Source organism: Hymenobacter sp. UYP22 (genome assembly GCF_040547285.1).
GTDB lineage: Bacteria > Bacteroidota > Bacteroidia > Cytophagales > Hymenobacteraceae > Hymenobacter.
This window is the reverse complement of the sequence record NZ_JBEPPK010000009.1, coordinates 115,344-173,014: the sequence shown is the minus strand read 5'-3', so window position 1 is coordinate 173,014 and position 57,671 is coordinate 115,344. Positions and strand designations below refer to the sequence as shown.

Below are 57,671 nucleotides of genomic sequence, written 5' to 3'. Positions count from 1 at the left end.
ACTAGGCGCAACCCGAGAGCAGTTTACGCGGCCCCTGCCCGCCGCCTACACCCGCGCCTTTCGCGCCATTGCCGATGATGCCCAGCAGGAGCTAACCGTGGTGGAGCGAGCAGGCGAGCTAGTCGCCACGTTCCAGTTGAGCTTTCTGCAGTACTTAACGCACCTGGGCGGGTTGCGCGCCCAGATAGAAGGCGTGCGCGTGAAGGCCGCGTACCGGGGCCAGGGAATCGGACACCAGGTGTTTCAGTATGCCATCCAGCGCGCTGCCACGAAGGGGGCCTACGTCCTGCAGTTGACCACCGATAAACAACGACCCGGAGCCAAGCGTTTTTACGAAAGCCTGGGCTTCGTGCATTCACATGACGGCCTAAAGCTGCCGCTACAGAAATAGCCTGCTCCTGATTGCCCGCTGGGCGGCGAGTGCCATTTACCACCCCTGTTACGTTACGGTGTTCAGCCTTATGCGCCTACCCAACCTGCCTACCTTTGCCCCCGCCTAGGCCTGGGCGTCTGGGAGAAGCTGACTGGCGGCAAAAAGCAACCGTGCACCAGGAAATACCCTACCCCACTTCGAATGCTTATAGGGGTACCCTGCTCGTCCAGGGCCCGGATGTTGTGGTACACCGTGCGAACACTGATGCCAAACTGCGCGGCAACGCGCTCAGCTGGTACGTAGCGCTGGGCTTGCAGCAGGGTAACCAGGCCAAAAAGGCGGTCGATGCGGTTCATGCCTAGGCGGGTAAAGGCTAGTAAAACGCTAAAATTAGTCAGCCATTCTCCCCACATCTATTCCCTCTTATCTAGGGTTGACTTTGGTACCAACCGTTTGACGCAGGACGCCCTATGCCCTGCTCTGCCGCAACTGTGCCACCGACCCGGTGTTCACCTCCTACGTGTCCAGCGTCCGCAGCCGTAGTGGCCTGAGCGACACTATCTACTGCTTCAGCGACACGGTCCGCAAACCAACTGGTGACATTACCCTCACGGCCTACGATGCCTGGCGCCAGTTGGTGCACGGCCCGTACCGCGTGCAGGTTTCCGAACGGGACGAGCCCGGCAAAACGCCTTCCGTCACTAGGCCCCAATGCACCATCATTCCGAGGAGTATCTTTACCAAGGGCAAAGTGCTGCCTCCCTGGAGCAAGGCTATTCCTGAATCATGAGAAAAAGGTTACTGAGCCTGATTGCGCTGCTGGCCTTGTGCCAATCTGCCTGGGCACAGCGCGAGTACCACGCCTGGTATTTTGGCAGCAACGCCGCATTGCGCTTTCCTGCTAGTGGGGCCCCGGCGCCCGTGACCACCAGCGCCATGCAGGTAGGCGAGGGATGCGTCAGCCTCAGCGACAGTACGGGCCAGCTGCAGTTCTATAGCAACGGGGAGCGGGTCTGGAACCGCGCGAACCAGGTGATGGTCAACGGATCCGGGCTGGGGGGCAACCGCTCTTCCACCCAGGGCGTGGCCGCGGTGCCCGACCCGGCCAACCCGCAACGCGCTTATCTGTTCACGGCCGACGCGGTCGAGAACCAGCTGGCAAACGGCTTGCAGTACAACATCGTGGACATGAGCCGACAAGGCGGGCTGGGGGAAGTCACCGCCAAAAACGTGCGGCTCTCCGCCGGGCCCGTCACGGAGCGCATCGCCTTGGTGCCCCACGCTAACGGCACCGATACGTGGGTGCTCGTGCACGGGTGGGGCACCAATGCCTTCTACGCCTATTTACTGACCCGCACCGGCCTGCAGCCGCCGGTGCTCACCCGCATCGGGGCAGTACAAGCCGATGTTCCGGCGGCTAAACCCTACCTCCACGCCGTCGGGTACCTGCGTGCTTCGGCCACGGGCACCCGGCTAGCCATGAGCCGGCGGGGGGCCGACACGGAACTATTCGACTTCGACCCGGCGACCGGACGCTTGACCAACGACATCTCTCTGCCCGCCACTGACGACAGTTACGGGGTAGAGTTTTCACCCGATAGCCGCCTGCTCTACCTTACCCGCCTGAACCCGACGGCTCTGGTGCAGTCCACGCTCTACCAGTACGACCTGTTGGCCGGTTCAGGCGCGGCCATTGCCACTTCCGGGGTGCCACTGGCCGTGACGCCGCGCTTCGGCGGGGCTATCCAGGCGGGACCTGACGGGCGACTCTACCTCAGCATTGACGCGAGTAACTACCTAGGCGTCATCAGCAGCCCTAACGTACGAGGAGTTGGCTGCGGCTACCAGAATAACGGGGCTTACCTGGGGGGCAAGCAGGCGGTGGCGGGGCTGCCCAACCAGCCCGCGCGGCGGGTTCAGCCACCGGTAGCCTTTACGGCCGTCGCGGCGTGCGCGGGCACACCGGTTGCTTTCACGGCTACCAGCAGTCTGGCGCTAAGCGGGGCTGCATTCAGCTGGGACTTTGGTGACCCTGCTACAGGGGCGGCCAATGCGGGCACCGGAGCAGCGCCTGCCCATACCTATTCTCAGGCCGGCACCTACCGCGTTACGCTCCGCGCCACGCATCCGTCGCTGGCCGCGCCGCTTACCGTCATCCAACTGGTCACGGTCTACCCGCTGCCAGCCCCGCGCTTGCCGGCCGATACCCTGGCCTGCCCGCCGGTGCTGTTGCGGCCGCGCGGCAACTGGCCGACGGGCAGCACCTTTCGCTGGTCAGACGGCAGTACCGGCCCTACTTACCTGGCCACCACAGCCGGTAGCTACACCGTCACGGTAACCAGCCCTCAAGGCTGCGTGGGGCAAGCCACCAGTCGGGTGCAACTGCCTGCGCCCCTCACCCTGCTGCTAGGGGCTGATACGACCGTCTGCGCCTCCGCCCGGTGGGTCGTTCGGGTGGGTCCCCAGTCGCCCGGCACCACCTACCAGTGGTTTGATGGGTCAACGGCCGCCACCTACGTTGCCCACGGCCCCGGCACCTACTCCGTGGAGGTGCGCAGCCCTACGGGCTGCACGGCTACCGCCTCCCGCACCGCGCTCGACCAGGGTTGCCGCGTTTTCATCCCCAACATTATCACCCCGAATGGGGACTTGCTCAACGATGCGTTTGTGCTGCAGGGGGTGGAAGTAACCGACTGGCACCTGACTGTTTTCAACCGCTGGGGACGCCAGGTGCACGACCAGCTCAGTTATGATAATCGGTGGCAGGCCCCCGGCCTGCCCGCGGGCATCTATTATTACCGGCTGCGCAACACCTACTCCGGGCAGCAGTACCGGGGGTGGCTGGAAGTGCTACGTCCGGAGTAGGGCAGCGGATGGGTGTACCGTCGCCCTCGTTGAGATACTGCTGGATACACTGGTTGAGAGTGCGGGGCTTGGTGGCTCTGCCGCAGGCGCGCAGGTAATCAGGCTTTCGGGGGCAGCAGGGAAGCAGAGAAAATTTCCCCTTTATCTTGAAATAGTTGCTTAAGGTGATATAAGTTATAAAACCGCTCTGGGAATCGTGGTGATTTTTGGCCTTACGAAGAACGCGTGAAATAGCATTTTGCCGTTCTTTGCCTTCATGAACTGGCAAAAAGACGGGGTTAATTTCGCTCGTAGATGGCTACTACTTTTACTTTACCTACTGGCACTGAGTAACACCTCCCCTGCTTGGGCGCAACTCGGACAAGCAGAGGTGGAGGTGCGCGCACCGCACTGTCCCCAAATGGTAGTGGGCAGCGACGGGCTTGCTCACCTTGCCTATGAACTGCACATCACAAACTTTTACCAAAGCACGGGCACGCTGGTTCTGAAACAACTAGCCGTGTTGGCCAACGACAGTGCTGAACCTCTCGCCGCTTTCACCACCGCGCAGCTCCCCGCTCTGCTGGCTCATCCGCTGCAAGGCCGCGATACCGCCACGAGCGGCGTACCAATTGAGGCTGGCCGGCGGGCTGTCCTGTTCGTGTGGCTCACGCTGCCCGCCCAGCACGCGGCCGTTCAGCACCTGCGCCACCAATTAGTTTTCGAAACCAGCCAAGGCAAACGCCAGGTGGTCGACGGTGTGCGCACCCCGCTAACAACTACTGCTCCGCTGGTACTAGGGCCACCACTCGGGAAGGGCGTGTGGCTGGTGCACGAAGGACCGGGCAATCCGCACACACACCACTGGGGTAGCGTGGTGGTAGCCAACGGGCAGACAACCATCCCACAACGCTACGCCATCGACTTCTTTGGCCTGGACGCAACCCGGCACGCCGTAAAGACCGAGCGCAGTAAACTCGCAGAGTCCGCCGTAGCTGACTGGAACGGCTACGGAGCTCCGGTACTGGCCGTGGCCGACGGCGTGGTGCGGGACCTGCGCGACGGCGAGCCCAATCAGGTGCCCCTCGCCCCACTGCCTCCGCCCACAGCCCTAACCGTGCGCGGGCTGATGGGCAATTTCGTAGTGCTGGAAATCGCCCCGCACGTCTTCGTGCAGTATGCCCACCTACTCTCTGGCAGCCTCTCCGTTAAGGTAGGGGACAGGGTACGGCGCGGCACCGTGCTGGGCCGACTAGGCCAATCGGGCAACGCCAACGCCCCGCACCTGCATTTTCAGGTTGCGACCGCCGCCACGTTTGAGGAGTCGGAAGGTTTACCCTTTGTCTTCCAAAGCTTCAAGCATTTGGGCACAGCAACTATCGGGGAGGTTCTAGACCGTTCGGTGCCGGTATCGCTGGGCACTGCCCCACCCCAACCGAAGCAGCACCAGCTCCCCCTAGATGGAAACGTCATTGAGTTCAAGTAGAGGCTAGTAAACAGGTTAGACAATAGTATTCGGGGCCATTTACATGTTGTACACGGTCGTTTGTAAAACGTTGTACCCCCTATCTTGCGGGCCGTTTTTTCCCACTGCCCCCTATATGAGGAAGTATATTCCCCATTATCGGGTCTGCACCCTCAAGCAGGGCCAGGCCGGCCTGGCCCTGGACGCCCAGCGCGCGGCCGTGCACAGCTTCGCCGCCAGTGAGGGGCAGTTGGGAGCCGAATTCGTGGAAGTGGAGAGCGGCAAGAAGAACGAACCACCGGCCCCAGCTGGCGGCCGCCATGGCCGAGGCCCGAAGGGTCGGGGGACGCTGCTCATCGCCAGGCTGGACCGACTCTCCCGTAACGCCGGCTTCATCTTCGCCCTGCGCGACTCGGGCCTGGATTTCGTTTGCTGCGACATGCCTGATGGCAATACGCTCACCGTCGGGTTGTTTGCCATCATGGCCCAGCACGAGCGCGAGACCATCAGCAAGCGGACCACCGATGCCTTGCAGGCCAAGAAAGCCCGCGGGGCCCGACTCGGTACGCCGGCCAACCTGACGGCCGAAGCAGTGGCCAAGGGCCGGGAGGTGCGCCAGCAGAATGTCCGCACCCACCAGGCCAACCGCCAAGCCGCCCGGCTGGCCTCGTTGCTGCAAGCGCGGGGCCACACGCTGCAGCAGATTGCCCAGGGGCTCAACGAGTCCGGCTACCGATACCCGTCGCGGGAAGCAATTCTTTCCCATGTCCGTGCAGCAACTGCTTCAACGCGTGGCCAGCTGAGTACCTTTGCTGCATGGGACACTATACCGACGCCCCCGAGGATAATTTGCTTGGGCTAACTGACAAAGAAGTCCTTAACGAGCAAGAGGCGTTAGGCGTGGCTACCGTGGAACGGTACCTCCTGGAGGAGTTGGATTACCCGGTTGACCTCTCGGTTGCCTTGCTGCAGGATCTGCACCGGCGCGCCTTCGGGCGTATCTACGACTGGGCCGGACAGTGGCGCACGCAGGTGCCCAATGTCGGGGCCTACCTGCCGCCCGCCGCCAATCGAGTTTCGCAACTCCTGTACGAGTTCATCGACGAGCTGCGCCACCGCCAAACCTTGCTGGGCCCGGAGCCCACGCAGGACGAGGTAGCCGGCCTGCTGGCCTATGCCCACCATCGTCTGGTGGCTATCCATCCGTTCACCAACGGCAACGGCCGCACAGCCCGACTCTTTACCAACCTACTGTCCTATTCCTACGGCTACCAAGAGGTAGTGCTATATCAACGGGAGCAGGGAGACGCCCGCACGCGGTACCTGCAGGCAATTCGACAAGCGGATGGATACGACCTGCTTCCGCTGCAGCAGCTTATCAGCGACCAGCTGCGGACCCTGTAGTCGTAGGCTGGGTCTGCTCGTAAAGGGCTTCCAAGCGTTCAACCGATACGGTCTGCTCTTCCAGGGCCATAGAGGCATACACCGACCGTACCACCATAGCTTTTACCACGGCGGGATCCTGCAGTTGACGGTAGCGCTCACGTAGTTTCATGTCCGAAAATAAAGGTATACTTTATTTTCTACCAGCAGAAGCCCTGGAAAGTTCCTAGGTTTGCCGTGCTGCTCCGGGTTGACAGGTGTGTGTTCTGGAGTAGTAGAGCAAAAGCCTATTGTAACAACAGCCCCCACTCAGACGCGGGTGGGGGCTGTTTTCGCTTGCGAAGGCGCCATCAGCCTGGAGCTGGAACACCACACAACAGAAGCGTTGTGGCATGTATATTTTCATAGCGTATCCTGTTAAGCCTCCACTCTCTCTGTGTATAGCCGGATGCGGCTCCCGGTATCCCGGTAACAGGATCTATCTGAAGCTAGGTGTAGTGACTCGTCTGCTCCAGACGGCGCGTCATGGCATCGCCCGCCTAGTAGCTAGCGAGAGGAGTTGGCCTGTACGGCCGTACCGATACTCGTCTTCTCGCCCTGTGCGTTCACCCGGTACTCGGCTCCGTGCTCGATGAGCAGGCCCGGCGTCCGGGAGCTCTCCTTCTCCCGGCCGTGCTTGGCGTCAATTTTCAGCACCTTTCCGTCGTAATCAGCCGTCACCTGGTCCACGCCCGAATGGCCGACCACCACCCGGGAAGCTTGATAAAACTGTAGCACCTGCTCCAACTCCGCCTGCGTTGTGGCATGGTACGAGGCATTGAATGGGTCGTTGAAGAAAAAAGCAGCTTTATATGGCAATTAGCGACAGGCTCCGGTTCCAGTAGGGGCCGTCGAGGTGCCTGAGCACGGTGCCCTCCCGGGTCCCCCGCAGGCGGATGGCCGCTCGGCTGCCATAAAACTTCCGGGCAAGCGGCGGGCCGGCGGCCAGCAATAGCCTCAGCAAAACGGCTACCCAACTTGGGTAGCCGTTTTGCTAAAATCTGGTTGAACGCCCGCTTACCGGGTCAGCACCAGGCGCGTGTGCAGCGGCGCGGCCCCGGGTCCGGTCAACCGCAGCAGGTAGGTACCCGCCGGCAGGGTGGCCGGCAGCTGCACGGGCAGCGACGCGTGGTCCGTCTCCGGCCGCAGGGGCTGGGCGTACAGCTGGCGGCCGGCGTTGTCGAGCAGCTGCAGCGTGAGCGCCTGCCCGGCGCGAGCGGTTACGGTCAGCGTGAGCGGCTGCGTGGGGCCCGCCGGGTTCGGGGCCACGGTCAGCGCAGCCGGGAGCACAGTTGCGCCCAGCTGGCCAACGGCTACCACGCTGCTGTAGTGCAGCGTGCCATCCTGGTCCTGCTGCTGCAGGCGGTAGTAAAGCTGGGTGGCGGGAGCCGTGGCATCCAGGGCCTGGTACTGGCGGGCCTGGGTGCTGGTGCCGGCGGCGGCCTGGGTGGCCACCGTCTGGAAGCGGCGGCCGTCCGCGCTGCGCTGCACCTGGAAGCGGCGGGCCCCCATTTCCTGGGCCGTGGCCCAGGTGAGCTGCACCGCTCCGGTGGCCTGGCGCTGGGCCCCGAAGTGGGTCAGGGTCACGGGCAGCGGGGCAGTTGGCGAAACAAAGGCCCGGGCGGCGCTGTAGCTGTTGGCCACGCGCAGCCCGTCCAGCAGCAGGGGCGACGTGTTGGAGCCCTGGCGCAGGGCGATAGCGCCAATACTGGCCGGAGCTGAGGTGGCGGATTCGGTGCTGGTGACGTTGGCCGTGGCGGGCTCGGTCTGCCCGGGATTCACGTACAGGCGGGTTTCCGTGCCGGAGGGGCCGAACAGGTAACGCATGGTCAGCAGGTAAGTCGTGTTCAGTTCATAGGGCGTGGGGTCCCACTGGATGGTCGTACTGCTACCGCTGCCCGAGACGCCGAACTGCAGTTTGCCGCCCGTGGCTGAGCGCACGAACAGGCGGGCCCGGAAGGTGCTGGCCACTGGATCGGTACTGAAGTGCAGGAAGTAATCGGCCGAGGAGGCGCTGCTCACGCTCACCAGCACGGAGGCATAGACGGCCGTGCCAGCCGCCTGCCCGGGGAAGGTGCGGCTTACGTCCTCGCCCGACGCGCTCAGGGCCGCGGCCGCGTTACCGGCGGCCGCCCGATTAAAGCCGGCCGCGTCGTAGCCGCTGTAGCTCAGGCCGGCGCCTTCCAGCAAGATGGGGCTGGTGCCGGGCGCGCTGTGGGCCGTCCAGCCGTGGTCGGTGAGGCGCTCCCCGGCCGGGTAATCGAAGTTTTCGGCCAGCAGCAGCCCGGCCGGCAGCGGGGGCGTGGACAGGGTCAGCTCGCCGTGGGGCGTGAGCAGGTAGTTCTCCGCCCCGCTGGTGTTGTCGTCGTTGTAGTCAAAGACGGCGAAGGTGTACTCCGTATCGGCCGCGAGCCCGGTTACCGTGAGCGTAGAAGCCGGGCCGGCCACTACCACGAAGGTGCCGGCGGCGGGCTGATCCCCCTGCCCGAAGGCGGGGCTGGCCGCGTAGGTGGTCCCGTCCTGGGGCTGGAAGGCCAGGGCCGGGCCTGGCGTTGCCACCAGCAGCTGCTTGGCCCCGTTGCCCGCGCTAATGGCCAGCGTCACGCTGGTGGGCGAGACGGTGGTGGCCGTGAGCGTGCTGCCCTGGGTGGGCTCCGTGGCCAGGGACACGCCCGGGGTGGTCACGCTCACCTGCTCCCCGTAGCTGGTGCCCTGGGCATTGGTGGCGTAGGCGCGCAGGTAGTAGGTCGTGTTGGGCAGCAGGCCGGTCAGCTCGCTGGTGAACGCTCCGCCCCCGCTGCCGTCGGTGGTAAAGTCGTCCTGGGTGGTGGGCGCCTCGGTGGTGGCGTAGGCCACGCCCCGGGCCGTGACGGGGCTGCCCCCGTCCTCCAGCACGTCTCCCCCACTGGTGGTGGTCGTGGCGGTGCTGGCCGTGGGCACTAGCGTGCGCACGCTGGGCGGATACGCCGGGGCCGTGCCGGTGCCTGACACCGCAATGCCCGTTAGGCTAGCCGCCCCGTTCGTCGTCAGGGTGATCGTACCGGTGTACGGCTGGACCAGGGCGGGCACGAAGCGCACCTCCACCGAGGCGGAGAGGCTGCCGCCGGGAGCAGGCAGCACCAGGGCGGCGCAGCTGAAGGCGCTCGTACCGGTGCGCAGCTGGAAGCCCGCGGGCGGGGTCAGCGTCAGCGGGCCGGAGAGGTTGCTAGCCGTCACCGTCACGGGTTGCGGGGTGGAGGCCGCGCCAACCACCAAGGAACCAAAATCCGGCACCGGGTTGGGCGTGGCCGTCACCACGGGCTGCGGCACCGTGACAGTGATCGTCACCGGGGAGCTGGTGCCCTCTACGCGGCCGCAGGTGCTGGTGGCGCGCGCCACCAGGTAATAGGTGCCGGCCGCCCCGTCGAAATCAGCTCCTTTGGGGGTGTAGCTGGCGGCCGTAGCCCCGGTGATGGCCGTCGTGAACGGGCCGGTGCTGCTGGTACCGTACAACCAGGCCACAGTTGAGGAGGCCTCCGCCGTGGCAGTAATGGCCGTGCCGCTGCCCGTAGCGGTGATGCTCTGCGCGTCCGTAGAACTCAGGCTCACGTTGTTGCGGGTGGGCGGAGTAGTCAGGGTCAGGTTCTCAGGGTTGGGCTCGCCGACGGTGCCGGAGAGCACGTGCACCACCCGGATGCGGTAGCCCGCGCCGGCGGGCGTGCCGGCCGGCAGCGTGGCGGCCAGGGGGGAGCTGGTGCCCGAGCCGATCTGGTTCTGGGTCAGGTCCAGGGAAAAGGCCCCGGCCGCATCCGAGAGCTGGGCGACGAAGGAGCCCGACAGGCTGCCGGTGCTCGTGAACGGCACGACAACGGCGGCCCCGGCCGCCCCCACGCAGAAGGGGCTACCCGTCACTGATCCGGTGGTGATGGTGGGGCTTACCGGTGCGCTGCCCAGGGTGGGCGTCAGTGTAAGGTTGTCCAGGCCCAGCCCCTGGGCGTTGGTGCTGCCCCCATTGCCGATATACTGCCACCACAGATAAATCGTGGTGCCGGCCTCCAAACGGCCGAGTTCGACGGTTTTGCGGCTGGAGGTCGGGGTAGCCAGCACGCCCGTTGTCGCGTCAGCCGGGTAGCTCTGGGACCCCTCTGCAACGAAGCCGGACCAGGTATTGGCTTCCCCCGTGCGGCTCAGCCGCAGCTGCCAGTCAAAGGCGCGGGTACCGGTGCGGTACTTCTCAATATCATATTCCAGCAGCAGCCGGGTCATGGGTTGGTCCGTGGCGTTGCGCACGGCCAGCAGGATGTTACGCGGGGAGCTGTAGCCGCTGGAGGACAGGTAGCCCAGGGCCCGGTCCGTGCTGCTGGCTGTGGCGCCGGTGGCGAAGTTGTAGGCCCCGCCGGTGGAGGTGCTGTTCAGCGCCCCCGTGCCGGTGGTGCCCCCGGCCTGGGTGGTCACGGTCGTGTTGCTGCTCGCCCCGTAGGCCGGGGAGGTCCCCCCGGATAGCTGAAAGCCGGTGGGCACGGCGGCGGTGGCGCCAGAGCCCATGCCATCAAAGGTCTGCGTAACGGGGGTGGAGCTGGTCAGCTGGAGCTGGGCCTGGCTGCGAAAACTCAGCAGCACCAGCAGGGCCGTGAGCACGCGCGTCAGGGAGGAAAAAGCCTGCATATCGAAAGCGAAAAAGATCAGGAAGGGAAGGGATACCGGGGGGGCTAGTTGGTGGGGCCGTTATCGACCTGGGCCTCCACCACCTGCTGCACGCTGGTGGGCAGGGCCGAGAGCAAGTCTAGGCCGGTAGCGGCCTCGATGGCGTCCACCGTGGTGCGGTACTGACCCCAGTTGCGGGTCATGCCGTTGTCGTTGGGCGTGTCGATGGCAATGATGCGGGTGCTGGCATTCACGCGGCTCACGTCGTTGGTGCCCCGAGGCAGCACCACGATCACTTTCCAGACGCGCCTGGGCACCTGGACGCGGCCCTGGTCAATGGTTTCAGCAAAGACCGGGCGGTTGGGCTGCCCACTCACCCGCACTTCCCCGCTGCCGCCCTTGCCATAGGAGCCCATGATGATGTAGAGCTCATTGCCGGCCCCGACCAGCGTGCGGCCGTAGTCCTCCAGCGCCGCCCAGGTCTGCTGGTTGTTGGTGGGCGACTGGGGAATCATGTTGGTCATCAGGAAGGTGGCCGAGTTGTCGGCCACGGAGCTGGTGCGGTCGGCCGAGGGGGTGTTGTGGCCCCGGTCAAAGCCCGAGCCCGAGTAGCTGCCGGTGCTGACTCGGTACCAGCCGGCGGGCAGGGTCGGGTCGGCGCGAAAATCATCCTGGCGGGGCGTCGAGCCCAGCCACTTCGGGGCCAGGTACCAGCTCACCCAGTTGGGCTTGCCCTGATCGCGGTGGTAGCTGAGCGCGTACTGGGGCTTTTCCAGCAGGTAGTTGGTGGGCATGTTCACGTCAGCCACGGCCCCGGAGGGGTTGCCCATGGTCAGGTGCTCATCGTCGCCGGCTGCTACGGGCGGAGGCGTGGCCGTAAAGCTGGCGACTGCGAAGTTGTCCAGGTTCAGGCGGGCGGCCCCGCCGCTGACCTTGCGCAGCTGAAAACGCAGGGAGCCGGGCACGTTGACCGAGAACGAGGCCGTCTGCAGGGCGTAGCCGGTGGCCACTACGGGCGAGCCCACCCGCACCCAGTCCGGGCAGCCCTGGGTCTGGTACCAGAGCTCGAAGGCGGCGGTGGCATCCGTGCCGTAGGCCGCATGCTGGACCGTGACGGTGCTGGCCCCGTCGGGCAGGAAGAAGTCCATGGTCAGCGTGCCGCGCTGCTGCAGGCGGGCCGCTTGAGTACCGGCCCGGTGGTCCTGGGCTTCGGCCCCGAGCAGGGCATCGTCGAAGGTCCAGGAGCCGGAGCCCAGGGGTACGGCGGCGGCTGGATACGTGGTTTTGGCGCCGGAATCAAAAGATTCCGTGGTGGTCGTCTGGGCCCGGGCAGTGGGGCTTAGCCACCCGGACAGGGCCAGCAGCAGGCTCAGGCCAGCAGCCCGAGGAACGATAGAGAAGGACATGAAGTAAACTGAGCAGAAAGCAGGTACAAAGTGGATGCGTTATCCAGGCCCTAAAAATACCAGGATTTACCAGGGAAAGTGTAAAGGAAAAGTGGATGGTAACAATTCGGAAACACGGGCTTTAGGTGCGGCGCCCCCAGTGCCTGGCCGGGTCAGCTCGCCCCAGCGGATGCAGGCTCAGGCCCACGGGGTTAGCGGACCACCAGCAGGTCGCTCAGGCAGGTAGTGTAGGCCGGGCTGCGGTGCTGGGCCTTGCCCAGCCAGGGGGCGGGCTGCCCCGCGGCGGGGATGCTGGCGGCCGGGCGCACGGTGCCGCGGCCAAAGCGGTGGTTCAAGCCATCGAGTGCGCTCATGAGTTGCTGGGCCCGGCCTGGGTCGGGGGCGGCCACCAGGGCCTCCCGGCTGGTAGGAGCGAACAGGCTCAGCTGCTGGCCCCGGCCGGGGGGCTCCAGCCCGTCGAGCACCACGCCGGCCTTCACGTACTGGCAGCCCGGCTCGTAGAGCCGCTCCAGCAGGCGGCGGGCGTAGCCCAGCAGCTGCAGCGTGTCGCTGGTTGGCCCGCTGGGCAGGGTGAGCGTGGCCGAGCGGGTGAAGGGCGGGGGCAGGCGGCTGTCGTAGCGGTCCTGGCTTACAAACACAGTCAGCATATGCGCCTGCTCGCTCTGGGCGCGCAGCTTTTCCGCTGCCCGGCTCAGGTAGGTGGTCAGCGCCCCCCACACATCCTCGAAGGCCGTCAGGCGCTGGCCAAAGGAGCGCGAGCAGCGCAGGCTCTGCCGGGCCAGCGGGCTGTCCTCGCTGGGCAGCAGCCCCTGGCAGGGCTGGCCCCGCAGCTCCTGCACCAGGCGCCACCCGACTACCCCGCCCAGGTGCTTGCGGGCCCACCCCTCCCCTACCTGGCTTAGCTGCCAGGCTGTGTGCAGCCCGTGCTGGGCCAGCACCAGCGCGTACTGGCGGCCCACGCCCCAGACGTCCGCCGCGGGCAAGGCCCGCAGGGCCCGCTCCCGCCGGCTCTGCGTATCCAGGCGGAGGATGCCCTGCAGCTCGGGGTACTGCTTGGCCAGGCGGTTGGCCGCCTTGGCCAGGGTCTTGGTCGGGGCCATGCCCACGCATGTGGGAATGCCGGTGCAGCGCAGCACGTCCGCTCGCAGGGTGCGGGCCCGCGCCTCCAGCGGGCCGCCGAAGGCGGTGAGCCCCTGCAGGTCTAGGAAGGCCTCGTCGATGCTGTAGATCTCCACGGCGGGCACGTGCTCCATCAGGCGGGCCATCACGCGCCGGGACATGTCCCCGTAGAGGGCGTAGTTGGAGCTCAGAGCCTGACCCTGGTGGCGCTGCAGCAGGGCGCGCACCTCGAAGTAGGGGGCGCCCATGGCAATGCCTAGCTGCTTGGCCTCGGCCGAGCGGCTGACCACGTTGCCGTCATTGTTGCTCAGCACCACGACGGGGCGGCCCTCGAGCCGGGGCTGAAAGACCCGCTCGCAGCTCACGTAAAAGTTGTTGCCGTCGACGAGTCCGAACATAGAGGGGGGCAGCTAGGCGGGGCTGGCCCGCAGAGAATGCAAAGGGGGGATGGAGTGGCCGTTAGTCGCGGCTGCGCAGCAGGGCTGTGAGCTTGCCCGGGATCAGCTCGTGGACCACGTGGGTGACCACGCCCCAGATGCGCAGGTTCTCCGGCTCGGTGATCAAGTAGTCCGGGTAGGCCGGGTTCTCGGCCTGCAGCCACCACTGCGTACCGCGGCGCACCAGGCGCTTGACGGTGCACTCGCCTTCCACTACGGCCACGACGATGTGATTGTGGTCGGCCTCCAGGTGTTTGTCGACGGCCAGCAAATCGCCGGCGTGGATTTCGGCGTTCTGCATGCTCTCGCCCGAGACGCGCACCAGGTAGGTCGCCTCGGGGTGGCGGAAGAGCAGGCGGTTCAGGTCAAAGAGCTCCTCGAGCTCGTCGGAGGCGGGAGAAGGAAAGCCGGCCGGCACCAGGCTGGCGTAGAGCGGAAGCCAGAGGGTGGTGGTCGGGGTACCGACGTCGATCAGGGCAACAGAAGTCATAGAGCGCGGGCACTAGGGGAATCCGGCAAGTATACTAACTATATTAGTAAAAAGTTAACCCGTTTAGCTGCGCCAACAGCGTGCAGACTGGGTGTAGTTGCTAGTAAAATCCCGGATACCAGACAGTTATATCCGGTATTATTTAAACTTAAAAGTGTGCAACTACCAGAGGACAGCCGGGGAAGCAGGGTCTTGCCAGTCGCGATACCGGCACGCTTGCCGGGAGGCAGTAGCCTTCGGTGCGGCCTATTTATTGGCCCGGCACCTTGGCGGCGAATTCCCCACCGCCAAGGCAGCCAAGGTTCCTGGCCGGTAGGGCAGCCGCCCACTCGGGTACGGGCACTCAGTGTCCGGCGCGAAGGCCCCCGGTGGTCGGGGCGACTTGGGCGCTAGGGCTTTAACCCGCGGCCGAAGAGAAGAACCACCTGCACGCCAGGGCTTTGGCACTGTCACCAATCGGGCAGCACCTCAAAACTACCAAGAGCTCCCCAACGGCTGTCAGCGGGGAAGTAGGTCGGCACCATGACCGGGCTGCTGGCCTCTCCCCTATCCGGCTGGTACTTCGGTTTCTGCGACCTCGTCGCTGGAGCGGCTTTCTCTGTAAGCGTGGCCAGTCTAGGGGCTGGCTGTGGCCGATGCTGTTATTCTGCAACCAAGACCCTTGCCAGTGTGGTAAGGGTCTTGGTTGCAGAATAACAGCAACGAGCTAAAGCCTAGGCCCACGCTTGCGCACGTCCGGTGCGGGTAGCTCCGGTTGCGGCTGCACTTGCTGGACAGCAGCCCCTGCGGGCGTGGTTAGGACGTGTACCGCTTGCCGTAGCTGCTGCGCGGCGGGGCTTTCACTGAGCGCGGGCAACTTATCGACCCGAGCCATAACCTTCTGCAGATTCTCCTGGTCGATGCCTTTTATCTCCGGCTGACGCAGTAGACTCTTGCTCAGCTGCTGCAGAAATGCCGCTTCCAAACCGGCCCCACTCTCGCGTAACTCTTTCGCCAGTGAGCTTGCCGCCTGCATGAACGATAAGCGGGCTTGATCGTGGGCCGGGGAATCGCTGGGCAGAATCTGCGGGCCGGCCTGCTGCTCGGCCTGCTGCCGGCTGGCAACCAGCTGCCGGCGTTCCGCGGCATGCTGCGCCGGTTCTATCAGCGTAGCCCTGGGATGGGCGGCCACTGTGTCGAGCGCCTGGCTAATGGCCGGGAGCTGCGGCGAAACCAGTGAGTAGCGCAGCGTTATTGCGGTTGCCAATTCTCTCGGCACTGTAGAATCCAGCCGCAGGGAATGGTCGATTGTTAGACCGGCTTTTTCCAGGCTCTGCTGCACCTGCGTTAACTGCGACATGGTATCGCGGCTCTCGCGAAACTGCACGACGACCAGACGCTCCCCCTGCTGGTGGGCTTCAGCCTGGGCTTGCTGCGGCGTGACTTTTCCCCCTTGACTTTCGTCCACGCCCCCGAGCTCACGCTTGACTACCCCGCGTAACTGGTCCTGCTGCAAGTCCTCGTTCCAATGCTTGCCCTGGCTTTTGATCAGCTCAATTTTCTGCTCGTACTGCAAGTGCCGACCGATGGCCCGGTTAAAGGAACCGAGCGCCTCCCGGTTCATGGGCACATGAAACTGATAGGTATTCGGGCCCTGTCTGGCCGAACTGATCAGCTCGTCGCGCAGGGTTTGCGGTATGGCCGGTGAAACCGGCTCGCCGCTCTCCCGGTAGTACTGGTCCCTAAGTTTCGCATTAAAGGCTTTGAGCTGCTGGCTTACCGCCTGGACGCTGGGCAAGTTGGCCGTGTTGATCTCCACGGTTAGCAGGTGCGGGTGCTCGCGCACTATTTTTATCGGGTTTTGCTCACTGGCAAAGCCCGCCAGCAGCTTGGTGTCAAAGTAGTGGCCCTGGGTGTCATTGTCGAACGCGGCCCGGATGGCCGGAATCTGCTCCTCGCGCAATAGCCGCTTCAGTTCGAAAATCTTGTTCTGGGTAAGCGTGCCGGCGGTGGAAGCGTAGAGGGCGCTTTCCTGGGGGTGCAGCTGCGCGTAGGACAGCGTATCGAGGGCCGACTCGCTGACCACGAGCACCGTGGCGGGCCGGCCCTCGGGCAGCCGGCTCAGCCACAAGGAGCGGGAAAACTGACTTTCCGGCGCCTGCCCTTTAAAGCCGGCACCTTTCAGCTCCAGTCCTACTACCCGCCCCGCGTGGTAGGCCGGGAAGGCCGTGTTGACGAAGGTTTTGGGCGGTAGTCCGGCCCGCTGCACGGTGTGCCGGTGATTGAGAATGCGCCCGACGAACTGCGGGTGACGCAGCGTAGCCGGGCTGATGCCCCTTTCTTCGAGGTACGAGGTATCTTCCAGCGGCCGGCAGTCCTTGGTGAAGATGCTGTGGAACTTCTCACCGGGCGCGGTTTCGGCAATGGGCGGCAATTCGAGCCGGGGCCGCTGCGCCTCGGGCAGGTTCAGGTAGGCGCGGAAGTGGTCGTTGACGGCCTGCCACAGATTGCGGCCCGGCGGCTGAGTAATGCCGGCAATACGTCCCGAGCTCACCCGGTTCTTCATCCAGTCGATGACGCTGCCTTTGTCGCGGTCATCCTGGGCGTTGAAGTACATCCAGTCGCCGCCCCGGCCCTTGAACACGACCAGGGTATCATCGCCCTCGAATACATGCCACTTGCCCCGGCCCAGGTGTTCCCCTTTTTTGAGGGTGTAGCCGAAATGGCTCAGCAGCTCAGGCAACTCCACCTGCTCCTTGATTTTCTGAAAAGTCAGCTCGTGTTCCATGGCTTGGGGATGGGTAAGACCGGGGAAGGCCCAGAAAAAAGAAGCCCGGAAAAGAGCTTCCGGGCTTGGGTTAGGTAGGTAATGGCGTGGAAGCAGTTGGCCCACTTAGTGGCGCGGGCCCCGGGTTTTCACCGGCGTCGTTTGCTCCTTGGCCGGCGTTGCTACCACCGTCTTGGTAGCGGCTGGTAGCATTTGCTGCACCTGCGGCGCTTGGCGCTGGGCCAGTTCATGCGCGGCGGGGCGCACCTCGATGCAGGCCTTGGCGGCGTTTACCTGCACGGTGCCGTCGAACTGCCGGCCACCGTCGCCGCTGGCCATGTTGGCCAGGGCCACGACTTTGCCCTCGCGTAGGTCGTGGCTCTGCTCGGGCGTGAGCTTAACGCCGGCAATGGTGTCGTGCAGCGTCACCTTGTCCTCGGGCAGAACCACCACCTTGTTCATGGCCTTGTCCACGGCCACGTAGCCGTTGTAGGTGCGGCCCTGCTCGTCCTTGAGGCCGCGCAGCAGGCCGGCGTTGCCCTCGGTTTCCAGCCGCTGCCGCTGCTCAGGCGTGAACGGCAGGCCACCAATCTCGCCCGGAATCACCAGCCGGGCCTGGGGCAGCTCCATTTTCAGGGTGGCCGTGCCGTCGGCTTCGCGACGCAGCACCATCTTACCCTCAAACCGAACGGGGTCCTGGTCCGGCTGGCCCGTTACCTGCATGGCCAGCAGGTTGGTCTGCCGCCCATTCAGCATCTTTTCCAGCTGCCCGTTCTGCTCCAGCGCCTGCAGGGTCAGGCCCAGCGAAGCCAGCACCTGCTGGGGCACGTCGCTGGCCTGGAATGGCGGGGCACTAGAGGCCGGCTTGCTGGCATCGGCGACGACCACCGCGCGGGCACTTAGGGCAGCTGGCGCCTGGTCGGGTATCACTTCCGCCTGGGCAGTACCCGCCTTGCGAAGCAGACGCGCCTGCAAATCCTGGCGAGTTTGCTCGTAGTCAACTTCCAGGTGCTGCCGGGTTTTGGGGCCGCCGTTCAGGTGGGCGTAGAAGTTCTTCAGAAAGGCCGACGCCGGGTTGCCGCTGGTGTCAATGTCAAAAATGCTTTTCCCGTCGCGCAGCACCTGCTCGGTGTTCTTGCCCTGCTGCTGGGCCAGCTGCTGCACGCGCTGCTCAGCCGCGGCCTGCTGTCCCTGCTCCGGGACGGTTAGCGCGTGCCGGGGCACGGCCGCGAGCTGGGCGCTCAGCGCGTCCCACTGCCCGGCATCGAATGCCTGTCGCACCTGCTTGCTGCGCGGGGGCTCGTAGCCATCATCGTAGCCCGCCTCCTGCCGGCGGGCGGCCGCCTGCTCTGGCTTTTCTACCACAGCCACGCCGTGGCTCACCTGCCGGAAGCCCTGTAACGTAGCCTCCAGCTGGCCCAGCTTGCTGGATTCGGGGTCATAGCTGACCGGAAAGCTTCCCATGAGCTTGCCGGCCGGGTTACGCTCGAACTGCAGCGCGCCTACGGCCACACCGGCTTCCCGCAGTTGGTCGAGGTAAGCGCGCATTTCCAGCAGCGGGGCCACCTCATCGCCTTTCTGCTGCCAGGTGATGCGCAATTCGCCAACGGGCGCCGCAGCCACTGAATCAGTAGCAAGGTCAGTGCCCGGCACCTCCTGCCCCTCCCCTACCGGTGCGGCCTGCCCCTGCGGGTCCTTGCTCGGCTGCTCATCAGGTGTCAACGCCGCAGGGGCTTTATCACCGGCCGGCGCAACGCCTGGAGGTAGAGCCGTCTCGTTGGCTTGGGGTACGGGTTGCTGCGGGGGTTGAGCCTGCCCGGTAGTCAAGGACTCATCTGCTTCGCCGGCCTTTATCTGGTGCACCGGCACTGGGGTCATCTCGTCATCTTGCTCAGCCATCGGAAAGAGGAGTAGGTGAAGGAAAAAGCCACCCTAACCGCTTAGCACGCGGCTGGGCAGCCCGGAATTCGACTTGTGCAAACCTATCGGCCCCCACTAGGCGCGGAGCAGAAACTTGACGAGTGGTCGGAAATAGGGGGTGAGGTACCAGCCGGGTACACGAACGGCATCGCCGGGCCGGCCCATTTCCTCTGCCACACCAGGACAAGCATGGCAGTCTACTGCTCGGCCTTTTCCTTAATCAGGTGGCGTAGCGCCGGGTCCTGCTTGATGCGGGTCAGTTCGCGGGCGCACAGCTCCTTCACGTCCGTTTTCACGCGGTTGAAGTTGGCCTTAATCATCTCCTCGGCCTCGTCCTTGCCAGTAGCCGGGTTGATGAAGCTGGTAATGTCGGGGATGGGCTGGTAGCCGCTGGCTTCCGCCGCCACCGCCTTCACATCCACCTGGATGCGGGCGTGAAAAACCTTTTGGTCGATTTCTTCGCCGAAGTTGTCGGCCACTGCCCCCACAAAGTTGCCCTGCGTCAGGTTGGCAATCGTACTGGCCGGAATCATGCTGTCCATCTGCGTGGAAAGGCTGGTGCTCGTCTCGCGCATGTTGATGCTCAAGCTCTGGCGCCGCTGCAGAATCTTGCCGAACCGCTCGCTTAGCCACTTGCCGCTGTTGCCCGATACCTGCCCGCTCAGCACGTTACCCACGGTGTTCTTGATGACCTCGGCCTCCTTCTGCCCGTAGTCGCGCTCCAGCTGCGAGAAGTCCTGGAAGCCCAAGCAGGTACTCACCTTGTTGCTGCGGGCCGTGGCAATGAGGTTATCGAGGCCCTTGAAGTAAATAGTGGGCAGCTCGTCAATGATAAGCGACGACTTGCGCTTACCCTTCTGGTTGACCAGCTTCACCAGACGGGCGTTGTAGAGGCCCAGCGCGGCCCCGTATATGGCCTGGCGCTCGGGGTTGTTGCCCACGCACAACACCTTGGGCTCCTCGTTGCTGTTGATGTCGAGCGTAAAGTCGTTGCCCGACATCACCCAGTAGAGCTGGGGCGAGGCCAGCCGGCTCAGCGGAATCCGGGCCGAGGCAATCTGCCCTTCCAGCTGCTCAATGGCGTCCTTCTGAAAGGCCGACACGAACGGCTTTACCAGGTTCTCAATTTCCGGGTATGAGGCCAGCACCGGGAAAATCTCCTCGTAGTCGCGGCTCAGAAACTCGATGACGTGGGGAAAGGTACAGTACTTGCCCTTCTCAAACAGCTTCAGAAACCAGATGATGGCCGCCACGAAGTTGATGGGCGACTCCACGAAAAAGTCCCCCTGCTTCTGAATCCAACTCTTGTTCAGGTTCAGCATGATGGTCGACGCGCTTTCGTAGGCGTCCACGATGTCGGTCATCAGCTCGGGCAGCAGTGGATTGCAGCGGTGGCTCTTGCGCGGGTTGTCGAAGTTGATGACGTAGAAGCCCACCGACCGGTCAAACTTGTCCTGGTGGCGCAGCAGCGTGTTGTAGCAGATGCGGCTCAGGTCGTCAAACTTGTAGTCGTAGATGTACATGCAGAAGCCTTTAGCCAAGTGCTGCCGGATGAACTCGTTGATGATGGCAAAGCTCTTACCCGAGCCGGGGGTGCCCAGCACCATCGTGGCCCGGAACGGATTCACCACGTTCAGCCAGCCGCGGTGCTTCTTACCCCGCAGCCAGTACTCGGTGCGCAGGTTCACCGAGTACTCGTTTTCCATCAGCCGCTCCTCCTGCGGGAAGCTCTCGTTTTCCTTGTTGAAAATGTCCTTCAGCAGGTCGTTGTTAAACAGACGGCTTAGCCACGCCCCGGCGCTCAGCAGCAGCAGAAAGCCCGTCGTCAGCAGCCCGGCATACAGCACCGTCGTCAGCCCGGCCCCCAGCGTCAGCCCGCGCACGGCATCCGACCCGAATAGCAGCACCAACCCCAGCGCGGCGGAGCCCGCTACCGTCCGGCCCTTGAGTTCTTGGTTAGCTCGCCCCCGCGTGCCCAGGCAGCTCAGCAGCAGGAATACCACGGCCAGGCTCTTGCTGACCCAGCTGGCCTTGAACAGAAACGTATTCTGCGTGAAGCTCTCCAGCAGGTGCTCCACCACGCCGGTCGTCCAGCCCAACCCGCGAAAGTAGCCGAAGCAGTAATAGTAGATGTTTACGGCCAGCAGCCCGATGGCAAACAGGCGCATAAACTCCATGATTTTCCGTAACCCTTTTTCGTCCTCCATCGCTTGAACAACTTGGTGAATCAAGCAACTTACCTTCCCACCCAACCTCCGGCCCGGATTACTTGACGAGCGGTCTGAAGTCAGCGGTGAGGTGCACGCTCAGCACACGAAGGGTAAGCGGCCTCCCGGAAGCAAGGAACTCTTTCAGCCCGAATTATAACCGATGTCAGGATCCCCCTGCCAGGAAGCGGGGCCGAAGGCTAGCCCAGAAAAGATAGCTCCTCCGGGGAAAGCGTAATGCTGGCGGCGTTGATATTCTCTGCCAAATGCTGAATGGAGGTGGTACCGGGGATGGGCAGGATCCACTCCGACTGGTGCAGTAACCAGGCAATGTTAAGCTGGGCGACCGTGACGCCTTTCAGGTCGGCCAGTTCCTGCATGCGGTTCTGCCCGGTGGGCAAAGACGTCTGCAGGGAAAAGAAGGGAATAAAGGGAATGTGGTACTGCTCACACCAGGACAGCAGCTCGCCGCCCTGGAAACCGTACGGGCTGACCGGATCAGTAAGGCGCTGGGTGTAGCTATACATATTTTCCACGCTGGCCACCGTCCCCAAGGCCCAGGCCTGGTGAAACTGGTCGACCGTGGCGTTGGAAAGACCCAGGTGCAGAATCTTGCCTTCCTGCTGCAAATCCAGCAGGGTGGTGAAAGCAGCCTCGTAGTCGCCGGGGCTACCGGCGGCCTTCCCAAAGTGCACTAGGGGTAGCTGCTCCAGCTTCAGCTCCCGCAAGTTGTTCTCCACGCTCAGCCGTACTTCGGCCGGCTGCGCGTAGGGCTGCCAGCTCTTGTCCGGGCCGCGGGTCCCGCCTACTTTCGTAGCCAGAATCAAGTCGGGCGGATAAGGATACAGGGCCTCGGCGAGCAGGCGGTTGGTAACGCCCGGGCCGTAAAAATCGGCCGTGTCAAAAAAGTTGACGCCCAGCGCAACGGCTCTGCGCAGCAGGGCAATAGCGCCCGGACGATCAAGGGGCTCGCCCCAGAATTCCGCCCCGGTAAGGCGCATGGTGCCGTAGCCAGGGGTACGCGCCGTGAGCGGGGCAGCGGTGCTGGCCCCGATAAGGACTGTGTGGTGTGACATAGTATGGGTAAAAAGCAGGACAATCAGTTCGGGCAACCTACCTGATTGTCCTCAGCGGAAGTGGTGATGGTCTTCCGGTACTGGGATGGGGTCAGGCCGGTGAACCGTTTAAAGAACTTCGTGAAGTTGGACACTTCATAATCGAGCTGGCGGGCAATTGTGCCGATCGGCAATGATGTATCCTTCAGGCGCTTTTTTGCTTCCACTACGAGCCGCTGCTCGTAGAAATGGCAGGCGTGGTGCCCCGTGGCCGCTTTGATAACTTGACTCAGGTGACCGGGATGCAGGCAGAGGACTGACGCGAGTTCGGTGAGCGTATGCAGCTGCTCAACTCGGCCGGCCAGGAAATCCTCCAGGTGCGTGTGCAGGGCCTGGTGGAAACGGGCGACAATTTCCGCCTGACGGGATACGTACTCCTGCGGAAGCTTTGCCATGGGTAGTTGGTTGTGAGTTAGTCCTGCAGCGCGGAAACAAAGGTCCGGCACGCGATTTCAAAAAAATGGTGAAGTATCAAGTTTCTCACGGCAGTCAACGAATCATCACCCGCGGCCCCGACCAGTACGTTGTAACACGAATCCTTCCGCCTGCTGCTGAGCCGAATCCGGGCCTCTCTTTACCGCTTTGGCTTTCTCCCTGCTACCCGCTTTGGCTGTTTCCTGGACTGTGGCCCAGGTAGCACCGGCGCTACTTCACCACGGGTTGCGCGCTCAGTTCCTGGCTCCATCCCCGGCCCCGCGGGCATTGCCAGTGCCTGCCGCAGTTGAGCGCCTTTATAGCCTACTTCCTGGCCCCGCAGGGCCACCCCATCCGTTTCAAAGCTAACGCCGCGTAATACCCCGCCCTTGTCGTGGGTGTAGCGAATCATGATGGCTAGTCTTTGCAATTGCAAAGCCAGCCACTGCTCCCCTTCCCGGTCCGACTGGCGCAGCAGTTGCGCCAGCGCCTGGCTTACCCGCTGGCGCGCCGCCTGCTTGGTTGGGTCCAGTGCCTTCAAACTACGCCGCCTTTCGGGCAGCGGGTCCATGCCCAGTTCCTGGCTGATCTGCCGCGTGACGGCCGGCTGCCGGTAGAAATTATTGTCCGTTCGCAACGCCGGGCCACCGTCAATCGGCACCCGGTTCAGGTAGATGTGCACGTGGGCGTGCTGCTTGTCCCGGTGCTCATACACGACCACCTGGTGCCGCTCAATTGGCGCTCCCATCAGCTCACAATAGCGCTTGACCGCCGCCACCTTTTGCGCCTGGCTTACGGCCTCCCCGGCCTTCCACGAAAGCACCGTATGCCACACCGGTTTCTGCACGCGCTTGCTCCGGGCCGCCACGGCCTGCATATCCTGCGCCATCTCTTTTGGGCTCCCTGGAATCACGTTGGACACCACTAAAAGTGGCGCTTCTTCTGGCTCTTTTCCCCTCCCCTGCCGCTGCCCAGCCCCGTAAGTCAGCGCACCTTCGAAGTCGCTACCCGTAATAGTTTTCGCAATCATAGCAGGTAACTTCTAATAACTGTTAGCGCCTCCAACAGCTGCGCCTCATGGTTGCTAAACGACTTGCCAGCCTGCGCCAGGCGCGCAATCTGATTCAGGTTAGTACCAATGCCAACCAACTGCCGTCGCAATTCCGGGGGCACACTTTCTTTTATCTCTACCCCTCGACCAACGTCCCGCAAATACGCTGATACCTTCTTATAACCAGCTGCCTTAGCTTTCTCCTGCAGCTCCTTCTTTTCATCCGGACTTACGCGCACATCAATGCGTAAAGTGCGCGCGGCCTCAGCAGTATTTTCGTCTGGCTTTTCTGATTTCATAATCTATTTACGGCATTACGTGAGGTATGGCTATTGAACAGTGATGTTCGCTCTCTATGCAAATCTAGGCAGCTAAAGCTAGCAAGCCAAGCTATGTGAGCCTGCGAACATGGCGGTGTCATTGAATCGGGCAAACGAAGTTTGTCCGGACAATGACATGGCTTGTTTATCGATGAACGAGGACGTTGGACGGATCTATGACTAAACTTATGGCGCTTCTGTGCATCCTTGCTTCTGCGCTTCAATGAAGCATAAAAGAAATTAGTTGTAGTTGGTTAGACCGTATTTCAACATGTATCCAACGCTGGCACTAATCTCTTATATTTTTGCTTCACTACTTCGTTGCTTCAATGCTTCAAAGCATCACACTTACAAGTTGTAGGCATAATGGATCTAGTGATTAAATATTGCTTCAGTGCTTCTATGCTTCATTGCTTCAATTCAGCAGCAACGATACAAATAGTTATGCTTCAGTGCTTCATTGTATCGCTGCTTCGATTACTCATTGATATTTTGCTTCATTGTATCAGAGAATCAATGCTACAATGACAAGTTGCTTCACTATATCAAAGATCCGCCGACACAGTGTATCTTTGAGGCATTGCTTCTTTGCTACAGCGAATCATTTGTTGTTTGAAGCACTGAAACAGTACATTGCTGCTTCAGTGCTTCACTGATACTACGACACAATGAAGCACTGACACGAAACCAAAACTGACAGCGACTCAAAAACCATTCCCCCCTTATGAAGCACACTCGGGTAATAGCCTTTGCCACCCAGAAGGGTGGGGCGGGCAAATCCACCATCGGCACGCATGTGGCCTCGGCGCTCTGCTACCTCTACGGCTACAAAGTAGCGATGCTCGACTGCGACTATCCGCAGAATACCCTGCACGCCTACCGCAACCATGAGCAGCAGCTGCTACAATCCGACGTGGCTTTTCAGGAGCGGCTCATCAAGCAGGGGGTAACGCCGTATCCTATTGCTATTTCAAGCGTGGAAAAGGCCGTCGAAGCCATTGACACCCTGGCCGAGAAGGAGTTCGACTTTATCCTGGTGGATACGCCCGGCACGGTCAACGTCGTGGGCCTGAGCGAATTGCTGGAGCGGGTAGACTATATCTTTCTGCCCATGGAGCCGGACATGGGCACCATTGCCTCCACGATGTCCTACATGCACATCCTGGGCAACTTCACCCGCCAGCAGCGGCCGGAATCCAACCTGGAAGGGTTTTATGCCTTCTGGAACAAGTTTCTCAAGGCCGAGAAGCGGACGGTCTACACCAAAACCGCCGAGCTGTTCCGCGAGAAGGGCTATCCGCTGCTCAACAGCCGGGTAGAGTCCCTGGTCAGCATCAAGGACAAGCGCTCCACGATGTTTCCCATGCCGGAAAAGGAACTGGGCAAACTCGGACTAGGCAGCCTGATTACCGAGATTCTGGAGCTGGTGCTCGGCAAGGGCACCGTTACCCCTTCGGGCAAGACCATCGACTTCACGCCCACGGAATTTGAGCAGCCAGCCCCCGCGGCCATTGAAACCCTCGACGATAACGCTAAATAACGCCTGCTCCCATGGCCAAGAAAACCACCGAATCCAAAGAAGCCGCGGCCGAGCGGCGCCAGCGTGAACTTGCTGCCCTCACCTCGGGCGTTGCTGCTTTCAGCCTGATGGGCGACGCCCCCCGGCCAGCGGCGCCGGCACCGGCGCCCGCCGAAACGCCCGCACCTGCGGTTGCTCAGGCACCTGCCGCGCCGTCGACGCCCCCCACGGCCGAAGTCGCGCCGCCCGCTGAGGCAAAGGAACCAGCGGGAAAAAAGGCGGCGCCGGAGGTGATACCCATACCCGTGGCCCCCGTTCAGGTGGTAGAACCCGCAGCAGCGGCGCCGACGTCGGTAGGGGAGGAGCCCCGCGCGGGCGCTCCCGCGCCACTACCTTCGCCAGCTCCAGCCAGCGCGCCGGAAGAAGAAGCCGAGGGGGAAGAAGTCGACGAGGAACTGCCCGTTGCCCCGCCGGTCGCGGCGGGTGGGGAGCTTGACCTAGCGCAGCTGTTCGTGCCTTCGGCGGAGAAAAAAACGACCACCCTGCGCATCACGGCCGACCACCAGCAGTATTTTACCCAGCTCGGCTTTATCCTGGGTGGGGGCGCGTCGGCCCCGGATATCATCCATAACATCCTCAGCCGCTTTCGGCAGGAGCACGAAGCGCAGCTGCAGAAGGCCATGAAAAAGCAGATTCGCCAGATGATGGCCCCCAAAAAATAGGACAGCCCTGGTATCCCAGGGCTATTCCATCCGTATAGCGGCCGGCTCACCTTCCGTGGTTGAGCTGGCCGTTCCGTTTCCCGCGCTGGCCTTTTCCCAATACTCCACTTAACGGTGGGGGAGGGGAGAGGCTCTACTACCACCCCGCTATGTCTACACAAACCTTATATCCATCACTACCTTACCCGCAATCCTCTGCCGCATGAAGGGCGGTGCTATCTGGGCCGTGCTCGGCCTGCTACTCGTCAGCCCTGGCGCCCGGGCCAATACCCGGACACCATCCTCCAATAGGACGCCGCAAACCATCGACTCGCTGCGGGCCTTGGTGCGCCACGCTCCGCTGCCGGACTCGGCTCGCTTTCAGGCGCTGCTGGCTTTAAGCGATAAGCTATTTGCCCAGGATGTGGCCGAAGGCCGCCGGGTAGGGGAGCAGGCCGTAACCTTTGCTCGCCGCCGGCTTGACTGGCCGGGCGCAGCCGACGCCTTGTATCAGCTGGTGGTAAACTGTGAGCGGGCTGCTGACTACGTGGCCGCCATGCACTACAGCCAACAGGGGGTGGAGCTTACTCGCGCGCACCGTCCTCGGGACCAGTGGCGCTTCACCCAGTGCCTGGGCCTAGTGGCCGTGGATACCAAAGACGCGGTCGGTGGCCTGCGCTACCTGCGCCAGGCCTACAGGCAGCAGGCCGCTACCCCCTCGGTAGGGCCCCGCGAGCGGGGTGGCCTGCTACTGAACCTGGCCAATACCTTTCTGGTGCTGCAGCGCTACGATTCCGTGCTTCACTACGCCACGCGGGCCCTGCCCTACATGCAGCGGGCGGCCGACGCCCGGGGCCTGGGCTACGTGTACCAGTTTCGGGGCGAAGTGTACGCCAAGCTGACGCCCCGCTCGCGGGCCAGCCTGGCGTCCGCGGCCACGAACATGCAGCGGGCCCTGCGCATCATGCAGCGCTACCGCTACCAGCCGCAGGCGGCCAGCTCCGCGCTTTCGCTGGCGCGGGTGTACCGCCTGCAGGGACGGCCCCGGGCCGCCCAGCGGACGGCGGAGTTAGCCTTAGCCCTGGCCCGCGCGGAGAAAATGCCCGAGTACGAAGCGGATGCCCTCTCCAGCCTTGCCTGGGCCTATGCCGACCAGAAGCGCCCCGCCCGTGCGGATGAGCTCGACGCCCGGGCGGAGGAGTTGCGCGATTCGCTCTTCAACGGCAATAAGGCCCGCGCCCTGGCCCAGCTGCAGGTGCGCTACGATGTGCAACTGCTCACCGAGCAGAAACGGGCGGCCGAGTTTGAGCAGCGCAGCCAACGTGCCCAGCTGCACTCGCTCTGGCTGCTGTTGGGTGGCCTCGCCACGACTGTAGGCGTGGGTGGGGGCCTGTACTGGCGATTGCGGCGGCAGAAAGCCCTGCTGGCCCTGGCCAACCAAGCCAACTGTCGGGCCGTGGCCGAAAAGGAGGTGCTGCTGCAGGAAATTCACCACCGCGTCAAGAACAACCTGCAGCTGGTCAGTAGCCTGCTGGCCTGGCAGCGCAGCACCCTGCCCGACCCCGTACTGCAGCAGGCCCTGGCCAGTTCGCAGGCCCGCATCCAGAGCATGGCCCTGGTGCACGAGTTCCTGTACCGGGCCGACAACCTCTCGCAGGTGCGCATGAACGAGTACCTGGGCGAGTTGCTGGAGTCCCTGCACCGCTCTCTTACCACGCCCAAACAGCGTATCCAGCTGAGCAGCAGCTTGGCACCCCTGGTCATGGACCCCAAAGAAGCCAGCGCCCTGGGCCTGGTGGTAAATGAGTTGGTGACTAATGCCTACAAGCACGCGTTTCAGGGCCGCGAGCGGGGAAAACTGCTTGTCGCCCTGGAAAAAACTGGCGCGGGCTTCCAGCTTGTGGTTCAGGATGATGGGGTAGGAGTGAGGCCAGAGGCAGAGGCAGAAGGGGCACATCAGGAAACTCATTCCCTGGGCCTGGAGTTGGTTACTACCCTAGCTCGACAGTTAAGAGCGAGCGTGTCGACAGTTCCCAGTCTACCCGCGGGTACGCAAGTCGTGGTGGCTAGCACCTAGACCAGCAACCCATTTAACATTCTATTCCTGTTATGGCCACCATCCTCATTGTTGAAGACGAACTGCTGATTGCCGCCGAGATTGAACGCGCCCTGGTCCGGCTGGGCCACTCGCCCCTGCCGCCTGTGGAAAGCAGCGACGAGGCGCTGAGCGTGCTGGCCGCCCAGCCCGTGGAGCTGGTGCTGATGGACATTAACATTGCCGGCGACTGTGACGGCATTGCGGCCGCGCTGCTCGTGCGACGACAGTTTGCCGTGCCGGTGGTGTTTTTGACGGCCCGCTCCGACTCGGCCACCCTGAACCGGGCCAAGCTGGCCCAGCCCTACGGCTTTCTGGTCAAGCCCTTCACCGATGATTCGCTGCGGGTGCAGATTGAGCTGGCCCTCTTCAACGCCTACCAGGCCGGGCCCGTGGGGCCGGTCTTGGACACGGCTGATGCCGGCACGGAGGTGCTGGGGCCCGCCGAGCGCTGCCCCAAGTTCAAGGACTACCTGTTCGTGCGCAAGGGCTCAGGCCACGTGAAGGTGCTCCTCAGCGACATTCTCTACTTCGAGGCCCTGCAGAACTACGTGCGCCTGCACACGGTGCGGGAGCGGTTTGTGTTTGACTCCACCCTCAAGGAGCTGGAGCAAAAGCTGCCCGACCAGTTTTTCAAGACCCACCGCTCCCACATCGTAAATCTGGACCACGTGCAGGCCTACGAGGAAAGTAGTGTGCTGCTGGGTACCGAATACGTGCCGGTGAGCCGCTCCTGCAAGGATGAGCTCAAGAACCGCATTCACTTAGTCGGTTAAGCCTAGACAAGCTTGTATTTCGGAAACCGTGCTCTTGGCCGAGCGTCCCACGCCGATGAGAGTCGCCGAAGCAAAGCCCGTCCAGCTGCCGTAGCCAACCAGCCACAGGCCGGGCACGGCGGTAGCGCGGGTGCCTTCGGTGGCTACGCGGCCATCGGGCTGCACCACGCCGAGCGGCCGCAGGTGGTCGAGGGCCGGCCGGAAGCCGGTGCACCAGATTACAGCATCGACTAGCTGCTCACGCCCGTCGGCCCACCGCACGCCCGTCGGGGTGAAGCGCTCGAAAGGGCGGACGCTGTGCAATACCCCGCGCTGGCGGGCATCCTTCACGGTGTCCACCATAACGATGTTGCCCAGCGAAGCGGCGGGCGCGGTGTGGCCAGCGTGGTAACGTTGGGTAGCTTGGGTAAAAAGCACGCGCCCGTCCACGTCATCGGGCAGGAAGCGTGGCTCTTGCTCCGTGACCCAGGTCGTGTGGGCCACGCGCGAGACATCGGCCAGAATCTGCGCCCCGGAATTGCCACCGCCCACGATTAGTACCTGCTGCCCGGAAAAGGGATCGGCGTTGCGGTACTCGGCCGAGTGCAGTTGAGTGCCTTGGAAGTTGGCTTGCCCCGGATAAGTAGGCCGAAAGGGCTGGCTCCAGGTACCCGTTGCGCTAACCACGGCGCGGGCTTGCCACTCACCCTGGTCAGTACGCACAAGGAAGCCGCTGGGTAGCTGCTGCACGCTTTCTACCCGCACCGGGCGCTCCACGGGTAACTGGTATCGCTGTTCGTAGTGCTGTAGGTAGCCGACAACGGCGTCGCGCGTGGGGTACGTGTCGTCGGCGGGCCGGGGCATCAGCCAACCGGGTAGCGAGCTGGCGTCGGCTGGGGAGAAGAGCCGAAGCGAATCCCACCCGTGCTGCCAGGCCCCGCCCGGGGCCGGCTGTTCGTCCAGTAGCACGTAGGACAAACCCGAGCGCCGGAGAAAGTAGCCTGCCGCCAGGCCACTCTGACCGGCCCCAATCACCAACACGTCTACTGAAGCAGGCTGCATAAGTATAGAGGGCGTTATGGGGCCGGGACGAACTCCCGCTGGGCAAACTCCTGCGCGTACCCTTTCACCTGGTCGCGTACCGCGCGGAATTGCAGGAGCACCTCTGCTTCCGTGCCCGTGGCTTTGGCGGGGTCGGGGAAGTTGTGGTGCAGCTTCCTGGCCGTCGAGGGAAACACCGGGCAGACCTCGTTGGCGTGGTCGCAGACGGTCAGAACGTAGTCAAAGGGCACGAGGGCGTACTCGCCGACGTGGTTGCTGGTGTGGTGCGATATATCCACGCCGTCTTCGCGCATGACTAGCACGGCCCGTGGGTTCAGCCCGTGGGTTTCAACGCCGGCCGAGTACACGTTGGCCGCGGTGCCGAGCAGCTGGTTCAGGTAGCCGTGCAGCAGCTGGCTGCGGCAGGAATTGCCGGTGCACAGCACCAGCACATTTTTCTTGTCAGACATGGGCAGCATAAGTGATTAGCGAGGGGAGGGTGCCAAGTCGCCGTAGTAGCGGCGGCGAAACCAGAAGGCCAAGTTCACCAGCGCAATGAGCGCCGGCACCTCAATCAGGGGCCCGATAACGCCTGCAAACGCCTGGCCGGAGTTCAAGCCGAACACGCCGATGGCCACGGCAATGGCCAGCTCAAAGTTGTTGCCGGTCGCGGTGAAGGCAATGCTCGTGTTTTCGGCGTAGCTCGCCCCCAGATACTTGCCGGCTACGAAGCTGAGCACGAACATGATGCCGAAGTACAGGGCCAATGGCAAGGCAATGCGCAGCACGTCGAGGGGGATGCGCACGATCAGCTCGCCCTTCAGGCTGAACATGACCACGATGGTCAGCAGCAGCGCAATAAGAGTAATGGGGCTGATAGCCGGCAGAAACACCCGCTCGTACCACGCGTCGCCCTTCAGCCGGTGCAGCACTAGGCGCGAGAAAAAACCGGCGGCGAACGGGATACCCAAATACACAAGCACGCTCTGGGCAATGTCACCAATACCGATGTGGACGGCGTACCCCTGCAGCCCGAAGTAGGGCGGCAGCACGGTGATAAACAGCCACGCCAGCACCGAATAGAACAGTACCTGAAAAATCGAGTTCAGGGCCACCAGCCCGGCGGCGTACTCACGGCTGCCGTCGGCCAGGTCGTTCCACACCAGCACCATGGCAATGCAGCGCGCAATGCCGATGAGGATGAGCCCCATCATGTACTCCGGTTTGTCGGGCAGCAGCCAAATAGCCAACAGGAACATCAGCAGCGGGCCGACCACCCAGTTCAGCAGCAGCGAAAGGCCGATGATGCGCGTGTTGCGGAAGACCTTGGGCAGCTGCTCGTACCGGACCTTAGCTAGCGGCGGGTACATCATCAGGATGAGCCCTACGGCCAGCGGCACGTTAACGGTACCTACCGAGAAGTAGTTGATGGCTTGCTCCACGCCGGGCACAAAATAGCCCAGCGCCACGCCGGCGCCCATGGACAGGAAGATCCACAAGGTCAGGCCCCGGTCAAGCCCGGAAAGCTTCCTGCGGGCAACGGCCACTGCCGGGGCCGGGGCCGTAGGGGGAAGATTTGTCATAGCAGTTAAGTCAGCCCTACCTTGGTGCTCCGACGCTCCAGCAAAAGCGTATCGCGCCACTGGTCACCCATTTTGCCGATTCGCTCGCGGCGTCCGACTAGCCGGAAGCCAGCGGCTTCGTGCAGGCGGACACTGGCCTCGTTTTCGGGGAAGATACCGGCCTGCAGCGTCCACATGCTGTGCTGCTCCGACTCGCTTACCAGCGCTGCCAAGAGCTGCCGCCCAACGCCCCGGCCCCGGGCCGCGTCGGCTACGTACACGCTCACCTCGCCCACGCCGCCGTACACGCAGCGGCTCGACACGGGGGAGAGAGCCGCCCAGCCGAGTACCTGGCCGTCGTCATCGAGGGCGACGAGGCGGCTGTGCGGCAGGTGACCCCGGTCCCATTCCTCCCAGCTGGGGGCCGACGTGGCAAACGTGGCGTTGCCGGTCGCAATGCCGGCTTTGTATATGGCTTTGGCGGCCGGCCAGTGCGCCGGCGCGAAAGGCTGCAGGGTCATGGTTAGTTGATGAGAAGGGGGAAGAAGCGCAGAAGGCGAGTAGCAGCACCTAGCAGCACCCGCCGCCGGGCGTGCAGGCGTTGGCGGCCGGGACGGCCGGCGTAGCATCGACCAGGGTAAAGGCCATCGGCGCGGTCGTCAGCATTTCAGCGGCTAGCGGTGCCTGCTGAGCCGCGGGCGCGATGCAGCACTGGCTGTTGCCGCCGGCCTGGTCGTACTCGGCCTGGTAGCGCGGGTCGTTGAACTCGGCGTCTTCGTGGAAGTAGTATACTTCCCACTCCACGCCGTCCGGGTCGTTGACCCAGAACTTATCCTGCTTGGCGTAGCAGCAGCTGGTGCCCATCTCTTCGCGCGCTACCAGGCCAGCCCTGCGCGCTACTTCCAGACGCTGCTCCATTTCCTGCACCGTCTCGACTTGGAAGCCCAGGTGCCCGAAGTTGCTGGCCACGCGCTCGGGGTTCTGCACGAAGGAGATGATCAGCGAGGGCTTGTCGAGCACGTACTTCGCGTAGCCGGGCTTGATCTTGGCGGCCGGCTGTCCGAAGAAGGCCGTGTAGAAGTTCACCGTGGCGGTTAGGTCGGAGACGTACAGCGAGACGTGCATCCGGGGAAATACAGACGTTTCCATGCGGTAGGCGAATTGAAAGGGTGAAACGAATTAGCAGCAGGTGCCTCCGGGGGCACAAGCCTCGTTGGCGGTCGATTCGACGAAGAAGGCCGTGAACTGCTGGTGCACCTGGCGCAGCAGCTCCGTGTTCAGGCAGTAGCAGACGGTCAGCCCGTCAATCTCCCCGCGAATGAGGTCCAGCGCCTTGAGCTCCTGCAGGTGCTGCGAGACGGTCGTGCGGGAGAGCGGCAGCTCGGCAGCGATGTCGCCGGAAATGCAGGTCTTCTTCGACGCCAGTAACTGAATGATGGCTACCCGGGCAGGATGGGCCAGCGCTTTGGCTACGCGGGCGAGTTGCTGTTGCTCCTCAGTGAAAGCGGCGGTCTTGGCGTACGTCATGGCAACTATGTAGTATGTCGCAATTATACGACATTATATGACGTGTGTTTACGTCTTTTGCAGTATTTTCTTTTCACCTCTCCGCTTGCAGCATCCTGGATGCCGGCTGAACAGCAGTTGACAGCTCGCTGCCGACAAGACGTAATCCCGGATACAAAGCTCTTTTTCGGGGCTAGGAGCCGCTTTATGGGTTCTGCTCAGCTGCTATTCGTGTAGAGTCGGTGCACCTCACCACCCGATTTTAACCGTTCGTCAACTTTCTACTAATCGGGTTTCGGGGCCGGATAGGTTTGCACAAGTCAAACCTGCCTGGTTTGGCACATCCACGCTCAGGTCGGCTGACCCGGGGTGCCACGCTTGATTCCTACCGATGCTTAGTGCTTATTCCTGGAGCCAGTTTGGCCTGTTTATGCTGGTTGTAGTTCTGCTCTACTATCTGGTAGTCGGATTACTCTACTACCGCGCCGAACTCGCCCCGCTGCTTGCATTCGGTAAGCGGGGCGCAGGCAGCTCGCTGGCCCCCGCCACGGCTCCGCCCGCCCTGGTACGCCCGACCTCCGCCTTTGCGCCGCCGCAGCCGGCCGCCGCCGTGGCAGCACCGGAAGCAACGGCAGAGGAGGAAGGGGCCGCCGAGAACCTGCCCCCTACCACTGAAGCGGTGGTAGAAGGTCAGTTGCCGGCCTCCACCGCCACGGCTACCGGCCAGGACCAGAGCGCCGACGACAGCGCGCCGCTGGATGCCGCTTCGGCCTCGGCCGAGGAGCAGGCCGCGGCGCAGGACCAGACTCGCACCGAAGCCCCCGACCAGGCCGATGAGCGCCTGGCCGAGTTGGTGCGGCGCGAAGCCCATGCCGAGGCGGACCCGCCGGCTGCCACTGATCACCAACCTGACGAACTTCTTGAAGCCGAGCCCGCGCTTCAACAGCAGTTGTCGGCGAGCTACGAGCCGCTGGCTTCGTTCGAGGAGCCGGTGGCCTCTCCGCTGGACATCATCACCGCCGGGCCCACCCCGCAGCTGGTGGCCGCCGAATCAATCAGCGAGTACATCGCCCTGCTGCAGGCGGGCCAGAACCCGCCCGCCCCGGCCGGCCTGCAGGGCAGTTGCCTGGCCGAACAAATGGCCCAGCACCTGGAAGAATACCAGGCCGAGCTGGCCGCCCTGTTCGGGGCCGATGAGCTGTAGAGCCCGGCCCACCCATTCCCCACGTCTCATTCTTTCCCATTCGTATGAATCAGAAGCGTTTTAGTACCTCGCTGGCCGTTCTGGCCCTGCTCCTTAGCTCGCACCTGCTCTACGCCCAGACCGGGGGTGGCAACGGCACGGCCGGCATTCAGGATGCCACCACCCAGGTCACCAGCTACTTCGACCCGCTCACCAAGCTCATGTACGCCATCGGGGCGGTGCTGGGCCTGGTGGGCGCCATTAAGGTGTACAGCAAGTGGAACTCCGGCGACCAGGACACCCAGAAAACGGCCGTGTCGTGGTTTGGCTCGATGATTTTCCTGGTCATCGTGGCCACGGTGGTGCGCTCCTTCTTCCTGTAAGCCCCTAGGCCATGCCCGTCTACGATCTGAACCGGGGCATCAACAAGCCCGTCGAATTCAAGGGGCTGGTGGACAGCAACATCTACTTCCTGGTGGCCGGCATCGGGCTGGTGTTTGCCCTGTTCGTGACCTGCTACCTGGCGGGCGTGCCGCTGGCACTCACCGTGCTGCTCACCTTCCTGGCCGGGGGCGGCATGTGGGCCGGGGTCTTCGCCCTGAACCGCCGCTTCGGCGAGCATGGGCTGATGAAAGCCGCCGCCCGCCGCTCCTCGCCCCGCTACATCACCAACCGGCACAGCCGCCTTTTTCAACGCCTCAACCAGGACCCGCCCGGCCGCGCGTAGCGGCCGGCGCGGGTGCTTTTCCCCCTGCCCATGAGCAACAAGGTTCTGCCCTCCGTTTCCCTGGAGTCCAAGCAGCCCATCTACAAGGTGGAAAAGGACTGCCTCATCTCGAAAAACGCGGACGTGACGGTGGCCTTCCGGCTGGAGCTGCCGGAAATCTTCACCCTCTCGCGCGAGGACTATGCCCATCTGCAGGCCGCTTTCGTGAAGGCCGTGCGCCTGCTGCCCGACCATTGCGTGGTGCACAAGCAGGACTGGTATGTGGAAGACAAGTACGCGCCGGGCTTCGAGGCCGAGCGTACGCTGCTCTCCGCCGCCTACGAGCGGCACTTTAACGAGCGGCCGTTCCTCAATCACTTTTGCTACCTCTTTGTCACCAAAACCTCGTCGGAGCGGCCCAACTGGGGCAGCACCTCGGGGCTGCTGGCCCGCCGCCACATCGTGCCCAAGGACATGCTTGACACGAAGGTGCTGGAAAGCTTCCTGGACAGCGTAGGCCAGTTCGTGCGCACGCTGGAAGGGGTGGGGCCCACTAACGCGCCATTCATCCGCTCGCACCGGCTTACCTCCGATGAGCTGGCCGGCACCCAGCAGAAGGCCGGGCTGCTGGAAAAGTACCTCTCGCTGGACCTGTCCGACCAGGCCCTGCAGGTGGACCTGGACCTGACCAACGGGCTGAAGGTGGGCCAGGAGTTCTGCCAGCTGTTTTCGGTGGCCAACCTCGACGACTTGCCCACCGCGGTGGAAACCGACATCCGCTACGAGGCTTACAGCACCGAGTACTCGGATTTCCCCATCTCCTTTGCCGCGCCGCTGGGGCTGCTGCTGGGCACCAGCCATATCCTAAACCAGTACGTGTTTCTGGACAACACCCAGAAGACGGTGAAAACCTTCGAGCAGAAGAAGGACCGGCTCAACTCCCTCTCGCTCTACTCCCGGCAGAACGCCATCAACGTGGAGTACTACCACGCCTTTCTCAACGAGCTGATAGCCCACAAACGCCGCCCGGTGCGGGTGCACTGCAACGTACTGACCTGGGGCCGCAGCGAGGAGGAGCTGACGGAGGTGCGCAAGCTGGTCAACGCCGCCTTCAACCAGATGAACTGCAAGCCCCGGCAGAACACCGTGGACATTGCCGCGCTCTATTGGGGCGGCATTCCCGGCAACGCCGGCGACTTTCCCAGCGAGGAAACCTTCTACACCTTCATCGAGCAGGCCGTCTGCTTCTGGGCCTCGGAAACCAACTACCGCTCCACCGGCGCCACCAAGGGCATCAAGCTCTCCGACCGCCTCACCGGCAAGCCCGTACTGGTCGACATCTCCGACGAGCCGATGAAGCGGCAGGTCATCTTCAACCGCAACAAATTCGTGCTTGGCCCCTCGGGCTCGGGCAAGTCGTTTTTCACCAACCACATGGTGCGCCAGTACTACGAGCAGGGCGCCCACGTGCTGCTTGTCGATACCGGCAACTCCTACAAGGGCCTCTGCGAGCTGGTGGGCGGGGTGTACTTCACCTACGAGGAAGATGCGCCCATTGCCTTCAACCCCTTCCTGATTTCAGGCAAGCTCGACGTGGAGAAGAAGGAAAGCATCAAAACGCTGCTGCAGGCGCTCTGGAAAAAGGACGACGAAACGGTCAGCCAGTCGGAGTACGTGTCGCTCTCCACGGCCGTGAGCCTGTATTACGTGATGCTCGAAGCCAACCCGGCTATCCAGCCCAGCTTCAACACGTTCTACGAGTTTGTGAAGGGCACCTACCGCAAGGTGCTGGAGGAGGAGAAGGTGCGCGAGAAGGACTTCGACATCGACAATTTCCTCTACGTGCTCGGGCCCTACTACCGCGGCGGCGAGTACGACTACCTGCTCAACTCCGATAAGGAGCTGGATTTGGTGCAGGCTCCGTTCATCGTCTTCGAGCTCGACAACATCAAGGACCATCCCATCCTGTTTCCGGTGGTCACGCTCATCATCATGGAAACCTTCATCTCCAAGATGCGCAAGCTCAAGGGGGTGCGGAAGATGATTCTGATTGAGGAAGCTTGGAAGGCCCTGACCACGCCCGGCATGGCCGCCTACATCAAGTACCTGTTCAAAACGGTGCGCAAGTTCTTCGGTGAGGCCATCGTGGTGACGCAGGAAATCGACGACATCATCGGCAACGAGATTGTCAAGGATGCCATCATCAACAACTCCGACTGCAAGATTCTGCTCGACCAGCGCAAGTTCATCAACCGCTTCGATGAGATTCAGGCCCTGCTTTCGCTCACGCCCAAAGAAAAGGACCTGGTGCTGAGCATCAACCGCGACAACAAGGCCACGCGGGGCCGCTACACCGAGGTGTTCATCTCGCTGGGCGGAGTGGTGTCAAAGGTGTACGCCATCGAGGTGTCGAAGGAAGAATACGTGACCTATACCACTGAGGAAACTGAGAAAGTGCGGCTGTTCGAGAAGCGGCGCCAGACCGGCGACATGCCCACAGCCATCAAGCTCTTCGCCGCCGAGCTGCGCGAAGGGTAGGGGCTCCACATCAACAAAAGGGAAAAACGATGCGCACGCTATTGCTTCACCTCGCCCTGCCGCTGGCCCTGCTCAGCAGCTGCGGCTCCGATACATCCCCGGCCGACTCACCGGCTGCGGCGGCCCCGGCAGCCGGTGCCCCGGTTCCCGTTTCGGCCGAGGTAGCCGCCGCGCAGGCCCTGGCTGACAGCCTGGTGGCCTTGCCCGCCGCCGAGCCAGCCGACAAAGGTGCGGCCCGGCACTACGCCCAGTTCGTGGCGGCCTGGCAGGACAGCGACCTGGACGCCTCGGTGAAGGAGCACCCGGTGGTGCGCAGCGGCTGGGCCCGCTACCGCTACGTACTGCGCGCGGTGGCCCGCTCGCGGGGCCTGCCCCGGGTGCAACCCGAAGATGTGGCCACCTGGAACGGCCTGGCGGGCCGCTGCGAAACGGTGGCCACAATGCTGCTGGCCCTGACCAAGGAGCCCAACGTGACGGCCACGCAGGCCCTGCCCACGCTGCTGGGCTTCGAGGGCGGCACCGGCCAGGCCCGCTTCGCGGCCGAGCGGCACCTGAAATACCTGCTGCACCCGCAAACCCGGAATCAATAAGCCTCCTACCACGCAAACGCGCCGCTCATGCAGAAGAAAATCATCCTCCTCAGCCTGGCTCTGCTGGGCCTGAGTGCTACCCGGGTCTCGGCCCAGCTGGTGGTATCGGCCCCGCTGCTGGAAGGGCAAAGCACGGTGCAAACCGGCCTGCAGAAAACCATGAAGGGGCTGGAAGCCGCGGCCAACAAGCTCGTGGCCTTCGGGGTGAAGGAGCAGGAGCTCACCAAAACCTTTGCCCGCAAGAACCTGGAGCAGCACAAGGAATGGTACGACGGCCTGCTCAAGGTCAGCGCCGCCGTGCGCGACTACCGCCGGGTGCGCTCCATTTACGCCAAGCAAACCCATATTATTCAGCAGTATTCGGATGCCATCAACGTGCTGCGCACATCCCCCTACATCAGTCCCCAGCAGCTCACGCAGATGACCAGCGTGTACGCCCAGCTGCTGGGGGAGGGTGCCAATACCGTGGCCGACCTGCGCACGGTGGTCAGCCCGGCCATGCTCAAGATGACCGACGCTGAGCGCATGGAATTCATCGACCAGCTGGACGCCAAAATCACCGACCAACTGGGCCTGGTCAGCTACTTCACCCGGCGCAACATGCTGCAGCTGCGGGCAGCCCAGCAAATCGAGCAGGACCGCCAGACCCTGCTATCCTTCATGGGCGCCAGTGCCCGCTAACCCCACCCGCTGCCGATGAAAACTGCCTCCTTATTCGTGCTGCTGGCGTTGCTGGCCCTGGTGGCCCGGCCGGCGCGGGCCCAAACGGTGATATCAGCGCCCATCTCCGAGCAAATCTCGCGCAAGCAGATTCTCCACCAGGGCGTATCGACCACGCTGAAGGGCCGGGCTAAGGTGCTGGCCGGCGACATCAAGCAACTCAGCACGGCCATCAAGGGCATTACTGACCAAACCCAGGCCCTGCACGCTCAGTGGTACAGCAGCCTGCTGCAAATCAGCGCCGGGGTGCGCAACTACCGCCGAGTGCGGGAAATCTACGACGCCCAGGCGGCCATGATTACCCAGTTTTCCAGCGGCGTAACCGAGCTGCGCACCCGGGGCCTTACGCCCGCACAGGTCACGGAGGCCTCCATCATGTACCAGGTCTTGCTGCAGGAAAACGTGTCGCTCATCGCCGAGCTGGCCACCATCATGACCACCAACCGGGCCCAGATGACGGACGCCCAGCGCCTGAAGTTCATCAACCGCATTGCCGACCGGATGCAGCAGCAGCAGCACCTGATGACTTACTACACCAACAAGTGCCGGGCCGTGGCTTACCAGCAGCAGCAAGCCCGGCAGGACCGGGCCTCGGTACTCGCCCTGATTGGGGCCGACGACGCCCGCTAGCGCCCAGTATCCTTTTCCCCACGCATTTCCCGCTCACCATGGACATGAACTCAATCACCATGCAGATGCTTCAGATGGAGCAGATGCTAGGCCGGCTCTACGACTCGATGCTGCCGCTGGTCGCGCAGTTCGTGACCCTGGGCCGCGCCGTGGGCGGCATTGCTGCCCTGATATTCATTAGCTCCCGGGTGTGGGGCCATATTGCCCGGGCCGAGCCCATCGACCTGTACCCGCTGCTGCGTCCCTTCCTGATTGGCCTGGCCATCCTGCTGTTTCCGCAGCTGCTCGGCGGCCTGCGCGGCATCACGAGCGCGCTGGCCACCAGCACCGATTCGGTGCGCACCGACCAGACCGCCCGAATCGACCAGCTGCAGCAGCAGAAAAAAGCCTTGCTGGCCCGCCAGCCTGGCAACGAGTACTTCGCCACGGACGAGGCCTATGAGAAGCGGCTGGAGGAGCTGGGTGGGGCCACAGGCATGAGCAATATGGGCCAGCAGGCAGCACTGGGCTTCGACAAACTCAAGTACGAGGTCAAGCAGGACTTCCGGGAGTGGATGAAAAACACCCTGGAGCTCTTCCACATTGCCGCGCGCCTGCTTGTCAACGTGCTGGCCACCTTCCTGCTCATCGTGCTGTCGGTGCTGGGGCCGCTGACCTTCGGCATTGCCATTTTCCCGGGCTTTACCGGCTCCATTGCCAAGTGGCTGGGGCAGTTCGTGACCATCAGCCTGTGGGTGCCGGTGGCCAATATCTTCGGGGCCATCATGGGTCAGTTCCAGGTGATGATGCTGGAAGCTGACATTGGCCGCCTCAACACCGGCGCCGGGGTTGACTCCGCCGACTTTGGCTATCTGGTCTTTCTCTGCATTGCCATTGCCGGCTACCTGGTCATTCCCTTCATCACGGATATGATGCTGGCCGCCTCGGGCGTGAGCGGCGTGGCCCGCGCCATGCAGGGGGCCCTGGTGGGCACCGCCGCTACGGCGGGCGCCGCGGCTGGTGCGGCTACTCGCCTGGGCACGGCCCCGGCCGCCGTGGCGGCCGCCACGGGGTCGGCAGCCACCGACAACCGGTCCTGGGGCGAGCAGCTGGGCCACCGCGCCGGCACGGCCCTTCGGGAACGGGTCTTTGGCCGCCGCTCCGCTTAAGCCCAGGCTACTCCATCTCCCACTAGCCCTTCTTAGCCATGTTCGCATCCCTGAAAACTATTGATTCCGCCTTCCAGCAGGTCAAAACCCTGGCCTTGCTCTTCATTGTGGCGGTGCTGGTGCTGGCCGGCACCATTGCCTACTTCGCGTTTCAGACCACCACTGCGGCCGCCAACCGCATCTACGTGCTGGAGGGCGGGCAGCTGCTCACGGCCGGCGCCCGGGATGCGCGGGCCAACCGCCCGGTAGAGGCCCGCGCCCACGTCACGCGCTTTCACGAGCTGTTTTTCACGCTCGACCCCGACCAGAAGGCCATCGACAGCAACGTGAACAAGGCGCTGTACCTGGCCGACAACTCCGCGAAGCGGCAGTACGAGAACTTCAAAGAGAAGGGCTTCTACAACGACCTGATTGCCGCCAACATCAGCCTGGAAATGAGCGTGGACAGCGTGGTAATAACCAACGCGCGCCCCCTAGTGGCGCGGTGCTACGGCCACCAGCGCGTCATCCGGGCCACCTCGGTGACTACCCGCAACTTCCTCTCCGAATGCTCGCTGCGCGACGTGACGCGCTCGGAGAACAACCCGCACGGCTTCCTGATGGAGAACTGGCGCGTCCTGCGCAATGAAGACCTCAGCACCCAGCCCCGCTAAGCCCCACCCGATGGAAACCAAACCGCACGACGCGCACTTTCTGCGCACCCGCAAGATGGCCACCTTCCTGCCAGTGGTGGGCGTCCCCTTCCTGGCCATCATGTTCTACCTGGGCGGCGGGGGCCAGGGCGCGCCCGCCGAGGCCCAGAACGTGCCGTCCGGCTTTAACACCACCTTGCCCACGGCCGAGAAGGGCTCCATTACGGCCAGCAAGCTCGAAGCCTACGCCAGCCCGGTGGACACCCTGCGCAACCGGGGACTGGTCGATGCCCACCTCGATACGGCGGCCAGCTCGGGCCTGTCGTATTCGATTGGCGCTGACGGTAAGCCCGGCCCCAACGGCTCGGTGGATAAGTCCGTGGTAGAAGCCCAGCAGCAGCTTATTGCCGCCCAGCAAGCCCAACTGAACGGTGGGGTCGCGCCCGGCACGGCGGTGGCCCCAACGACAGCTGCCCCCGGCTCCCTCACGCCCCAGGAGCAGCTGGAGCTGCTGCGCAGCCAGCACGAGCGGGAGCTGGCCGAGAAAGACGCCCAGCTGCAGATGGCACAGTTGCTGGCGCAGAGCAACAGCGGTGGAGGAGGGGTAGCCTGCCCGGCCGCGCCGACGGTGGTCAAGCCGAAGAAAAAAGCCAGCACCCGGGCCAAAGTGGTCGATGACGACGCCGTTGTTTCCCGCCTGGGCTCGAACGGCGCGGGCAGACGGCGCACGGCCTCGTTCACGGGTCTGGATGACGGTCGGGCGGCCACTGAGGATGCTAATACCCTGCCGGCCGTTATTCACGAATCGCAGGAAGTTGTCAGCGGCTCGCTGGTGAAAATGCGCCTGACGGAATCGGCCGTGGTCAACGGCCGCGCCCTGCCGGCCAACACCTTTATTTACGGCAAGTGCAGCCTGGCCGGGGAGCGGCTGAATATCAGCATCGAAACGCTGAAAACCGGTAATCGGGTCTTCCCGGTAGCCCTCGAAGTCTACGACGTGGACGGTCTGGAAGGCCTGCACATCCCGGGCGCCATTACCCGAGACGCGGCCAAGCAGGCCGGGGCCGATGGCCTGAACGCCGCCGACGCCATGACCATGAGCGCCGACCCTACGCTGGCCGCGGCCGGCGTGGCGGTTACCGCCGTCAAGGGCCTCGGCCAGAAGAAAATCCGCCTGGTCAAAGTGCGCCTGAAAGCCGGCTACCAGGTCATGTTGAAGATTGATAAATAAGCTACGCTATGAGAATCGCCCTTGCCCTCTGCACCTTGTCCCTCGGCCTGGCCGCAACGCCCGCGCTGGCCCAATCCACAACGCTGGCCAGCACCCGGCCCGTGGCCCCGGCCGCCGCGGCCAAGCTGGCGACCTATCCGCTGTATGTTTCGGACCAGAAAACGACTCACCTGGTCTTTCCTTCCCCGGTCACCTACGTTGACTTGGGCAGCGCCGGGCTGATGGCGGCCAAGGCTACGGGTTCCGAAAACATCGTGCGCGTGAAGGCTACCGGCAGCGGCTTCAGCGAAACCAACATGACCGTGCTGACGGCCAGCGGCAAGCTCTACTCCTTTGTGGTGGGCTACCAGCGCAACCCGCGCCAGCTGGGCCTGGACCTGGGCGCGCCCAGCGCGGGCCCAGCCAGGCTGCCCGTGCTCCCGCTCTACGTTTCGGACCAGAAAACCACGCACCTCGTGTTTCCCTATCCGGTTACCTATGTGGACCTGGGCAACTCAGGCATTCTGGCCGCCAAAGCCACGGGTGCCGACAATATTGTGCGCGTGAAGGCGGCCAGCAACCGCCTGAGTGAAACCAACATGACCGTGCTTACTTCCGGGGGCAAGCTCTATATGTTCGTCGTCAACTACCAGCACGACCCCAGGGTGCTGAGCCTGGACCTGAGCACGATGAATAGCGCCGCTGCCCAGGCCGGCAGCGGCAGCGAGGCCATCCTGTCGAATACGCCCATTCCGCAGGGCAACCTGGATGCCTATTCCCAGCAGGCGCTGGCGCGCGGCGGCTCGGCGGCCAGCGACACGAAGAACCAGCTCAGCGTGCGCGCGGGGAGCGTGGGCTACCAGCAGGAAACCTTATTTTTCCCGCTGCACCTGCGCAACCGCTCCAACGTGACGTATGACGTGGATTTCGTCAAGTTCTACATCCAGGATAAGAAGGTGGCCAAGCGCACGGCCGAGCAGGCCATTGAGCTGACGCCCACCTACGTGTACAACGGCAACCTGAAAAAGATTGAAGCGACCGGTAAGCTCCAGCAGGTATTTGTGTTCAAGAAGTTCACCATTCCCGACCAGAAAAATCTGGTTGTCGAGGTGTACGAAAAAGGGGGCGGGCGCAATATCACGCTCACGCTTTCCAACCGCGACCTGCTCCGGGCCCGCGGCTTCCACTAGGAAAGATTGCTTTGGCTCACAGCAGGCTTGCGCTATGACCTAGCACTATGTGGTGAGGTGAGTGCTGGCAGTGAATTTCCCTTTCTCTACCCAATCAGGTTGCCTATCATCAGCCGATAATCACTTACCGCTGGTCAAACGCGGCTAACCGCGCCGCAATGTTGCGCATAGTCTGCATCACCTGGTCGAACTCAGGGGCCGGCTGGTGCAGCAGTTCCGGCAGCTCGCGCTCGTAAGCACGGCGGGCCTCAAGCAGATTTACCGCGTCCTGCTGGTAAGCCCAGCATGCACTTAACGGTTGGTTTTTCCACTCGTGGTTCGGCCCTTTCACCCCGGCGGAAGCGTCATCGGCCTGCACGGCGCTTAGTAGTGAAAACAGGTCCGGGCCCGGCAGCAACGCCTGCACCTCGGCGTGTCCGGCCAGCTTATGCAGATCGTACAGGTGCCGTACTTTGCTGCTTACTCCCAGAGCCGGATCGGGCTCGTACGACGCCCGCACCAGCGCCATGATTTTTTCGGCGAAAGTGCGCCCCAGGCTCAGCACGTTGAAATCAAAGGCGCGGAGCCCAAACTCGTCCAGCTCCGTTTTCATCGCCCGCGCCGTAAACACGTCGGCGATATAAGAGCTCAGCGGCAGCCGCACCACGGGATGGGGCTCCCCGAAAGCGGTTATCTCCAGCAGAATATTTTCGCCGGCTACCGTGGAGGTATGCGGGAACGTGCGGGGGTAGCGGTGGTACACGCGCCGAATCTGCCCCCGTTTGCTGCTACCCGGCACCTCCGGCAATTCCTCCCTAGTGCCTGCTCCCACGGCCGCTTGGTGCACCTGCCGGATCAGAGACTTTACCGCGGCACCGGTGCGCCCGCCCAGCAGTACGGCCAGGTCTACGTCCTCCGAGAAGCGATCAATGAGCCGGTACGCTTTCGATAAGGCGGTACCGCCCTTGAATACGACTTCACCGGCTACGGGCGAAGTTGCCAGGTTGCGCAGAACCCATGTCACCCAGTAGTCCTTCTCAATCAGGGCCTGGCTTAATTCCATTTCGGTGGCCGCCAGCAGAATGGCTTCTGCAAACACGTCGGGTTGGCGGTGCAACGTCATCGGATTCGCCACAGGTCACGGTTGGGTAAATCCGCCGCGGACAAGCCGAGGCGATAGGTGGATAATGGATTCAGGCTCTGGCGCAGGGGCTCGGTCAGCGTAGACTCACCCACTTGTTCTAACAAGGCCCCAAGCAGGGCGCGGGTGGCGGGGTTGTACGTTAGGGCCAGATCCACCAGGCGACGCTTCTGCGCCGCAGGCAGCTGCCGCACCTTTTCCCGCAGTTGCATAAGCACATTGGCCGGACGGGCGTTGGGCACCCGTTTGATGCGGCGGAGTACGTCGAGCAACTGCCGCAAAGCTATTTCTTCCGGCCGGCCGGCGCCGGCGTTGCGCACGTAGCGTACGCGCACGGTGCCTATCTGCCTGGCCGGCTTGGGCCGGGGCGTGGCAATCTCAATCTCGCGGGGTAGCTGGGTAGTCAGTCCGAGCCGGTTGAAGATAGCCGCGCCGGTGGGGTATTCCAGACTTCCGGTCGCCGGGGCCTGCAGCAGGGACGTCAGGATTTGCTGCTCACTGGGCGGCACCGGCCCGAAACGGCCGGTGGGGGCGATGCGGTAGCGGCCTTTGGCGACGCGCTGCACCTGCCCCGTGCGGGTCAGCCGATTCAGCGCCGAGGCTACGGCCGGGGCGCTCAAACCTAACTCCTCGAAGTCACTGAAGCGCACAATCTGCCCCGGCGACAACTGGTGCAGCCGCTGCAGCAGACGCTGCTGGGTGGGAGATGTACGGGAACGAGCCATAGGTAGCCAACGTCATACGAAGGTACGATATTCTCATAAACGCAAAGTTTTTTTGCTTAAAAACTTTGCGTTTATGAGAATATCGTGCTACAATCTCACCAACTACCGCATGTACGGACCCAAGCACCTTATTAGCGGTAGAAGCGAGCTATGTAAACGTGGCCTTGTGTCAGCAACCGGACGCTGTACCATCCCGTTGCCAGAGTTGGCAGCATTAGGCGGTCAGTAGCTGACCGGATGGGAAATGGGTTTACGACCAGTTGTCCCATGGCGTTGTAGATGCTAAGGGTCACATCAGCCGTCAGCCTGCCCGTGAATTGATAGTGAAACTCGTTGTCAGTTAACTGAGTGGGGTAGACAAAGAATGCTGGTGCCGGCTGGCGCTTACCGCTGGGCTGGAGAGCCAGTATTGTACTTGTCCTACCTAGCGTCCATACCCCATTGAGTTGGGTGAGACCGGTACTGATAACTTTACTCACCGTGGAGTCATTCATGCTGGCCAGGGGCCGCCAAGGACCAGTGGTTGATACAGCACTGAATGCTCCCAACCGGGATTTGTGAAGCCCCGCCAGCTCATGATTCCAATAGGTAGTTTCCAGCTTCATATCAAGGCCCGTAGAGTTGGCCGCTTGAATGCTGAAGTAGCGCTGTATACTGGTGCCAGCCGGTAGGAGAACGGACTGACCCGTAATCCGTCGTACGGTTGTGCTGCCGGGCAAGCCAGACCCACTGGACGTAAGGACAAGCCCCAGATTACCAAAAGTGTAGTTGGTGCCGGTAGCCTGTATGTCTGCCGTACTTGTTACGGTACCCTCTACATAACTGGTTTCCGTTTCACTAAGCATGGCACCGCTGGTGATCAGCTCAGTTGCACCGGTTAGCAGCCGGCCAGAGCGCAGGCGAACTGCGCCGGTGACAGTAGCGGCCCGTTGCAAAGCCAGTACTCCAACCGGCTTGTCCACCTCGAGTGACGTAAAGCTGGGCATAGTTGAGCCCATGAGCAGCTGGGTGCCCGAGCCTGTAAACACCACGGCACCGGACAGCTGGCTGCTGCCGTTGTGCTGCCAATCACCGCTTACGCGCAGGGTAGCGGTAGCCGGGAGCGTCAAGGTGGCTCCTGCGGCGACTGTGAGCGTGCTAACCGCCTGTGGACCAGGGCTGAGTATGGGGTACGCAGTTAAACCGGCCGGGATAACCGCATCGACGGCTGCCGTCGGCACGAGGCCACTCTGCCAGTTTCCGGGCGTGTTCCAATCACTCCCGGCGGCTCCGGTCCATACGTAACGGGCCGGCTTATTATACACGATAAGCGCGCCCTCAGGGGCCATGCTGGTCGAGTTGGCCGTCACTAAATCCAGCGTGCGATTACCATCAATATCTGCCAAAACCAAGCTGGTGGGGCCACTACCAACCGGCACCGTGGTCGTAAGGACAAATCTCCCCTGGCCTTGGTTAAGACAAATGGATGCGCTGGCGGAGGATTCATTCACAGTTATCGCATCCAGGTCCCCGTCCCCGTCCACATCCCCCAGTTTCAGATCGAGGGGATGACCACCGACTGCCACCGGCGTGCCCGCCGTAAATGTGCCGGTTCCGCTATTAGTCAGCAGCACTATTGAGCTTTGCCCTGCAGTCGGACCATAATCGTACTGAGCCACGAGCAGGTCCGGAGCCCCGTCACCGGTTACGTCGCCGAAAGCGACGGCACTCGGAGCGTTGAGTACTGGTATTAGCACGGGCGTCGCCAAGTTGCCAGCACCATCGTTAAGGCGCACGGCGACATTGTTACCCGTCGCATTAACGGTGATTACGTCCACATCACCGTCATTGTCCACATCCCCCGCGGTGAGTCCCATCACCCGGCCGGTAATGATCGAGGTGGCTACGCCGAAGGTGCCATCCCCCCGACCTAGACAGCTGTAGGCCCCACCGTAGTTGCAGCTGATCAGCAGGTCCTGGTTACCGTCCCCGTTCAGGTCAGTCGCTACTGTCATGCGCGCATTGGGCGTGGCCACAGTACTATGAAGCTGAAACCCCGCCAAACCGTCGTTGCGCCACACCTCCAGGTTACCCAAGGGCAGTGTGGCTACCAAATCCAGGTCGCCGTCGTTGTCCACGTCGACGCTGGTCAGGTAGGTGGCCGCGCCCAGCATCGTACTGGAACTGCTGGCAAAATTAGCATTCGCGTCGCCGTAGTAGATCGTCAGGAAGGCCGTGGGACTGGTGCGGGCGCTGGAAGCAGCCACATCGGGGTAGCCATCGCGGTTAAAGTCCCCCACTGCAACCCCGAAAGTGCTACCCGTGGTGGGCAGATACTGATGTCCGGCCGCAAAAGTACCGGGAGCCGGACCAGTAGCCATCGTGAACTGGGTAACATAAGGCCGGTCCACCGGCGTATCATCGGCAGCGGCGGCAGCTGATCGAATAATCACCTGAACGGTTTCGCCGGCCCGTAGCGCCTTACTGGGGGTAAAGGAGACTGTATTAGTACCGCCTCCACTATAGGAGCCCGGCAATACCCCGAAGGACTGGTTGCCAAACAGACGCAATCCCGCCGGGCCGGCTGTTGCCGCATTCACCGCCCGGGAGAAACTGGCGCTAATGCTGGTGCCGGGCAACACATTCAGGCTATTGCCAGTTGGCGTTACCTGCACCACAGTGGGCGATACGGCAAAGGCAAACGCGGCGCTTGAGCCAGCCGCCGTAGTTACCCGTAGCGGCCCACTGCTGGCTCCAGCCGGCACGACGGCCGTTAGCTGAGTGGCTGACCCGAAGGTAAACGGGGCTGCTACCCCATTAAAGCTCACTTGGGTGGTACCGGCAAATGTGGTACCCGTTATTGTCACGGGCGTGCCCACAACCGCCGTGGCGGGCGTCACGGCTATAATAGCCGGGAGCACCGCGAAAGCGAGATCGTTACTGCTGCCATGGGGGGCTGTAAGGACCAGCGGGCCACCGGTAGCCCCGGCAGGTACGCCCACCGTCAGAATTGTACCTGCCGCGTTTACCGTGAACCCGGTGGCTGTGACATTGCCGAACGTGAGCCCGGTAGTTCCTTGTAGATTCGTCCCAGCCAGCGTAATCGTGGCGCCCACCGGAGCGGCCGCGGGAGCTACGCTCGTTAGCACCGGGGCCGGTATCGTGAAATTAACAGCGCTGCTACCACTACCGTGCGCAGTTACAACTTGCACGGGTCCCGTGCTCGCGCCTACGGGAACTGTTGCCCTCAACTGGGTAGCTGAGCCTGCTACGAACGGGGCGGGCACGCCGTTAAACAGTACCTGAGTAGGTTGGTGCAAGTCGGTGCCGGTAAGGGTTACGCTTGAGCCAATCAGCCCACTGGCGGGCGTAAAGGCAACAATGACCGGAGCCGCCGTGTAGAGCAACCCGTTGCTGGCCGTACCGCCCGCCGTTACCACTACTGGCCCGGTGGTAACCCCGGCCGGGGCTTCTACCGTCAGAGCGGTGCCTGCCGTATTCACCGTGAAGCCAGGAGCTGCTGTCCCGTTAAAACTGACCTGGGTAGTACCGGTAAGGTTGCTGCCCGTGAGCGTTACCAGCGTACCTGGCCCCCCGAACGCCGGAGACACATTCGTCAGAGTAGGGCCAACCGTAAACGTCAGGCCGTTGCTCACCCCATTCGGAGTCGTTACCACTACCGGGCCGGTCGTAGCGGCCGCGGGCACCGTCACAGTCAGCACAGTACCGGTACCGTTCACCGTAAACCCGGTAGCGGGAGCGCCATTAAATGTTACCTGACGCGCATCGTGCAGGTTGCGGCCGGCAATAGCCACCGAACTACCGAGGGGGCCGGCATCAGGAGTTAGCGTCGTAAGCACCGGGCCCGGGATAGTCAGGTTGGCGGAGCTGCTGGCTGTGCCGGCGGGAGTGGTTACCCGCACCAAGCCGCTGGTCGCACCTGCAGGTACCACGAAGGTGAGTTGTGTTGCGGAGTTGACCGTATAGTTGGTGGCTGCTGTGGCATTCACCGTTACCCGGGTAGCTCCCATCAGGTCAGTGCCCGTTACGACAACGCTGCTGCCAACTGGGCTGCTGCTGGGGTTTACGCTGGTAATAGTCGGAGGCAGGGTAAAGATCAGTCCGTTGCCGGCCCCGTAACTGTTCGTAGCTACTACCGGGCCAGTAGTTAAGCCCGCTGGGGCTGTTACGGTGAGTTGCGTACCCCCCGCGTTTACGACGAAGCCCGCAGCTGTCGTACCATTAAATGTTACTTGGGTGGTACCTGTCAGGCCCGTACCCGTGAGCGTTACCGCCGTGCCGGCAGGCCCAAATGCCGGGCTAAGTGCCGTCAGGCTGGGGGCGCTACTAAAGAGCAGCCCATTACTGCGGCCTGAGCCCGTACTCGCCACGACCGGTCCGGTTGTAACTCCTACGGGAGCCGTTACGGTTATCTGGGTCCCGGTGGCGTCAACTATTCCATCAGGAGCTGCCAGCCCGTTAAATGTCACGCCCGTCAGGCCCAGCAGGTTACTGCCCGTCAGCGTGACGACTGTGCCAGCCGGTCCGGCAGCGGGGGCAATCGCGGTCAGAACCGGAGCCGGGACGGTGAAGTAGGTGCTGCTGGCGGCAGTGCCTCCTGGCGTAGTCACGCGGACCAGGCCGGTGCTGGCCCCCACCGGTACGGTAACCGTCAGTTGGGTGGCTGATACGACGGTGTAGTTGAGGGCCGCCACCCCATTGAAGGTAACCTGCGTAGCTCCAGTCAAGTTTTGTCCCGTCAGGGTTACTACCGTGCCGGGATTGCCGCTAAGTGGGCTGAAGCTGCTCAGCACTGGAGCCGCCGTAAAAAGCAGTCCATTGCTGGGGCCACCCGGTGTGGTCACCACTACCGGGCCGGTTGTTACTCCCGTTGGCGAATAAACCGAGAGGGAAGTAGCTGAGTTAGCGAAGAAGTAGCTGGCGGCTTTGCCGTTAAACGTTACACTTGTCGCGTCGTTCAGGTCTGTCCCGGTAAGGGTGACGATGGTGTTTGCGGGGCCGCTGGTGGGAGTCAGGGCCGTGAGTACTGGGGACGGCATAGTGTAGGGTGTAGTACTTACGGCCGTACCGGCAGTTGTCCGAACCCGAATGGGGCCGCTGCCCGCCCCGCTGGGCACCGTTACCGAGAACTGGGTAGCTGAATTACCGGTAATTGTCGAGGTGGTAGCTGTGCCGAACGTCACCTGATTGGTACCCGTCAAATTAAGACCCTGCACCGTCACCCGGGTGCCCGCTGGTCCCGATGCCGGCGAAAACGAGGTGATAATGGGTGCCCCCGTAAATGTCAAGCCGTTACTCACCCCGTAGGGAGTGGTCACGTATACCAACCCCGAAAGTACCCCGGCGGGAGCACTCACCTGCAGGCTGGTGCCACCCGCATCCACCGTAAAGCCCGGTGCCACTACTCCGCCAAAAGTGACGGCACTGGCATTTTTCAATCCTGCCCCGGTCAGCGTCACAATCGTTCCGGCCGGGCCGAAAGCCGGTGAGATCGTGGTGAGCGTTGGTGCCCCGGTAAACGGCATACCATTGCTGGTACCATTAGGCGTTGTGACCAACACCGCGCCAGTGCTCACCCCAGCCGGAGCCGCCACTGTCAGTTGCGTGCCAGCAGCGTTCACCGTAAATCCCGGAGCGGCCGTGCCAGCAAACGTTACCTGCGTAGCTTCCAGAAACCCGGTACCCGTTATCGTGACGATCGTTCCCGCCAGCCCCTCGGTTGGGCTAACACTGGTTATGACGGGGGCAGGAATTACAAATCGGGTGGCACTGGTAGCTTGCATGCCCGGCATTGTGGTGACTTCGATGGGCCCGCTGATTGTTCCCGCCGGCACCACCGCCGTTACTGTTGTAGCAGAGTTCACCGTGAAGCTGGCGGCTGGCCTACCAGTAAAGCTCACCTGCGTAGTGGCGGCCAGATTGGTGCCCGTCAGCGTGACGCTGCTGCCAATAGGGCCGCTGCCAGGCGCGAAGCTGGTAAGCGTTGGTGTGGCCCCGTTCAGATATACATTAATGCTACCGGTGCTGCCGGTAGGTGAAGGATTGGATCCGCCTATCAGATCCAGCGTGCCGTCGTTGTTTACGTCGGCCAGGGCTACGTAATACGCTCCGGATGGAATAAGCTGACCGGGGCTGAATATTCCACTGCCATTGTTGAGTCGTACATCCCGGGTATTGCCGCTAACTGCCAGGTCCAGGTCTCCATCCCCATCCACGTCGCCCAGCTTCACATCCGTGGGAACATTACCGGTATTGAGCGTAGTGGCAGTCTGGAAAGTGCCAGTACCTGCGTTCGTATTCAGCAGCACGGACACGTTGCTACTGTTCTGGTTAGCCGTCACCACATCCAGTGCTCCGTCACCGTTCAGGTCGCCGAGAGCAATACTATTCGGCTGAAATCCGACGGTCAGCGTTGCCCCAGCCGTAAAGGTGCCGGTTCCGTCATTCAGGCGCACGAAGGCCCGGTTGCTCTGGGCCCCGGCGGTCACGTAATCCAAGTCTCCATCCCCATCGACATCTCCCACTGCTACCCCTACCGGGGCACTTATACTGAAGTAGTTACCCCTTGTGGTGCTGAAGGTCCCATCGCCCTGACCAAAATGGACAAATACGCTTCCAGATGCGGCGCAGGCTACCACCATATCTAGGTTGCCGTCCCCATCTAGATCAGCCGGCGCAATTGTGCGTACGTCGTCGCCAGTCCGAAAAGGGCGCAAGGTTGTGAATACGCCTTTCCCGTTATTTTGCATTACGATCACTTGTCCCCCATTGCCTACCAGCAAATCCAGGTCACCATCGTTGTCCAAGTCGGCGGAGGTCAGGAAATACGCCGGCCCCATCGCGTAATCGACTGGGCTGCCAAACGTACCGTCGCCCAGCCCGAAGTGCACCTGCACCTTTGAGGTAGTGTACTGGCTGCAACTGGCCAGATCTAGGTTTCCGTCCCCATTAAAGTCGGCGGCCGTCACCCCGTAGGTGTCTCGTGTGGCTGTCAGGGCTTGGCCTGGTAACCCAAACGTGCCGGGGGATGGTGTAGTGGCAACGGTGAATTGAGTTAACGAAGCCAATAATGCCTGCCCCGTTGCACTCAGTGCACCTTTTAAAACATCAACCTGAACCGTTTCACCAGGCTTAAGGTGCTGGGCAGGCTGAAAGGTGGCAGTAGTGGTGCCGGCTCCACTGTAGGTGCCAGTCAGCAAACCGCCACGCTGGCTGCTGAAGACCCGCAGGCCGGTAGTGGAAGTCGCGGCAGCCTGCATGGGCTGGGAGAAAGTAACCCTTACGTTCGAGTTCACCCTGGCCGCGATAGTATTGCGGCCGGGCGCCACCGTTACAACCTGTGGTGCCTGCGCCCAGGCCCGCTGCCCAGTTACTACCAGCACCAGAGCGGTAATGCAGTATGAAATTCGAAATAAACTCCGGTGTAAAGGTGACCGATGGTTGTTGGAGTCCCTTGGTAACTTGACCTTACAAGAAGGTTGGTTGTAGAAATGCTTCATTCACTTGGGAATAGGTATCAGCTAGCAATGGAATGGTCGACTAGCAATGGATTGTCTGTACAAAATTCAGCTGTGTTTACTAATTGAGCAAGCCTAAAATATTTTAATAACCAGGAATATACAGATTGAGGAGGGCGGATCAAGTACCTCTGCCTTGCAGGCCTAGTAGTCGATCTCTTGGCGTAAGGGGGCTTTTGTTGGAAGTCTGGGAAAACCACCGGGATCTTGATCGGTGTACTCATTCGGGCTTACGGTAAGAGTGCAGTTTCCTTATACTATGCTCAGCTGAAAGCTGATAGCGGCGGCTGAGCTACCTCCCCCACTCGTAAGAAGTAGGAGTACACGAAAAAAGGCCACCTGATTGTGTACCCGTTCCCGCAAGGGGCCCAGCGTCCGGGCCACAGCCTGCAGCGCGGCTAGGTTGGCAACGTTAGACAAGAGCCGGCAACAAAGAAGCTTTCAATAAATCCCCAGCCAGTTTTCGCTCCCGGGGGCGCCCCACCCGCAACGCATCCACCAACGCCAGCAGCTCATAGAGGCGGGCGTCGGCGTTGGCGGCTTGCGGTACGCGCGGGTACAAGGGCTCGATGGCGCTACCCCGGTAGTCGCTTTCTGCGTCGGGCCACACGTACAGCTGCTCGGCTACCAGCTGCTCCCGCAATGGGGCGGCGCTATGGGCAGTGGGCAGGCCCCGTACCTGGGCCCCCGGCTGAGTGGGAAACACCACCGGTAAACCGTAGAGCAGAAACTCCAGCAAGGTGCGCTGGGCCACGCGCCGGTCAGTGCCCTCCAGCAGCCGGGCGTACTGGCATCGCTTCAGGCTAAACGATATTTCGGTTGGGCTTAAGAACAAAGCAATGGCCAAGTCCTTGCCTTGCCAGGCAGTGTCCTCCAGCAACAGCACTTTCAGCAGGACCACTACATCCTGCGGGCGCATTCCATTATGTTGTCGCATTACAGTTGGTCGATTATCAGTTTGCAAATTGATAATCGACATTCCTATTCAGTAGCTGCTTATATCGTCACCCCCCGAGGTCAATAAGGACTGATAATGTTTACTTATCAGTCCTTATCTTAGAAGCGAGAAAAGTGACCTCTTTTTGACCCGCTACTCCTTATATATATGGCTACCGAAAGTCAGCTGCCCACTCGACCCACCTCGACCAGTGCGCAAGTGCCCGCTCACCTGGTGGCCTCCACCTCCCGCTACGTGGAGTCCGGCCTGCGCGGGGCGGCTAACACCGTGCGCGCCTACGCCGGGGACTGGAAGCGCTTCACCGCCTGGTGTGAGCTCAATGAGCTGGCCGCGCTGCCGGCCCCGGTTGAAGCAGCGGTCGGCTTTCTGACGGAGCTGGCCGACGCGGGGAAAAAGTTTGCCACCATCCAGCGGCACGCCGCCGCCATTGCCAAGGCCCACGAGCTGGCCGGCGTGGACTCGCCCACGGCGGACAAGAAACTCAAAGTGCTGCTCAAGGGCATTGCCCGCGAAATTAAGATCCGTCAGAAGCAGGCCCCGGCATTTACGCTGGCCAACTTCAAACGCACGGTGAAGAGTATTGATGTCACCGGGCCGACAGGGCTGCGCAACCGGACTCTGTTATTATTAGGCTTTACCGGGGCGTTTCGCCGCTCGGAGCTGGCGGCGTTGAATATTGAGGACTTGTCCTTTGATGAGGACGGACTCGTCGTGACCCTACCGCAGAGCAAAACTAACCAGTTAGGACAAGCCGAGGAAAAAGCCATTTTCTACTCCCCCGATTCGGCGCTCTGCCCGATCCGGTCGCTCCAGGCCTGGCTGCGGGTACTCGGCCGTAACGAGGGGCCCGTGTTCGTATCGCTCCGCAAGAACAACCAAGTCACGACTCGGCGCATGACTACCAAGTACACCAATTTAATTGTGCAGCAACTCTTGGGACCGCAGTTTACGGCCCACTCGTTGCGAGCTTCGTTTGTGACGGTGTCTAAGCTAAACGGGGCTGATGACTCCAAGGTGATGAACCAAACCAAGCACAAGACGAGCGCGATGATTCGGCGCTATACCCGATTGGACAATGTGCGGCAACACAACTCAGCCAAGGAACTGGGCTTGTGATTGCTTGCAAGTGGCATGCTGGAAATGACATGCTGTCAACTACTTTTGGCTTGGAACGCTAAGTTTGCATAAAAAATTCACGCGTTTATAACCCATTCAGCTTCATCTTCTTGTTAAAAGATTGCGTGCTTTTCATAATATCTAACGTCTTTACAAGGATACCCTGATGATATTGCTGGGCCTCCTGCCCCAAGCTTTAGTCTTGTCACTTCCTTAACACTAGATATTCAGTACCCCATTCAAGAAGCGTGTCAAGCACAGTTCTAATCCGAAAGCACTTCATCTTTCCTTCGCATCCAACTTGGCTTCGTTAATTAATTCTGCCAAGGCAATACCCAAACTCATGCAGCTCAAGCAGGTACTACGCCAGCAGCGGGCCGGCTGCTACTCGCTCGCCAGAGATCTGGTCTTAGATTACCCATCATTCCTCTGAAGCCGAAATGGTGCCCGAACTATGATCAGTTACAACCGACCTAATTAATTTACAACACAGCCCGTAATGGAACCACTTGAACTATTTGCTAATACTCAGCTCGAAATAATAACTCAGGCAGATAGAGAGCAAGCTATTCGTGAGAGATACGCTTTTTTAAGAAGAATCGGTCTGTGGCCGCGCCAAATGCAGCCCGAGCAATGGTTAGAAAATTTTATAGGAGCAGACGAGTTGGAAGTAGCCTATGATCTACTCAAGAACTTTATGTACTACCCAAAGGATATGCTTCGGGAATTGCAACGGTGTGCTATTCGGAAAATTATGCCCTATGTCCTTGATTTTACAGGATCTGCAGCTGAGGCAAAAACAACTTGGGCTTCCGTTGCACGGAGAATGATTATTGTACCGGTTCAAGACGATGTAACACCTAGTTCCGCTGACAGTGGCTATAACTATGCCCGTCTCGCCCGTGAGACGTTCGATTTATTACCAAGGCAAGTGCCTAAGGATTTTATGGACTTGTTACTTAGCTGGTTGCAGCTACCAGAAGACGGATTAGCCAATGTTGTCGTCTTCGTAGATGATTTTGTTGGCTCAGGTTCGCAGTTCATTAAAACTTGGCACCAAATACATCCACTTCAGCCAGAGCTCGAAATGTCTTGTCATACCATAGCACCTTATAACAAAACCAAGTTCTTTTATTGCCCCTTAATTGCAACTAGTTACGGTCTCGATAGGATTCGTAAAGCATGCGGTACATCATTAACATTATGTCCAGCCCATATATTGGGCCCTGAAGCTAATGCTCTCCATCCTCGGTCCCGGATATGGAGCAACGACGAAATTCGGCAGAAAGGCATAGCTGTTCTAAAACAGATTGCTACTCGTGTGCCCATGCCCAACACAGGTGGAAGGCGAGCTACTGATTGGCAGGGATTCCATCAATTAGGGCTTAACCTAGTGCTCGATGATTCGATGCCCGATGCTTGCCTAGGCGTATTCCGATTCGATAAGCATCGCTGGCATCCCTTGTACAACAAAGCTGTCTAGCCAAATGAAAAATCAAGAGAAGCAGCATTCATCACTTGACTATGGAGCGGCCTTAAGTGAGCTTCCCCATTTGTTCGCACACAAGGCAGAATGGCTACATCATGACCTGTACACATTATTCAAATCGCCTGGCTATTTCAAAGTTCTTGAACTGAATCAATCATGCATTCTAGTTGGTGACCGTGGCACTGGAAAAACTTCTGTTTTGAGCGGCTTATCATACGAAGGACAATACCGACTTAGCCAATCCCACTTCAATGATTGGAAATTTCTAGGAGTTTATTTCAGAATTGAAGGTTTTGGTAACCTCAGAGGCAAAGGCAAGAGCGAAGAGGACTGGATTATGCTTTTTAGTCATTACTTCAATTTAGTTATCTGCAACGTTATTCTTAAAATGCTCTTATGGTATGAGTCTACTGAAAAATGCCAGTTAAAGCTGACACACACTGACTGGACTCTCTTTTTAGAATCACTGTCCATTACAGTAGATTCGAAAAATCCATTTACCGCAAAGATGCTGAGTCAGGAGCTAGAAATGTCGATTGCCAAATTCAGCAAATACACAAACAATATACAAGACCCTAAAAATCAGACTTTACAATTTTCGACACTCGGGCATCCAATTGATTATTTAATTGATATAATATACCAACTACACCCTTTTAGCGGCAAGCCTATATACATTATGCTTGATGAGTATGAAGTATTCTCCGATTATCAGCAAATGGTTGTTAATACTCTCATCAAGCAGTCGCCAGGGCGTAAGTATTGCTTTAAAGTAGGCGTGCGTGAATTAGGATGGCGCGAAAAGAAGACAATTGAAGGGCAAGTACTGCAAGCTCCCAACGATTTTAGCAGAATTTCGATAAGGGACTATCTTAATGATGAGAACTTTAGTCCATTTGCTGAACAGGTATGCAATCAGCGCCTAGAACTTCTCCAACAATATTTGCCCAAAGGCTTGGCACCGGTAACACTCACCGTTAAAAATCTACTGCCGCATTTGTCGTATGCTGATGAGGCAGAAATATTAGGCGTCAAAAAACTGACAAATGCCATCCTTTCTAATCCTTC

General features: G+C 61.6%; 47 protein-coding genes (2 of these 47 cut by a window edge). 24 read left to right on the top strand and 23 right to left on the bottom strand.

Annotation, left to right across the window (positions count from 1 at the left end; all coding sequences use genetic code 11):
* On the top strand, positions 1-391 hold the 3' portion of the coding sequence (locus tag ABIB60_RS15145) for a GNAT family N-acetyltransferase (protein ID WP_354581051.1). The gene continues 23 nt to the left of window position 1, outside the view; 391 of the gene's 414 nt are visible here — the last part of the coding sequence; the start codon falls outside the window, past its left edge; it ends in the stop codon at positions 389-391.
* Between the two features lie 89 nt (positions 392-480).
* Here ABIB60_RS15145 and ABIB60_RS15140 read toward each other — a convergent pair whose 3' ends face one another.
* Positions 481-729 (bottom strand): helix-turn-helix transcriptional regulator, encoded by a 249-nt coding sequence (locus ABIB60_RS15140; RefSeq protein ID WP_354581050.1) that lies wholly within the window; start codon positions 727-729, stop codon positions 481-483.
* Positions 730-878: 149 nt separating this feature from the next.
* Here ABIB60_RS15140 and ABIB60_RS15135 point away from each other — a divergent pair, with 149 nt between their 5' ends.
* The 5 genes from ABIB60_RS15135 (at position 879) to ABIB60_RS15115 (ending at position 6,086) form a co-directional block, all read left to right on the top strand.
* Positions 879-1,163: a hypothetical protein gene (locus tag ABIB60_RS15135; RefSeq protein WP_354581049.1), complete on the top strand. Its 285-nt coding sequence runs from the start codon at positions 879-881 to the stop codon at positions 1,161-1,163.
* Positions 1,160-3,238: a T9SS type B sorting domain-containing protein gene (locus ABIB60_RS15130; RefSeq protein ID WP_354581047.1), complete on the top strand. Its 2,079-nt coding sequence runs from the start codon at positions 1,160-1,162 to the stop codon at positions 3,236-3,238. Before ABIB60_RS15135 ends, ABIB60_RS15130 begins: the two co-directional genes overlap by 4 nt.
* Positions 3,239-3,737: 499 nt before the next feature.
* A complete protein-coding gene (locus tag ABIB60_RS15125; RefSeq protein ID WP_354581045.1) occupies positions 3,738-4,703 on the top strand; it encodes a M23 family metallopeptidase in 966 nt (321 codons plus the stop codon).
* A 115-nt stretch (positions 4,704-4,818) separates the two neighbouring features.
* Positions 4,819-5,544: a recombinase family protein gene (locus ABIB60_RS15120; protein ID WP_354581044.1), complete on the top strand. Its 726-nt coding sequence runs from the start codon at positions 4,819-4,821 to the stop codon at positions 5,542-5,544.
* Complete coding sequence (locus tag ABIB60_RS15115; RefSeq protein WP_354581043.1) at positions 5,499-6,086, top strand: Fic/DOC family protein; 588 nt, start codon at positions 5,499-5,501, stop codon at positions 6,084-6,086. The genes ABIB60_RS15120 and ABIB60_RS15115 overlap by 46 nt, the downstream gene beginning before the upstream one ends.
* Positions 6,087-6,611: 525 nt before the next feature.
* On the opposite strand, the gene ABIB60_RS15110 is transcribed toward ABIB60_RS15115, so the two are convergent.
* The 12 genes from ABIB60_RS15110 to ABIB60_RS15055 all read right to left on the bottom strand — a co-directional run bounded on the left by ABIB60_RS15110 (position 6,612) and on the right by ABIB60_RS15055 (position 23,931).
* A complete protein-coding gene (locus tag ABIB60_RS15110; RefSeq protein ID WP_354581041.1) occupies positions 6,612-6,923 on the bottom strand; it encodes a hypothetical protein in 312 nt (103 codons plus the stop codon).
* 198 nt (positions 6,924-7,121) lie between these two features.
* A complete protein-coding gene (locus ABIB60_RS15105; RefSeq protein WP_354581039.1) occupies positions 7,122-10,748 on the bottom strand; it encodes a hypothetical protein in 3,627 nt (1,208 codons plus the stop codon).
* 44 nt (positions 10,749-10,792) lie between these two features.
* Entirely contained in the window at positions 10,793-12,133 is a 1,341-nt protein-coding gene (locus tag ABIB60_RS15100; RefSeq protein ID WP_354581037.1) for a DNA/RNA non-specific endonuclease, read from the bottom strand.
* A gap of 191 nt (positions 12,134-12,324) precedes the next feature.
* Positions 12,325-13,650 (bottom strand): Y-family DNA polymerase, encoded by a 1,326-nt coding sequence (locus ABIB60_RS15095; RefSeq protein WP_354581036.1) that lies wholly within the window; start codon positions 13,648-13,650, stop codon positions 12,325-12,327.
* Between the two features lie 61 nt (positions 13,651-13,711).
* A complete protein-coding gene (locus ABIB60_RS15090; protein ID WP_354581034.1) occupies positions 13,712-14,179 on the bottom strand; it encodes a LexA family protein in 468 nt (155 codons plus the stop codon).
* Positions 14,180-14,885: 706 nt separating this feature from the next.
* Positions 14,886-16,946 (bottom strand): toprim domain-containing protein, encoded by a 2,061-nt coding sequence (locus ABIB60_RS15085; RefSeq protein ID WP_354581033.1) that lies wholly within the window; start codon positions 16,944-16,946, stop codon positions 14,886-14,888.
* Positions 16,947-17,051: 105 nt separating this feature from the next.
* Positions 17,052-18,824, bottom strand: coding sequence for a DUF3945 domain-containing protein (locus ABIB60_RS15080; RefSeq protein WP_354581031.1), 1,773 nt, complete (start codon positions 18,822-18,824; stop codon positions 17,052-17,054).
* A gap of 218 nt (positions 18,825-19,042) precedes the next feature.
* The gene (mobC, locus tag ABIB60_RS15075; RefSeq protein ID WP_354581030.1) at positions 19,043-21,052 is read right to left on the bottom strand and encodes a conjugal transfer protein MobC; all 2,010 of its coding nucleotides are present in this window, start codon (positions 21,050-21,052) and stop codon (positions 19,043-19,045) included.
* A 200-nt stretch (positions 21,053-21,252) separates the two neighbouring features.
* A complete protein-coding gene (locus tag ABIB60_RS15070; RefSeq protein ID WP_354581028.1) occupies positions 21,253-22,128 on the bottom strand; it encodes an aldo/keto reductase in 876 nt (291 codons plus the stop codon).
* 23 nt (positions 22,129-22,151) lie between these two features.
* Positions 22,152-22,562, bottom strand: a complete 411-nt coding sequence (locus ABIB60_RS15065; protein WP_354581026.1) for a helix-turn-helix domain-containing protein — start codon at positions 22,560-22,562, stop codon at positions 22,152-22,154.
* Between the two features lie 179 nt (positions 22,563-22,741).
* Positions 22,742-23,611 carry a relaxase/mobilization nuclease domain-containing protein gene (locus ABIB60_RS15060; RefSeq protein ID WP_354581024.1) on the bottom strand — a complete coding sequence of 290 codons (870 nt, stop codon included), beginning with the start codon at positions 23,609-23,611 and terminating at the stop codon, positions 22,742-22,744.
* The gene (locus ABIB60_RS15055) at positions 23,608-23,931 is read right to left on the bottom strand and encodes a plasmid mobilization protein (protein ID WP_354581022.1); all 324 of its coding nucleotides are present in this window, start codon (positions 23,929-23,931) and stop codon (positions 23,608-23,610) included. The genes ABIB60_RS15060 and ABIB60_RS15055 overlap by 4 nt, the downstream gene beginning before the upstream one ends.
* A 745-nt stretch (positions 23,932-24,676) precedes the next feature.
* Between ABIB60_RS15055 and ABIB60_RS15050 the strand changes: the two genes are divergently transcribed.
* The 4 genes from ABIB60_RS15050 to ABIB60_RS15035 all read left to right on the top strand — a co-directional run bounded on the left by ABIB60_RS15050 (position 24,677) and on the right by ABIB60_RS15035 (position 29,043).
* Positions 24,677-25,492, top strand: a complete 816-nt coding sequence (locus ABIB60_RS15050; RefSeq protein ID WP_354581020.1) for a ParA family protein — start codon at positions 24,677-24,679, stop codon at positions 25,490-25,492.
* Positions 25,493-25,503: 11 nt separating this feature from the next.
* Positions 25,504-26,193, top strand: a complete 690-nt coding sequence (locus tag ABIB60_RS15045) for a hypothetical protein (RefSeq protein WP_354581018.1) — start codon at positions 25,504-25,506, stop codon at positions 26,191-26,193.
* Positions 26,194-26,395: 202 nt separating this feature from the next.
* On the top strand, positions 26,396-28,249 hold the full coding sequence (locus ABIB60_RS15040; protein WP_354581017.1) for a sensor histidine kinase: 1,854 nt from the start codon (positions 26,396-26,398) through the stop codon (positions 28,247-28,249).
* Positions 28,250-28,281: 32 nt separating this feature from the next.
* On the top strand, positions 28,282-29,043 hold the full coding sequence (locus tag ABIB60_RS15035) for a LytR/AlgR family response regulator transcription factor (protein ID WP_354581016.1): 762 nt from the start codon (positions 28,282-28,284) through the stop codon (positions 29,041-29,043).
* On the opposite strand, the gene ABIB60_RS15030 is transcribed toward ABIB60_RS15035, so the two are convergent.
* Genes ABIB60_RS15030 through ABIB60_RS15005 form a run of 6 tightly spaced genes read right to left on the bottom strand, consistent with a single transcriptional unit; the run spans position 29,032 to position 33,152 of the window.
* The gene (locus tag ABIB60_RS15030) at positions 29,032-30,084 is read right to left on the bottom strand and encodes an ArsO family NAD(P)H-dependent flavin-containing monooxygenase (RefSeq protein ID WP_354581015.1); all 1,053 of its coding nucleotides are present in this window, start codon (positions 30,082-30,084) and stop codon (positions 29,032-29,034) included. The two genes, ABIB60_RS15035 and ABIB60_RS15030, sit on opposite strands and share 12 nt — an antisense overlap.
* 14 nt (positions 30,085-30,098) lie before the next feature.
* Positions 30,099-30,533: an arsenate reductase ArsC gene (locus ABIB60_RS15025; RefSeq protein WP_354581013.1), complete on the bottom strand. Its 435-nt coding sequence runs from the start codon at positions 30,531-30,533 to the stop codon at positions 30,099-30,101.
* A 15-nt stretch (positions 30,534-30,548) separates the two neighbouring features.
* Positions 30,549-31,646, bottom strand: a complete 1,098-nt coding sequence (arsB, locus tag ABIB60_RS15020) for an ACR3 family arsenite efflux transporter (protein WP_354581011.1) — start codon at positions 31,644-31,646, stop codon at positions 30,549-30,551.
* 5 nt (positions 31,647-31,651) lie between these two features.
* Positions 31,652-32,146 carry a GNAT family N-acetyltransferase gene (locus ABIB60_RS15015; protein WP_354581009.1) on the bottom strand — a complete coding sequence of 165 codons (495 nt, stop codon included), beginning with the start codon at positions 32,144-32,146 and terminating at the stop codon, positions 31,652-31,654.
* A gap of 49 nt (positions 32,147-32,195) precedes the next feature.
* A complete protein-coding gene (locus ABIB60_RS15010) occupies positions 32,196-32,774 on the bottom strand; it encodes an ArsI/CadI family heavy metal resistance metalloenzyme (protein ID WP_354581007.1) in 579 nt (192 codons plus the stop codon).
* A 30-nt stretch (positions 32,775-32,804) separates the two neighbouring features.
* A complete protein-coding gene (locus ABIB60_RS15005; RefSeq protein ID WP_354581006.1) occupies positions 32,805-33,152 on the bottom strand; it encodes an ArsR/SmtB family transcription factor in 348 nt (115 codons plus the stop codon).
* 409 nt (positions 33,153-33,561) lie between these two features.
* Between ABIB60_RS15005 and ABIB60_RS15000 the strand changes: the two genes are divergently transcribed.
* The 11 genes from ABIB60_RS15000 to traN are packed head-to-tail and all read left to right on the top strand — an operon-like array spanning position 33,562 to position 43,678.
* On the top strand, positions 33,562-34,335 hold the full coding sequence (locus ABIB60_RS15000) for a hypothetical protein (protein WP_354581004.1): 774 nt from the start codon (positions 33,562-33,564) through the stop codon (positions 34,333-34,335).
* Between the two features lie 44 nt (positions 34,336-34,379).
* The gene (locus ABIB60_RS14995; protein WP_119446588.1) at positions 34,380-34,697 is read left to right on the top strand and encodes a DUF4134 domain-containing protein; all 318 of its coding nucleotides are present in this window, start codon (positions 34,380-34,382) and stop codon (positions 34,695-34,697) included.
* Between the two features lie 11 nt (positions 34,698-34,708).
* A complete protein-coding gene (locus ABIB60_RS14990) occupies positions 34,709-35,041 on the top strand; it encodes a DUF4133 domain-containing protein (RefSeq protein ID WP_354581003.1) in 333 nt (110 codons plus the stop codon).
* 30 nt (positions 35,042-35,071) lie between these two features.
* Positions 35,072-37,558, top strand: a complete 2,487-nt coding sequence (locus ABIB60_RS14985; RefSeq protein ID WP_354581002.1) for a TraG family conjugative transposon ATPase — start codon at positions 35,072-35,074, stop codon at positions 37,556-37,558.
* A gap of 29 nt (positions 37,559-37,587) precedes the next feature.
* Positions 37,588-38,148 (top strand): hypothetical protein, encoded by a 561-nt coding sequence (locus tag ABIB60_RS14980; RefSeq protein ID WP_354581001.1) that lies wholly within the window; start codon positions 37,588-37,590, stop codon positions 38,146-38,148.
* 27 nt (positions 38,149-38,175) lie between these two features.
* A complete protein-coding gene (locus ABIB60_RS14975) occupies positions 38,176-38,829 on the top strand; it encodes a hypothetical protein (RefSeq protein ID WP_354581000.1) in 654 nt (217 codons plus the stop codon).
* 15 nt (positions 38,830-38,844) lie between these two features.
* The gene (locus ABIB60_RS14970) at positions 38,845-39,498 is read left to right on the top strand and encodes a hypothetical protein (RefSeq protein ID WP_354580998.1); all 654 of its coding nucleotides are present in this window, start codon (positions 38,845-38,847) and stop codon (positions 39,496-39,498) included.
* Between the two features lie 44 nt (positions 39,499-39,542).
* Positions 39,543-40,646, top strand: a complete 1,104-nt coding sequence (gene traJ / locus ABIB60_RS14965; RefSeq protein ID WP_354580997.1) for a conjugative transposon protein TraJ — start codon at positions 39,543-39,545, stop codon at positions 40,644-40,646.
* Between the two features lie 38 nt (positions 40,647-40,684).
* Positions 40,685-41,299: a conjugative transposon protein TraK gene (gene traK / locus ABIB60_RS14960; RefSeq protein ID WP_354580995.1), complete on the top strand. Its 615-nt coding sequence runs from the start codon at positions 40,685-40,687 to the stop codon at positions 41,297-41,299.
* 10 nt (positions 41,300-41,309) lie between these two features.
* Complete coding sequence (traM, locus tag ABIB60_RS14955) at positions 41,310-42,509, top strand: conjugative transposon protein TraM (RefSeq protein ID WP_354580994.1); 1,200 nt, start codon at positions 41,310-41,312, stop codon at positions 42,507-42,509.
* 8 nt (positions 42,510-42,517) lie between these two features.
* Entirely contained in the window at positions 42,518-43,678 is a 1,161-nt protein-coding gene (traN, locus tag ABIB60_RS14950) for a conjugative transposon protein TraN (RefSeq protein ID WP_354580993.1), read from the top strand.
* A 124-nt stretch (positions 43,679-43,802) separates the two neighbouring features.
* On the opposite strand, the gene ABIB60_RS14945 is transcribed toward traN, so the two are convergent.
* The 4 genes from ABIB60_RS14945 to ABIB60_RS14930 form a co-directional block, all read right to left on the bottom strand.
* On the bottom strand, positions 43,803-44,780 hold the full coding sequence (locus ABIB60_RS14945) for a nucleotidyl transferase AbiEii/AbiGii toxin family protein (RefSeq protein ID WP_354580991.1): 978 nt from the start codon (positions 44,778-44,780) through the stop codon (positions 43,803-43,805).
* A complete protein-coding gene (locus ABIB60_RS14940) occupies positions 44,777-45,523 on the bottom strand; it encodes a type IV toxin-antitoxin system AbiEi family antitoxin domain-containing protein (RefSeq protein ID WP_354580990.1) in 747 nt (248 codons plus the stop codon). Before ABIB60_RS14940 ends, ABIB60_RS14945 begins: the two co-directional genes overlap by 4 nt.
* Positions 45,524-45,654: 131 nt before the next feature.
* Positions 45,655-53,022: an IPT/TIG domain-containing protein gene (locus tag ABIB60_RS14935; protein ID WP_354580988.1), complete on the bottom strand. Its 7,368-nt coding sequence runs from the start codon at positions 53,020-53,022 to the stop codon at positions 45,655-45,657.
* Between the two features lie 430 nt (positions 53,023-53,452).
* Complete coding sequence (locus ABIB60_RS14930; protein ID WP_354580987.1) at positions 53,453-53,977, bottom strand: hypothetical protein; 525 nt, start codon at positions 53,975-53,977, stop codon at positions 53,453-53,455.
* A 168-nt stretch (positions 53,978-54,145) separates the two neighbouring features.
* On the opposite strand from ABIB60_RS14930, the gene ABIB60_RS14925 reads away from it, so the two are divergent.
* The 3 genes from ABIB60_RS14925 to ABIB60_RS14915 form a co-directional block, all read left to right on the top strand.
* The gene (locus ABIB60_RS14925; RefSeq protein WP_354580986.1) at positions 54,146-55,114 is read left to right on the top strand and encodes a tyrosine-type recombinase/integrase; all 969 of its coding nucleotides are present in this window, start codon (positions 54,146-54,148) and stop codon (positions 55,112-55,114) included.
* A 499-nt stretch (positions 55,115-55,613) separates the two neighbouring features.
* Positions 55,614-56,597, top strand: a complete 984-nt coding sequence (locus ABIB60_RS14920; RefSeq protein ID WP_354580985.1) for a phosphoribosyltransferase-like protein — start codon at positions 55,614-55,616, stop codon at positions 56,595-56,597.
* A 4-nt stretch (positions 56,598-56,601) separates the two neighbouring features.
* Positions 56,602-57,671, top strand: the 5' portion of a protein-coding gene (locus ABIB60_RS14915) for an ORC-CDC6 family AAA ATPase (protein ID WP_354580984.1). 931 nt of this gene lie beyond the right edge of the window; only the first 1,070 of its 2,001 coding nucleotides appear in the window; it begins with the start codon at positions 56,602-56,604; its stop codon lies off the right edge, out of view.

Coding starts and splice junctions, on each gene's coding strand:
- ABIB60_RS15080 (WP_354581031.1), bottom strand. CDS start 18,824: ATGGCTGAGCAAGATGACGAGATGACCCCAGTGCCGGTGCACCAGATA.
- ABIB60_RS15055 (WP_354581022.1), bottom strand. CDS start 23,931: ATGAAATCAGAAAAGCCAGACGAAAATACTGCTGAGGCCGCGCGCACT.
- ABIB60_RS14940 (WP_354580990.1), bottom strand. CDS start 45,523: ATGGCTCGTTCCCGTACATCTCCCACCCAGCAGCGTCTGCTGCAGCGG.
- ABIB60_RS14925 (WP_354580986.1), top strand. CDS start 54,146: ATGGCTACCGAAAGTCAGCTGCCCACTCGACCCACCTCGACCAGTGCG.
- ABIB60_RS15025 (WP_354581013.1), bottom strand. CDS start 30,533: ATGTCTGACAAGAAAAATGTGCTGGTGCTGTGCACCGGCAATTCCTGC.
- ABIB60_RS15015 (WP_354581009.1), bottom strand. CDS start 32,146: ATGACCCTGCAGCCTTTCGCGCCGGCGCACTGGCCGGCCGCCAAAGCC.
- traJ (WP_354580997.1), top strand. CDS start 39,543: ATGAACTCAATCACCATGCAGATGCTTCAGATGGAGCAGATGCTAGGC.
- ABIB60_RS14990 (WP_354581003.1), top strand. CDS start 34,709: ATGCCCGTCTACGATCTGAACCGGGGCATCAACAAGCCCGTCGAATTC.
- ABIB60_RS15050 (WP_354581020.1), top strand. CDS start 24,677: ATGAAGCACACTCGGGTAATAGCCTTTGCCACCCAGAAGGGTGGGGCG.
- ABIB60_RS14985 (WP_354581002.1), top strand. CDS start 35,072: ATGAGCAACAAGGTTCTGCCCTCCGTTTCCCTGGAGTCCAAGCAGCCC.
- ABIB60_RS15030 (WP_354581015.1), bottom strand. CDS start 30,084: ATGCAGCCTGCTTCAGTAGACGTGTTGGTGATTGGGGCCGGTCAGAGT.
- ABIB60_RS14980 (WP_354581001.1), top strand. CDS start 37,588: ATGCGCACGCTATTGCTTCACCTCGCCCTGCCGCTGGCCCTGCTCAGC.
- ABIB60_RS15060 (WP_354581024.1), bottom strand. CDS start 23,611: ATGATTGCGAAAACTATTACGGGTAGCGACTTCGAAGGTGCGCTGACT.
- ABIB60_RS15105 (WP_354581039.1), bottom strand. CDS start 10,748: ATGCAGGCTTTTTCCTCCCTGACGCGCGTGCTCACGGCCCTGCTGGTG.
- ABIB60_RS15130 (WP_354581047.1), top strand. CDS start 1,160: ATGAGAAAAAGGTTACTGAGCCTGATTGCGCTGCTGGCCTTGTGCCAA.
- ABIB60_RS15070 (WP_354581028.1), bottom strand. CDS start 22,128: ATGTCACACCACACAGTCCTTATCGGGGCCAGCACCGCTGCCCCGCTC.
- ABIB60_RS14920 (WP_354580985.1), top strand. CDS start 55,614: ATGGAACCACTTGAACTATTTGCTAATACTCAGCTCGAAATAATAACT.
- traK (WP_354580995.1), top strand. CDS start 40,685: ATGTTCGCATCCCTGAAAACTATTGATTCCGCCTTCCAGCAGGTCAAA.
- ABIB60_RS14930 (WP_354580987.1), bottom strand. CDS start 53,977: ATGCGACAACATAATGGAATGCGCCCGCAGGATGTAGTGGTCCTGCTG.
- ABIB60_RS15065 (WP_354581026.1), bottom strand. CDS start 22,562: ATGGCAAAGCTTCCGCAGGAGTACGTATCCCGTCAGGCGGAAATTGTC.
- ABIB60_RS15115 (WP_354581043.1), top strand. CDS start 5,499: ATGGGACACTATACCGACGCCCCCGAGGATAATTTGCTTGGGCTAACT.
- ABIB60_RS15100 (WP_354581037.1), bottom strand. CDS start 12,133: ATGTCCTTCTCTATCGTTCCTCGGGCTGCTGGCCTGAGCCTGCTGCTG.
- ABIB60_RS15140 (WP_354581050.1), bottom strand. CDS start 729: ATGAACCGCATCGACCGCCTTTTTGGCCTGGTTACCCTGCTGCAAGCC.
- arsB (WP_354581011.1), bottom strand. CDS start 31,646: ATGACAAATCTTCCCCCTACGGCCCCGGCCCCGGCAGTGGCCGTTGCC.
- mobC (WP_354581030.1), bottom strand. CDS start 21,052: ATGGAGGACGAAAAAGGGTTACGGAAAATCATGGAGTTTATGCGCCTG.
- ABIB60_RS15040 (WP_354581017.1), top strand. CDS start 26,396: ATGAAGGGCGGTGCTATCTGGGCCGTGCTCGGCCTGCTACTCGTCAGC.
- traM (WP_354580994.1), top strand. CDS start 41,310: ATGGAAACCAAACCGCACGACGCGCACTTTCTGCGCACCCGCAAGATG.
- ABIB60_RS15085 (WP_354581033.1), bottom strand. CDS start 16,946: ATGGAACACGAGCTGACTTTTCAGAAAATCAAGGAGCAGGTGGAGTTG.
- ABIB60_RS14995 (WP_119446588.1), top strand. CDS start 34,380: ATGAATCAGAAGCGTTTTAGTACCTCGCTGGCCGTTCTGGCCCTGCTC.
- ABIB60_RS15010 (WP_354581007.1), bottom strand. CDS start 32,774: ATGGAAACGTCTGTATTTCCCCGGATGCACGTCTCGCTGTACGTCTCC.
- ABIB60_RS15095 (WP_354581036.1), bottom strand. CDS start 13,650: ATGTTCGGACTCGTCGACGGCAACAACTTTTACGTGAGCTGCGAGCGG.
- ABIB60_RS14970 (WP_354580998.1), top strand. CDS start 38,845: ATGAAAACTGCCTCCTTATTCGTGCTGCTGGCGTTGCTGGCCCTGGTG.
- ABIB60_RS14945 (WP_354580991.1), bottom strand. CDS start 44,780: ATGACGTTGCACCGCCAACCCGACGTGTTTGCAGAAGCCATTCTGCTG.
- ABIB60_RS15005 (WP_354581006.1), bottom strand. CDS start 33,152: ATGACGTACGCCAAGACCGCCGCTTTCACTGAGGAGCAACAGCAACTC.
- ABIB60_RS15000 (WP_354581004.1), top strand. CDS start 33,562: ATGCTGGTTGTAGTTCTGCTCTACTATCTGGTAGTCGGATTACTCTAC.
- traN (WP_354580993.1), top strand. CDS start 42,518: ATGAGAATCGCCCTTGCCCTCTGCACCTTGTCCCTCGGCCTGGCCGCA.
- ABIB60_RS15090 (WP_354581034.1), bottom strand. CDS start 14,179: ATGACTTCTGTTGCCCTGATCGACGTCGGTACCCCGACCACCACCCTC.
- ABIB60_RS14975 (WP_354581000.1), top strand. CDS start 38,176: ATGCAGAAGAAAATCATCCTCCTCAGCCTGGCTCTGCTGGGCCTGAGT.
- ABIB60_RS15035 (WP_354581016.1), top strand. CDS start 28,282: ATGGCCACCATCCTCATTGTTGAAGACGAACTGCTGATTGCCGCCGAG.
- ABIB60_RS14935 (WP_354580988.1), bottom strand. CDS start 53,022: ATGAAGCATTTCTACAACCAACCTTCTTGTAAGGTCAAGTTACCAAGG.
- ABIB60_RS15120 (WP_354581044.1), top strand. CDS start 4,819: ATGAGGAAGTATATTCCCCATTATCGGGTCTGCACCCTCAAGCAGGGC.
- ABIB60_RS15045 (WP_354581018.1), top strand. CDS start 25,504: ATGGCCAAGAAAACCACCGAATCCAAAGAAGCCGCGGCCGAGCGGCGC.